This is a genomic window from Exiguobacterium sp. LL15 (assembly GCF_024436095.1).
Taxonomy (GTDB): Bacteria; Bacillota; Bacilli; order Exiguobacteriales; family Exiguobacteriaceae; genus Exiguobacterium_A; species Exiguobacterium_A indicum.
Genome location: NZ_JANFNX010000001.1, coordinates 113,088 through 170,758, shown reverse-complemented (window position 1 = coordinate 170,758; position 57,671 = coordinate 113,088). Strand labels below are relative to the sequence as shown.

At 45.6% G+C, this 57,671-nt stretch carries 43 protein-coding genes and 1 pseudogene (2 of these 44 cut by a window edge); 18 read left to right on the top strand and 26 right to left on the bottom strand.

The window, feature by feature from the left end:
* The 3 genes from NOM72_RS00825 to NOM72_RS00815 form a co-directional block, all read left to right on the top strand.
* A protein-coding gene (locus NOM72_RS00825) for a hypothetical protein (protein ID WP_255997365.1) crosses the window boundary here: on the top strand, nt 1-1,483 show its 3' portion. Its footprint begins 5 nt before the window's first position; the window shows 1,483 of its 1,488 coding nt (coding positions 6-1,488); its start codon lies beyond the left edge, outside the window; the stop codon is at nt 1,481-1,483.
* Nucleotides 1,484-1,662: 179 nt separating this feature from the next.
* The gene (locus tag NOM72_RS00820; protein ID WP_255997363.1) at nt 1,663-3,372 is read left to right on the top strand and encodes a hypothetical protein; all 1,710 of its coding nucleotides are present in this window, start codon (nt 1,663-1,665) and stop codon (nt 3,370-3,372) included.
* 94 nt (nt 3,373-3,466) lie between these two features.
* On the top strand, nt 3,467-4,288 hold the full coding sequence (locus NOM72_RS00815; RefSeq protein WP_255997361.1) for a BAR domain-containing protein: 822 nt from the start codon (nt 3,467-3,469) through the stop codon (nt 4,286-4,288).
* 184 nt (nt 4,289-4,472) lie between these two features.
* Here NOM72_RS00815 and NOM72_RS00810 read toward each other — a convergent pair whose 3' ends face one another.
* The 3 genes from NOM72_RS00810 to NOM72_RS00800 all read right to left on the bottom strand — a co-directional run bounded on the left by NOM72_RS00810 (nt 4,473) and on the right by NOM72_RS00800 (nt 7,579).
* Entirely contained in the window at nt 4,473-5,000 is a 528-nt protein-coding gene (locus NOM72_RS00810) for a hypothetical protein (protein ID WP_255997359.1), read from the bottom strand.
* A 227-nt stretch (nt 5,001-5,227) separates the two neighbouring features.
* A complete protein-coding gene (locus tag NOM72_RS00805; protein WP_255997357.1) occupies nt 5,228-5,788 on the bottom strand; it encodes a hypothetical protein in 561 nt (186 codons plus the stop codon).
* Nucleotides 5,789-5,863: 75 nt separating this feature from the next.
* Nucleotides 5,864-7,579 (bottom strand): hypothetical protein, encoded by a 1,716-nt coding sequence (locus NOM72_RS00800; protein ID WP_255997355.1) that lies wholly within the window; start codon nt 7,577-7,579, stop codon nt 5,864-5,866.
* A 327-nt stretch (nt 7,580-7,906) separates the two neighbouring features.
* Between NOM72_RS00800 and NOM72_RS00795 the strand changes: the two genes are divergently transcribed.
* Both NOM72_RS00795 and NOM72_RS00790 read left to right on the top strand, forming a co-directional pair.
* A complete protein-coding gene (locus tag NOM72_RS00795; protein WP_023469451.1) occupies nt 7,907-8,341 on the top strand; it encodes a sigma factor in 435 nt (144 codons plus the stop codon).
* Entirely contained in the window at nt 8,338-9,171 is an 834-nt protein-coding gene (locus tag NOM72_RS00790; protein WP_255997353.1) for a tyrosine-type recombinase/integrase, read from the top strand. The genes NOM72_RS00795 and NOM72_RS00790 overlap by 4 nt, the downstream gene beginning before the upstream one ends.
* Here NOM72_RS00790 and NOM72_RS00785 read toward each other — a convergent pair.
* Together NOM72_RS00785 and NOM72_RS00780 are read right to left on the bottom strand one after the other, a co-directional pair.
* Nucleotides 9,152-9,970 (bottom strand): tyrosine-type recombinase/integrase, encoded by an 819-nt coding sequence (locus NOM72_RS00785; protein WP_255997351.1) that lies wholly within the window; start codon nt 9,968-9,970, stop codon nt 9,152-9,154. The genes NOM72_RS00790 and NOM72_RS00785 overlap by 20 nt on opposite strands.
* A 107-nt stretch (nt 9,971-10,077) precedes the next feature.
* Entirely contained in the window at nt 10,078-10,761 is a 684-nt protein-coding gene (locus NOM72_RS00780) for a hypothetical protein (protein WP_255997349.1), read from the bottom strand.
* Nucleotides 10,762-11,266: 505 nt separating this feature from the next.
* On the opposite strand from NOM72_RS00780, the gene NOM72_RS00775 reads away from it, so the two are divergent.
* The 3 genes from NOM72_RS00775 to NOM72_RS00765 all read left to right on the top strand — a co-directional run bounded on the left by NOM72_RS00775 (nt 11,267) and on the right by NOM72_RS00765 (nt 19,083).
* A complete protein-coding gene (locus tag NOM72_RS00775; RefSeq protein WP_255997347.1) occupies nt 11,267-13,921 on the top strand; it encodes an immunoglobulin-like domain-containing protein in 2,655 nt (884 codons plus the stop codon).
* 161 nt (nt 13,922-14,082) lie between these two features.
* Entirely contained in the window at nt 14,083-18,009 is a 3,927-nt protein-coding gene (locus NOM72_RS00770; RefSeq protein WP_255997339.1) for an immunoglobulin-like domain-containing protein, read from the top strand.
* Between the two features lie 153 nt (nt 18,010-18,162).
* Nucleotides 18,163-19,083: a hypothetical protein gene (locus tag NOM72_RS00765; protein WP_255997338.1), complete on the top strand. Its 921-nt coding sequence runs from the start codon at nt 18,163-18,165 to the stop codon at nt 19,081-19,083.
* A gap of 399 nt (nt 19,084-19,482) precedes the next feature.
* Here the strand turns inward: NOM72_RS00765 and NOM72_RS16150 are convergent, their stop codons facing one another.
* A complete protein-coding gene (locus NOM72_RS16150) occupies nt 19,483-19,560 on the bottom strand; it encodes a hypothetical protein (protein ID WP_081706964.1) in 78 nt (25 codons plus the stop codon).
* 140 nt (nt 19,561-19,700) lie between these two features.
* Nucleotides 19,701-19,910 (bottom strand): annotated as a pseudogene (locus NOM72_RS16145) (SpaA isopeptide-forming pilin-related protein); the annotation flags it as partial.
* A gap of 490 nt (nt 19,911-20,400) precedes the next feature.
* On the opposite strand from NOM72_RS16145, the gene NOM72_RS00755 reads away from it, so the two are divergent.
* Together NOM72_RS00755 and NOM72_RS00750 are read left to right on the top strand one after the other, a co-directional pair.
* Entirely contained in the window at nt 20,401-20,910 is a 510-nt protein-coding gene (locus NOM72_RS00755) for a hypothetical protein (protein ID WP_255997336.1), read from the top strand.
* Between the two features lie 102 nt (nt 20,911-21,012).
* Entirely contained in the window at nt 21,013-21,198 is a 186-nt protein-coding gene (locus NOM72_RS00750) for a hypothetical protein (RefSeq protein ID WP_255997335.1), read from the top strand.
* Between the two features lie 87 nt (nt 21,199-21,285).
* On the opposite strand, the gene NOM72_RS00745 is transcribed toward NOM72_RS00750, so the two are convergent.
* Nucleotides 21,286-26,328 (bottom strand): right-handed parallel beta-helix repeat-containing protein, encoded by a 5,043-nt coding sequence (locus tag NOM72_RS00745; RefSeq protein ID WP_255997333.1) that lies wholly within the window; start codon nt 26,326-26,328, stop codon nt 21,286-21,288.
* 299 nt (nt 26,329-26,627) lie between these two features.
* Nucleotides 26,628-28,373, bottom strand: a complete 1,746-nt coding sequence (locus tag NOM72_RS00740; RefSeq protein WP_255997332.1) for a hypothetical protein — start codon at nt 28,371-28,373, stop codon at nt 26,628-26,630.
* A gap of 300 nt (nt 28,374-28,673) precedes the next feature.
* Between NOM72_RS00740 and NOM72_RS00735 the strand changes: the two genes are divergently transcribed.
* Entirely contained in the window at nt 28,674-29,750 is a 1,077-nt protein-coding gene (locus tag NOM72_RS00735) for a YheC/YheD family protein (RefSeq protein WP_255997331.1), read from the top strand.
* Nucleotides 29,751-29,913: 163 nt separating this feature from the next.
* Here NOM72_RS00735 and NOM72_RS00730 read toward each other — a convergent pair whose 3' ends face one another.
* The 7 genes from NOM72_RS00730 to NOM72_RS00700 form a co-directional block, all read right to left on the bottom strand.
* Nucleotides 29,914-30,771 carry a tyrosine-type recombinase/integrase gene (locus NOM72_RS00730; RefSeq protein WP_255997330.1) on the bottom strand — a complete coding sequence of 286 codons (858 nt, stop codon included), beginning with the start codon at nt 30,769-30,771 and terminating at the stop codon, nt 29,914-29,916.
* Nucleotides 30,772-31,117: 346 nt separating this feature from the next.
* Nucleotides 31,118-31,378 carry a hypothetical protein gene (locus tag NOM72_RS00725; protein ID WP_034817787.1) on the bottom strand — a complete coding sequence of 87 codons (261 nt, stop codon included), beginning with the start codon at nt 31,376-31,378 and terminating at the stop codon, nt 31,118-31,120.
* A 70-nt stretch (nt 31,379-31,448) separates the two neighbouring features.
* Nucleotides 31,449-31,760, bottom strand: coding sequence for a hypothetical protein (locus tag NOM72_RS00720; protein ID WP_255997329.1), 312 nt, complete (start codon nt 31,758-31,760; stop codon nt 31,449-31,451).
* Nucleotides 31,761-31,955: 195 nt separating this feature from the next.
* Nucleotides 31,956-34,895 (bottom strand): Ig-like domain-containing domain, encoded by a 2,940-nt coding sequence (locus tag NOM72_RS00715; protein ID WP_255997328.1) that lies wholly within the window; start codon nt 34,893-34,895, stop codon nt 31,956-31,958.
* Nucleotides 34,896-35,714: 819 nt separating this feature from the next.
* Nucleotides 35,715-37,058 carry an Ig-like domain-containing protein gene (locus NOM72_RS00710; RefSeq protein WP_255997327.1) on the bottom strand — a complete coding sequence of 448 codons (1,344 nt, stop codon included), beginning with the start codon at nt 37,056-37,058 and terminating at the stop codon, nt 35,715-35,717.
* A 230-nt stretch (nt 37,059-37,288) separates the two neighbouring features.
* Nucleotides 37,289-37,696, bottom strand: coding sequence for a hypothetical protein (locus NOM72_RS00705; protein WP_255997326.1), 408 nt, complete (start codon nt 37,694-37,696; stop codon nt 37,289-37,291).
* Between the two features lie 73 nt (nt 37,697-37,769).
* Entirely contained in the window at nt 37,770-39,005 is a 1,236-nt protein-coding gene (locus NOM72_RS00700) for a UDP-glucose dehydrogenase family protein (RefSeq protein ID WP_255997324.1), read from the bottom strand.
* 110 nt (nt 39,006-39,115) lie between these two features.
* Between NOM72_RS00700 and NOM72_RS00695 the strand changes: the two genes are divergently transcribed.
* Nucleotides 39,116-39,364 (top strand): hypothetical protein, encoded by a 249-nt coding sequence (locus NOM72_RS00695; protein ID WP_041255214.1) that lies wholly within the window; start codon nt 39,116-39,118, stop codon nt 39,362-39,364.
* A 63-nt stretch (nt 39,365-39,427) separates the two neighbouring features.
* Here NOM72_RS00695 and NOM72_RS00690 read toward each other — a convergent pair whose 3' ends face one another.
* Together NOM72_RS00690 and NOM72_RS00685 are read right to left on the bottom strand one after the other, a co-directional pair.
* Nucleotides 39,428-39,859 carry a helix-turn-helix domain-containing protein gene (locus NOM72_RS00690; protein ID WP_023469473.1) on the bottom strand — a complete coding sequence of 144 codons (432 nt, stop codon included), beginning with the start codon at nt 39,857-39,859 and terminating at the stop codon, nt 39,428-39,430.
* A 120-nt stretch (nt 39,860-39,979) separates the two neighbouring features.
* Nucleotides 39,980-41,416 carry an SdrD B-like domain-containing protein gene (locus NOM72_RS00685; protein WP_255997322.1) on the bottom strand — a complete coding sequence of 479 codons (1,437 nt, stop codon included), beginning with the start codon at nt 41,414-41,416 and terminating at the stop codon, nt 39,980-39,982.
* Between the two features lie 139 nt (nt 41,417-41,555).
* Between NOM72_RS00685 and NOM72_RS00680 the strand changes: the two genes are divergently transcribed.
* Nucleotides 41,556-43,073, top strand: a complete 1,518-nt coding sequence (locus NOM72_RS00680; protein WP_255997320.1) for a S8 family peptidase — start codon at nt 41,556-41,558, stop codon at nt 43,071-43,073.
* 45 nt (nt 43,074-43,118) lie between these two features.
* On the opposite strand, the gene NOM72_RS00675 is transcribed toward NOM72_RS00680, so the two are convergent.
* The 3 genes from NOM72_RS00675 to NOM72_RS00665 are packed head-to-tail and all read right to left on the bottom strand — an operon-like array spanning nt 43,119 to nt 44,285.
* On the bottom strand, nt 43,119-43,541 hold the full coding sequence (locus tag NOM72_RS00675) for a hypothetical protein (protein WP_053454386.1): 423 nt from the start codon (nt 43,539-43,541) through the stop codon (nt 43,119-43,121).
* 7 nt (nt 43,542-43,548) lie between these two features.
* A complete protein-coding gene (gene fabZ, locus NOM72_RS00670; RefSeq protein WP_023469477.1) occupies nt 43,549-43,971 on the bottom strand; it encodes a 3-hydroxyacyl-ACP dehydratase FabZ in 423 nt (140 codons plus the stop codon).
* A 26-nt stretch (nt 43,972-43,997) separates the two neighbouring features.
* Complete coding sequence (locus NOM72_RS00665; RefSeq protein WP_023469478.1) at nt 43,998-44,285, bottom strand: DNA-directed RNA polymerase subunit beta; 288 nt, start codon at nt 44,283-44,285, stop codon at nt 43,998-44,000.
* A 386-nt stretch (nt 44,286-44,671) separates the two neighbouring features.
* On the opposite strand from NOM72_RS00665, the gene NOM72_RS00660 reads away from it, so the two are divergent.
* Nucleotides 44,672-46,039 (top strand): hypothetical protein, encoded by a 1,368-nt coding sequence (locus tag NOM72_RS00660; RefSeq protein WP_023469479.1) that lies wholly within the window; start codon nt 44,672-44,674, stop codon nt 46,037-46,039.
* 88 nt (nt 46,040-46,127) lie between these two features.
* Nucleotides 46,128-47,075 carry a class F sortase gene (locus NOM72_RS00655; RefSeq protein WP_023469480.1) on the top strand — a complete coding sequence of 316 codons (948 nt, stop codon included), beginning with the start codon at nt 46,128-46,130 and terminating at the stop codon, nt 47,073-47,075.
* Nucleotides 47,076-47,122: 47 nt separating this feature from the next.
* On the opposite strand, the gene NOM72_RS00650 is transcribed toward NOM72_RS00655, so the two are convergent.
* Together NOM72_RS00650 and NOM72_RS00645 are read right to left on the bottom strand one after the other, a co-directional pair.
* On the bottom strand, nt 47,123-47,446 hold the full coding sequence (locus NOM72_RS00650) for a winged helix-turn-helix transcriptional regulator (RefSeq protein WP_023469481.1): 324 nt from the start codon (nt 47,444-47,446) through the stop codon (nt 47,123-47,125).
* A gap of 67 nt (nt 47,447-47,513) precedes the next feature.
* Nucleotides 47,514-48,671 carry an AI-2E family transporter gene (locus NOM72_RS00645; protein ID WP_023469482.1) on the bottom strand — a complete coding sequence of 386 codons (1,158 nt, stop codon included), beginning with the start codon at nt 48,669-48,671 and terminating at the stop codon, nt 47,514-47,516.
* Nucleotides 48,672-48,919: 248 nt separating this feature from the next.
* On the opposite strand from NOM72_RS00645, the gene NOM72_RS00640 reads away from it, so the two are divergent.
* Together NOM72_RS00640 and NOM72_RS00635 are read left to right on the top strand one after the other, a co-directional pair.
* Entirely contained in the window at nt 48,920-51,460 is a 2,541-nt protein-coding gene (locus NOM72_RS00640) for a HAMP domain-containing sensor histidine kinase (protein WP_255997318.1), read from the top strand.
* A gap of 100 nt (nt 51,461-51,560) precedes the next feature.
* Nucleotides 51,561-52,406, top strand: a complete 846-nt coding sequence (locus NOM72_RS00635; protein WP_023469484.1) for an NAD(P)-dependent oxidoreductase — start codon at nt 51,561-51,563, stop codon at nt 52,404-52,406.
* A 50-nt stretch (nt 52,407-52,456) separates the two neighbouring features.
* Here NOM72_RS00635 and NOM72_RS00630 read toward each other — a convergent pair whose 3' ends face one another.
* Together NOM72_RS00630 and NOM72_RS00625 are read right to left on the bottom strand one after the other, a co-directional pair.
* Nucleotides 52,457-53,239 (bottom strand): flagellar hook-basal body protein, encoded by a 783-nt coding sequence (locus NOM72_RS00630; RefSeq protein WP_023469485.1) that lies wholly within the window; start codon nt 53,237-53,239, stop codon nt 52,457-52,459.
* Between the two features lie 15 nt (nt 53,240-53,254).
* On the bottom strand, nt 53,255-54,049 hold the full coding sequence (locus NOM72_RS00625; protein ID WP_055969278.1) for a flagellar hook-basal body protein: 795 nt from the start codon (nt 54,047-54,049) through the stop codon (nt 53,255-53,257).
* A gap of 242 nt (nt 54,050-54,291) precedes the next feature.
* Between NOM72_RS00625 and NOM72_RS00620 the strand changes: the two genes are divergently transcribed.
* A complete protein-coding gene (locus tag NOM72_RS00620; RefSeq protein WP_255997315.1) occupies nt 54,292-57,144 on the top strand; it encodes a sensor domain-containing protein in 2,853 nt (950 codons plus the stop codon).
* Nucleotides 57,145-57,190: 46 nt separating this feature from the next.
* Here NOM72_RS00620 and NOM72_RS00615 read toward each other — a convergent pair whose 3' ends face one another.
* A protein-coding gene (locus NOM72_RS00615; protein ID WP_023469489.1) for a multidrug efflux MFS transporter crosses the window boundary here: on the bottom strand, nt 57,191-57,671 show its end. 716 nt of this gene lie beyond the right edge of the window; the window shows 481 of its 1,197 coding nt (coding positions 717-1,197); its start codon lies beyond the right edge, outside the window; its stop codon occupies nt 57,191-57,193.

Below are 57,671 nucleotides of genomic sequence, written 5' to 3'. Positions count from 1 at the left end.
CCAAACAATCAAAGATCAATTTATTGCTTCTGGTGTAGACGGATTCAATGCATTCAAACAGTCATATCTCAATAATCAAATTGATCAAATCATTAAAGATCAACTTAAATCTCAATCACAACAAGATATTAATTTTGAAAATGCATTAATTCATTTATCCAAAATGCGTCAGTTTCTATCTTCTCCACAAAACATTTTAGGTACGCTTCGAACAAAGCATGGAGAGGTTGCAGAGCACCTTGAAGTAAATGTAAGGAATGCAAAAAATACACTACTTGGATTAAATGCGGATGCTACATTCGATGGTGTAGGACGAACGGCACCAGAAGATTTCATACTAAATGGTGTCAAAATCCAATCAAAATTCATTAATGGAACAGGAAATACGTTGAGTCATGTTGCTAAGCATCTTCAAACATACCAGGACTCTTCTATTGATTACATGATTCCTAAAGATCAATTTGCTTTAATTGAACAGATACGAAATGGTATTGTACCAGAATCACTTTCAGCAAAGTCCGCACAATCAATTTTAAATAAAGTTAATAAGTTAGAAGCTCTATCAGGTCGTTCTTTCTCTGACATGTGCCATCCCTCGATTTCAAATTATGATGAGGTACAACTTGGTAAAGTATTTGAAACAGTGACTAATCATCAAGATGATATAGTCGATCAAAACCACGAGATTAAAAAAGAAATTGATCGTAAAGCGAAAGAAAAAACAAAAGCTACAAATGCTATGCGCGGTCCTTCTGTTGGAGAAGGATTAAAGGTCGCCGGTAGCGCTGCTACTGTAACAGCTTCTTTATCATTATTTAAAGGACTATATAGCAAGAAAAAAGAAGGAAAAGCGCTCTCCCATCTTAATTCGGAAGATTGGAAAGAACTCGGTTTGGATGCTGGAAAGAACGGTCTTCGCGCTGGAATAACTGCTGGATCAATCTATACTCTTACAAACACCACTGCCCTTTCGGCACCTTTTGCAGGAGCAGTCACAAGTGCTGCGTTTGGTATGACTTCTTTATTTAAGCAATACTACGCTGGAGAAATCGAAGCTGATGAAGTTTTAACTGAGGGACAAATTATTTGTTTTGAAGCAGGTGTTACAGCAATTGGTGCTGCATTAGGACAGACGCTAATTCCGATACCACTTTTAGGTGCTGTTATTGGAACGGTTGCTACTGATTTTATTTGGAAATTCGCAAAAGGAAAGCTTGGCCAGCGCGAAGAGGCTTTGAAAAAAGTGTTAGACGCTTATTCGGATTCTCTTCTACGGCAAATGGATTCAGCGTATCGCCAATTGATCGAAAAGATTAACGCTACTTTTTCACGTTATCATTCTCTAATTGACGCTGCCTTTGATATGGAAGCAAACTCAGCATCTATCGCAGCAGCTTCAATTGAATTAGCTGAAGAGTTAAACGTCCCCTCTTCCAATATCCTTCACAATCACGAAGAGTTAGATGCTTTCTTTTTATCTTAATTTTTGATTTTAAATTACATGAAAGAATAGCTTGAATAGTTGTTATTAAAGGAGATAAGTTTCCGAATTGAACACCGGATACTTACCTCCTTCTTTGATTTAGCTGAATCCAGAAGCTACAAATGATAAAAATGATTCGTTCTATACTTTCCCATATCAAAAATAGAATGAGGTGTTATATGAATACAATTGAAACGTACGGTATTATTCAAAATTTAAAGACTAATACACCTGCAGATACTTTAGAAAAATCACCGGTAAGGAGTCTGTTAGATCAATATCAAGAGGTCATTATTAGAAGTTTAATTACTTCATTTGGATTAGATCTTCTGTTCGTAAAAGATCGTCATGGCGGAGATGTCGATACTATTCATAACGTAAGAGCTATTCAAAAGGGTGATTCTCAATTCGAAGGGTATGCCAATAAGAACAATCAGTATGATTACGAAACCCAGAGTAGCTATGATAAATCAACATCTGCTAAATACCACAGTCACAAAAACTACATCAATCGCAACAGAGAAGGTGCTGTTAAAAAAGAACAAGGGATTTTACAGGATGCCTATACAGGAAAAAGAATTCCTCAAAATGAAAAGATTGATTTAGACCATGTCATTTCTGCGAAAGAAATTCAAGGAGATGCTGGTCGAATTTTAGCTGATGCAGATGGTGTTGAACTTGCCAATCAATCGTTGAACCTCAAGCATACGAATCGTTCAATCAATCGTTCGAAAGGCGCGAAGACAACGGAACAATTCACTGATTCACTCGATCAAATGAGACCAGAAAGACAAGAACGAATAAACGAACTTTCCAATCAGACTACACTCGATGATCGGGAGAAAAAGGAATTAAACAAACTTACTCAGTTGGAATCCGTTGATGCGAAAAGGATGGCAGCTGCAGAGAAAACAGCACGGGATAACTATGACAAGCAGTTGGAGAGTAAATATTACACGAGTACTAAATTTTTAAATGACACGATTCAATCCAGTTATGCACTTGGTATTAAGATGGGATTACGTCAGGCACTGGGTGTGATTTTAGGTGAGGTTGTAATGATCGTAAAAGCAGAATTACCACCTTTTATCAAAAAAATACGCGCTTCATTTGATTTACAATTATTTTTTAAAGAAACAGCACATATCGTAAAGAGCGCCTTTAAACGTATCAGTCAAAAATATAAAGAAATTATTCATGGATTTAAAGATGGTCTATTATCAGGAATTTTATCGTCGTTAGCAACTACCTTGATCAATATATTCGTTACAACTGCCAAAAATACAGTCAAGATCATTCGTGAAAGTTTCTCTACTATTGTGGAAGCTTTGAAAATATTAATACTTAACCCGCAAAACTTACCACCTGGTGAAGTCATGAAGTCTGTCGCTATCCTCATTTCTACCGGTGCTTCTGTGGTCTTAGGAACAGTTGTTGTGGAAGCTATGCGAAAGATTCCTGCACTCAACATTCCGATTGTCGGTGATGTATTAACGACCTTCGTCGGTGCTAGCGTCACAGGTTTAGTAAGTGTCAGCTTGATTTACTACATTGAACATTCGAAAAATGTAAAAAAGATCATGGATTGGCTAAATCAATCAAAGTCTTCAATGGATTACAAATTAGAAAACTTCAAAAAAATCAATACGGACTTACTTGAGTATGTAGCGACACTTGAAAAAATAGATTTCCATCATCTTTCGAAACGAGTTGAAATGACGCACGAAATTGCACTACAACTAACTGCCGCGCATTCCGATTTAGAAATCAACCGAACGCTAACAGATATTGTTCAAAAATATAACATTCATCTTTCTTACGACGGGACAATCGATGGATTAACAGATTTTATGAACGACTCTACTAGCACGCTTCAATTTAAATTATGATTTCTTCATAAAATCAAATCATCCTGTCATATAAAGTTAGGCGTATGATGCATACGTTTTAATAGTGCTTTAAATAGAAGGAGCTGTATATAACATGCCATTTTCGTTCATAACCAAAAAACTCAAATCAGAATCAAAAAGTATTAAACAAAAGGTACAGCAACTTAAAGCACCTCAGCAAATCGTTCAAAACTCTGAGGATGAATATAATAGGTGTAAAAGTAATCTGGTTCATGTCAAAAAAGAAACGGCAGAACAAATAGAAAAACTTGAAAAACTCGAGGTTAAAATTTTTAAAAGTTTTCAACGGTTTTCAAACGCATTTGAACAACTTAAAAACCGACCAGAGTTTGAACAAAAAGCGAATGAATCTTTTACTTTACCTAAACTCACTTTTTATGATTTCCAAAAGTTCAAAACATTTCAAATAGAGATTCATCAATATTTTATAGCTATATTGGTGATTCCCTTTATAGGCCAATTTTTAGCAATGGGCTCTATATTTAAAGAGTTAAAAAATAACTCAAATTTAGAAAAAGCTTTGGAAATTAAACGAGAAGTGAATGAAATTAATAGATCCATTAGAAAATCAATCGATTTTTTAATACGACTAGACGTACTGGCGACTAAAATGGAAATTCATCTAAATATGATTCACAAAATTTATCGCAAGCAAGTATACGAATTTGAAACTTTAGTAGCGCGTAATACGGATTATGCTTCATATACGCAAGAAGAAAAAATGCTAGTCGACACAAATATCAAGCTAGTTGCCATACTTTATAAGTTAATCAATCAAGAGTTGACCCAGCAAGAAAAGCAATCAAATGACGTTCCTGTTTTGTTAGATGATCAGACAAATAACTTGATTCTACAATCAGAACAAGCAGTGACAACATTACATCTCGTTCATTAATATTAAGTTTTATATACTATATGTCACTAAACTGTACGATGATGTGGAGTTACGTAGTTATATCCTTTCGTCGTGTATTCTGCAGCACAAGGTAGGATCTTCTAGTTTCACACCGATAAAAATAAAAGCATTTGTATCCATCATTAAAATGGACGCAGATGCTTTTCTTTTACGTAAAAACGATTCAACTCAGCTGTAACAAGGCTTCGATGTCTTGATTCATCCCTTTGTACAACTCATGGATCGAAGTGACGATTTCATCGTTGCTTGAAAAGGAGTCTTCGATGATTTGATTCGTATTATAGGAGTTCACTTGAAGATGATTTTTGAATGCAATCAAATAGGATCGCTGCTTTTCATTAAAGTACTCCGGTTGATATCTGACGTGATGCCCTATGCTTTTCACTAAACCATTCATGTCATTCAATAATTGTAGTACGTCCGCTTTACGCATATCTTTCTCTTGTAGTGTGGAAGAGGCGAGGACGTTCTCCACCTGCGCCCTTATCTTTTCATTGTATTCTTCATCTTCCGACAGAGTCGGAACATGTGAAGACAACTTTTTAAGGTTGTTGTGATAACGACTCGTTGTTTGATCCGGATCCACTTCAACATTTTTGTTGATGCTGAGAGCGCTATACGGATACATGTAACGAATGGCTATGGCAGCAACAAACAGTACGATGATTGCAATCACCGTATACCTCATCATATTCTTTTTCAAAATTTGCACCATCCTTGTTTATATAACTGATAGATTATTCAAAAATATACCATTCTTTCACAACTTTATAAAGCTAACCATATTAATTATTTAAGAAACTATTCCTTCAAGAAATAAGCCTATTTTCACCTCGTTCACTACAAAAAAAGCTACCAGACACCATCGATAGATGGCATCCAGTAGACTGTGACGTGTTCTATATTACGTACTCTCCTTCATCGATCCGTCGCTGAAACACCAAATGCGCGGACATAGCCTTTGGTATCGTAGTCAAACCACAGTAAGGCTTTTTTACTTACGTTGTAATAGTACGTACCCTTTTGGTCGAATCGGAGATATTCTTCTTTTTTAATTTGAAAGCTCATCTTTGCTGGGACTTCATCCTTTTGTAGCGTTTCGTGTTGACTCGGTTTCCCGAGCGCCTGTTTGACCTCACTCAGCTTGATTTTACGGTCGTTGAGCTGCGGTAACGTCATCAAGACTCCGACATGCTCCGGGTACTTCGTACTAAACCGAAAATCGGAATACAGATACGTTCCTTTCAACTTCCCGAAGACACAACAATCGGTCTGATCGACCCCATAGCTGGCGTCCTTTCCTTTAATCGTGAAACGATCATACAGCTTCGCCTTTGCCTCAAGCAAGGTTCCTTTTTCTGCTGCTGCGAATTGTTTTTTCAAGTACGCGGCATTCGACATCGTTTTCGCATCAACCGTCATTGGAACAAGTAATACAAGCACTAGTAGTAGTGCCATACATCCTTTCATCCATTTCATTCGATGTTCCTCCTTTGTCGTGGATTACCGTTACCCTAACACAACTCCTTCATTTTTCCAAATCCATCCATCTGTTTAATTTACATGAATCAACCGTGCTGTTCCTTTCGCGTCAAAGGCGAACTGGCACGTCACTTGTCCGATCCGATATTCGTAGACGCTGCGAATCGCGTACGTCGCGCGCGTCGTTTTGCCTTCGACGACGCGTTGCGAGTAGGACGTCGCATACGTTTCCTTGAACGTTGGTTTCCCGAACACGGCGCTGACTTCTGCTTTCGTCAGCGTCCGTTTCTCAAGCGCTGGTGCGAGCGTGACGAGATCGATCCGATCGATTTGACTGCCGAAGCGCGGATAACGGGCTACAAAATGACGACCTTTCCACTTTCCGTTGAGAACCTTTTCTCCTGTTTGAACGAGGCTACCGGACGTACCTGTCCACGAGACATAACTAGCTCCGACGCGTGGTGATCCTTCAAACCCTTGCTTCTCTTGCATCGCCTGCTTTTGACGTTTCAACCAACTGCTGTCGGAGACAGTCGAGAGCTTCGGTAACGGGCTGACTTTTCCTTTGAGTGTCGCAGTGTAGCCTCCGTAGGATGCTCGTAACATGTAGGCTCCTGCTTTTTTCCCGTACAGTTTTCCGGACGAGACGCTCGCGATCGTTGGTTGATCCGAGACCCACTTCACTTTTGCCGTGACTTGTTTTTTCTTGCCGTCTGCTTGCGTGACATTGAGAAGAAGCGGCTCAGGTGATCCGACCTTCACTTCCTTGAAGGAAGACGGGATCGAAAGCGCGACCGGTCGCTCGACGAGCAGGCGACCATCGTACATGTTCGTCCGCTCACCACCATCGGCATTCGCGATAAGGTAGCGGGCTCCTTTCGTCATGCCGAGCACCGACGAGTAACTGACGGAATCATCCCGATCCAGCGATGTCTCGATCCGGTGACCGTTTTTCTCAAACAAGGCGAAGTAACCGTCCCGTCCCGTATACAAGGCACCGATGAACTTCCCACTTTCGTCGACCGCGATATCTTTATACGTTCCGGTCATCCCCGTGATGAACTGCGAGGAGGTACTTTCCTTGAATTGATGTGCTCCATCATAGACATATAGACGGCGGTCATTCGCCTTCGCGAGTACGAGTGTGCCCTCGCGTCCCATCTCATAGGCGGCGTAGCCGGATGGATGCGTGAGACGTTTCGCGAGCGTTCCGTCTTTCTCGTAGACGTCAACGCTTGTCTCACGGATGATCGCTAAATAAGCAGTCGACGTCCGAATCGCTTTTGCTCCTGTCGTCTCTTGGACAAAACGAACGGTTGTTGTATCTAAATCGTAAACGGCTGTGTGCTCGACCCCCTCTTGTTTCGCACTCACAGCAAGTAGATGTGAGTCTGGGAAGAAACGAGCACGAGTGAACGACTGGAGCGTTCCTGCAGGTGTCTTGATCTGATCGATGACGCGCAGCACGTTCCCTGTCGCGTCACGTACCTCAAGCACTTGATCCTTCACAAAGACGAATCGTTGTTGATCGTCCGAGACCGTGAAGTCTTGTATCGGTGCTCCTTCTTCAGTCGATAGTACCTGTAAGTCACGCGCTTGCTCGAAATCGAAGAGTCGTGGTGCTTCATAAGTCCCCCACCGCCAGACGCGTGACTCATTCGGTACGACTTGAAAAGCGGATGACGGAGTGAGTGACGTGACGAACGGAATTTTGACTTCTGCCGACGAATGGATCGACGTTGCAGAATACAATACGGTCGCAGCAAGACCGACGATCAATTTTTTCATATGTAGTTTCTCCTTTTTAGTAGTGTCTTATTCATAAGTATAATGAAATTCTCAATATTTGCCTTCTTTTTCCAAAAATAAATCTTTTTTCGAACACGTTCGAGGATAAGTAGAGTTATCCTCGGCTTTCAACGTCACTTTTTTGAATCGTGCCAACGGTTTTCTCATCTTTTACGATGCGTTCACCCTTAAATACAGAAAAAATCCTCTTTTTTAATCGAAAAAAACCGCATGAAATCAGACTACTGTATCGGATAACTCTACTTATACTGAAACTACCGCGGAATACATAGCAGATATGCATATCTCGTCAAAGGACTCCCTCCGATGAATGAACTTCTTCGCAATTGGCTCCCCCTGATTAACTCCCTGCTCTCCCGCCTGTCGATCCACCCAAATGAACAGGATGAATGCCGGCAAGCCGCCTTGCTCCGACTTTGGAAATCGATCGAGGACGGGAAGACGTTGACCGTCACCTTCGTTCGGATTCGCGCGAAAGGCGCGATGCTCGATTACCTGGCGACCCGTAACCGGACGCTTGCGACCGAAGTCGTCTCCGACGCGTTACCGGAACGCCCGCGTACCCCACATCTGTCGTTCACCTACCTGATGAATGAACTCAAGCGAGACTTATCAGCGACGGAGTTCACGTTTCTCGAGTCCTTGATGAACGGGACGGAAGAGACGCTCGGGTACTCGCACGCCCGGCTCCGGTCCTTGAAATCCGAACTCCGTAAGAAAGTCGAGTATTTGCTCGGATGATGGCGTTCTATGAAGAACGATTATTAACGTTGATCGAACAAGGACCCTACAGTCCATTGACGAAAAAAGCTTACCGCAGCGACGTTCGTCATCTGTGTCGCAACGTGACCCGAATCGATGTTCCTTCGTTGCAACGGTACGGTACCTTACTGCGAACGTCATATGCTTCGACGACTGTCGCCCGTCGTCTCCACGCCCTGTCGACACTGTTCGACCAACTCGTTACTGAACGCGCCTTAGCACACAATCCCCTCGCGCAAACGAAACGTCATCCCCCGATTGCCCGTCGACGCCCCCGCTTTTCGTATGATGAGGTCCGGTCCGTCCTCGAACGGATTACGGACGAGACCATCTACGCGTTCTGTTTCTTACTGCTCCATACGGGACTTCGTTTCGCCGAAGCACATGCTTTACGCCTGACGGATATCGATTGGGACACCAAGCAACTATTCGTTCGTCACGGAAAAGGAGGACGTATGCGTCACCTGCCGTTACATGACGAATTGCATCGCGTCTTATTGCGTTATCTTGAGACAACATGCGTCCCTTCGCAGGAATTGTTTTCAACGGAGACGGGTCGTCGCTTCCCGGCAGAACGGATTCGGTCGACGTTACGCGAAGCGAGTCTAACGCAGCTCGGTCGGATTCTCCGTCCGCACGATCTTCGGGTGACCTTTGCAACCACGCTCTACCACGAACATGAGACGGACGTATTGACGATCATGCGTCTACTCGGTCACCGGGACGTCCGGACGACCCAACACTATATCCTTCCTTCCAGCGATATCGACCGTGCCTCGGTCAACCGACTCAAGCCGACAACGTATTGAGGATCTCCCGGATTCGGTTCGTACGACTCCGGATATAGCCGACGGTCGTCGTCGGATGCGCATGACCGAGTAAGAGCTGAATCTCAACGATCGTACAACCTCCTTCATGATGCAGATAGGTCGCATATGCGATCCGGAGCGCATGCGGGCGGAGTGGTGCGCCGCTCAAGCGCAGGGCGGTGTCCCGAAGAATCACACGTGCCGTCTGTTCATGCAGATAGCGTCCGGTCACGGACTGAAACAGAATGCCCTCTTTGCGTTCACCGAGGAAATGCAGGAGACGGTGCGACAGCATCATCCCGATCGGAATCGTCCGCAGGCGACGCCCCTTGCCGTAACGGACGAACAGTGTATGCGTCTCGAAATCGATGTCTGTAACGGATAACAGGCGTGCCTCAGTGAAGCGGAGACCGGTCTGGCAAATCACTTCGAAAAATAAACGGTACATCGGGTCTTCGATGCTGCGGACGATCGACAGCCCTTCTTGTAAATCATGGTAAGTCTCGTCGGGAAAACGTTGGTGGGTAATCGGTGACACGTCATGCAGTGGATTCCGTTGCAACCTCCCAGCTCGGACAAGCACATTCCCGAGTGAGCGCAAGGCATGGAATCGCCGCAGGATCGTCGACGGCTGATAGCTCAGACGCATCTGATCGAAGTAGTGCTGGAGCGATGCGATCGACCACGAGACACCGGCACGTTCCATATGCCGGACGTCACTACGGTAGGCTTTGATCGTCGGTTTTGCGAACGTCGGATGTGAGATGAGATATTCGTGCAAGTACTCGTCGTGTTGCATGGGAATTCCTCCTTCAGCCAAGTAGTTTCATCTGCTCAATTGCATCAGTTTCTGACCTGCTTAGACAACAGGAGTCCATCTTTTGCTAGATGGACTCCTGTATGTATTCATAGCGACGTATGATCAGCGACGCGATACGTTTTTTTCTTGTAGTCGTAACTCATGAGGACCATCTTCCGTCCACCCGTCGAAGTCGGGAAAACATACGTCTTATAGGATGACTTCTCTGCACCGATCGCAGCGAGTTCCGCTTTCGATTGAATCGACGACCAATCCGTCGCCTCGATTCCTGTCCACTCCCCAAGTCCTGTTCCAGAAAGAATCGCATCGAGTTGCTTCGCTGTCATTCCTTCTTTAACCTTTGCGCCCTTTGCCAGCTTACGTGTGCTTTCACGTGCGGCAGATTTTGTATTTTCACGATAAATATCAAACGATTTTCCAGTCAACCGATAGACCGAACTGTTCTTTTTCGTCATAAAGACGAGTGACGTATCGCTATCTCCGTTCTTGCCATTCGTGAAGTAGTAGAACTTCGTTTTTTGACCGTACGAGATTTCCGTCGACTCGGCTTGTTTCTTCAAGACCGTACTGCCACTCTTCTTCACCAGTTGTTTTTTGTAATCTTTACCGTATAAGACTTTTGCTACTTCCGTCATCGTCATACCGGTCTTTAAGTTCGTGTACTGCGTCGTATACTTCGTTTCCTCTTTCGTAGCAGCCGATGCACTTCCAGCACATACTGTCGCGCCTGCGATCATTGCTGCAAGTACCGTTGTTGTCATGCGTTTCATTCGATCATCCTCTTTCTTCTATTCATTTCATGAATACATCATTCATACCTCATCTCATTATAATGGATTTAATGGTTTTTTCTATCTATTTTTCCTTTTTAGTTTTTATTTTTACATTTTTATTCAATTTTTATCGTTTTTTCATGACCTTTATTTCAAAATAATACTCAATTCATACACTGGACGACTGAATTTAGTACTTTTTGAAAATAAAAGAAACAAGTATGTAATATATTTGAAAATTAGACCAAAATTACTATTCGTTGAAACTTTATGAGTATATGTTCCTTAAATTGTTGAATATTAATTACATGTTTTAAACTAACCTATACCAATGATTCAGGTCAATTGACCTATATTAGATGCCTAATAAATACCATTTAATATAATTATGTTAAAAATATTACATATTTTCCATAATAAAAGGGTAATTTTATTTTATACACCTGAGATGCACGTTCATCCATGCACACTTTAGTCTATTGATTTAGAGGAGGTTGTATTGATGAAAAAAGGGTTGGCAATTGTTCTGAGTCTTCTTCTCATTCTGTCCTATGGGTTGACCCCATTGGGTGCTTCTGCCGCTTCTTCGAGTAGCGTCAAGACCGTCTACTCACCGAAGTATCTCGTTCACTACGGTGGCGTGAAGTATGCCAAGAAGAAATTGACGTATCCAAAATCCGTCAAGGTCAAGCTCTCGAACGGGAAGTATGCGTATCGATCCGTCAAATGGAGTAAGGTCAGCTTTGATAAGAAGTACATCGGAAAGAAACAAAAGATCAAGGGAGATGTCTACGGTACATCAAAAAATGCGTATTGGTATGTCAAAGTCAAAAACTATCCAGCGAAGGTACTTGCTCCGAATGTCATGACCGTCGGAAAGAATCAACCAGCGAACTTGCCGACACGTCTTTCAACGATTTTCGAGGGTGGACAACGCTACTCGTATCCGCTCAAATGGAGTAAGGTCTCAACAGCTTCATTCGGTACGAAAAATCTGACGTATTCGACAGTCGGACGCAACCTCGAAATCTACGGGGCTGCCAAGCTGAAAGTATCCGATGTCGTCCAGTCGATGCAGAAGTACTATCTCGTCTCGTACGGGAAAAAGATTCGGGCAACCGGCAAAATTCTTTATGAAGCAAAAGGTATGAAGAGCTACCTCGTCATTACGGATAAAAAGACAGGTGAGAGCACGAAGATGTATCTCAAGCTCGACAAAAAAGGTCACTACTACGTGACAAGTCAGGAACTCGCACCAGGAGACTACACGGTCTACATCCTGTCGGGTTCGAAAAAGACGAAATCCGTCACGATTACGATCAAAAAACCGATCACGGAACCAACGGATGAACAAAAACGGGAACTGCTTCAAAAGTTACTTCTCGTCATCAACGTCTCGAACCCCCTATTAAGTGACATCGAGTTCCCAGAAGTCGATGGTGTCTCGTTCGCGGTCGATTCAGACAACTCAGCTGTCTCTAGCAGCGGAAAAGTCACGCGTGGCGCGACCGATCAAACCGTCAATTTTGCGATCAAGGCGACATTCGGCGGTGTGACGGAAAGCAAATCGTTCTCGAACATCCTCGTTCCACGAAAAGATTTATCGGATGAAGAGTTGATCGACTTCACGCTTCAGAACTTCACAATCGCCAATCCACTCAAAACGAATATCACATTACCAACGGCTGAAGGAATCTCGTTCTCGCTGATTTCGTCGAATGAAGCCGTTGTCTCAAGCAGCGGAATCGTCAAACGCGGAATGGAAGATAAACAAGTCGACTTGACGTTACGCGCGACGAAAGGCAGCTTGACGAAAACGAAGAGCTTCCCGAACATCCTCGTCCCGAAAGTCGACAATGCGACAGATAGCCTGTTGCAAGATTATCTCGATAAACTCGATATCAAGAGTCCAGTGACGAAAAATATCGTTCTTCCAGCACTTCCGGGTGCTACGGTTTCCATCACATCAACTAGACCTAGCGTCATCTCAGACACAGGTGTCGTCACACGCGGTATGACGGATCAAACCGTCTCGATCGTCGTCTCGGTCACAAAAGACGGTATCACGAAATCACGTGATTTCTGGAACTTAACGGTTCCAAAACAAGATGCAACGACAGATGAATTACTTGATCTTTACCTGTCTGGTTTGACAATTAGCAGTCCGTTGACAACGAACTTGTCGCTCACACCACCAGCTGGTGTAAACTTATCAATCAGTGCGTCAGACCCAAATATTTTATCGAACTCAGGTATTCTGACTCCACCAGATGTCGATAAAACGATTTCTGTGACGGTTACCGTCTCTAAAGACGGCATCACGAAATCACGGACGTTTACGAATATTCTTGTGCCACTCAGTCTTTCAGCAGAGCTAGATGCTGCGCTGAATGCAATCAATCTGAATCTATTGAATTTAACGGGTAACGTCAATTTACCAAGCAGTTCGAAAGGAATTGCAGTTCAATGGACTTCAAACAATCCGGACGTCATCTCGAACGACGGTGTCGTGAAAGGTGCATTGAACTTACAAAACTTCACGCTCAAAGCAAGCGTCACAAAAGGTGGTATCACAAAAACGAAAACGTTCGCAGGAACAGTCGCAGCTAATCTGGGATTATCGTTTAAAAATGATATCGCTAAAATCAAGTCGAGCGTCGGTACGCTGAACGTCGGTTACAACCTCAACCTTCCGACTTCATTGAATGGCTCAGCGGTTACTTGGACGTCGAGCGCACCATCATTATTAAGTAGCACAGGTGCCATCTTGAACGACTCTAGTTCAACGCCATTCACGCTGACAGCAACATCTGGAGGGACGTCAGAAACGTTGAATCTTGCTATTCAACGCCCTAATGGCGGTCTACTCGGTGGGTTACTTGACTTACTTGGAGACGTTCTGAAACCGGTCCTCAATGGTCTCACTGGGAATCAAGATACCGTCACACTACCAGAGAAATATGGCGGTATTGGCTTATTAGGTATCGGAGAACGTAAAATCACTGGATGGAGTAGCTCTCATCCGGATCTCGTAACGATTCAAGGAAATAACTTGACGCTTAAACGAGATGACTATGATCACGTAGTTGTCCTCTATGCAAACTTCGAAGGATTTAGTAATCCAGTTCCAATCATCATCAAAGTTTCAAAACGTTAATGATGTGCGTTTCTGTTTAAACTAAATATGCGGTGAACCTAGCTTCTCATTAGGTTCATCGCATATTTTTCTACTTTTCTTGTCTACATACAACAAGGGAATTTCAACACCTGAGAGCCAATCATTTGCCTGGACACTACATTTTCTAGGGAGGTTTGGTCATGCGAAAGAGTCTCATCGTTCTTCTCTGTCTGTTGCTTTCCTTCCCCGCCTCATTTCAATCCGTTGTTGCCGCTAAATCAAGCAGCGTCAAAAAAGTATACCGTCCTGCATCAACTGTTCACTATGGCGGTGACGTGTTTGCGGTCAAACCTCTTTCTCCACCGAAGACCGTCCGTGTCAAACTTGCAAACGGAAAAAAAGTAAAACGATCCGTAAAGTGGAGTAATGTGCGCTTCGATAAAAAAATCATTGATCGAAAACAAAAAATAAAAGGAAATGTTTCGGGAACGTCTAAGAGTGCCTACTGGTACGTCACGATTAAAAACTATCCGAAATCAATTCTTCCCCCCGTTGTAAAGACGGTCGGGAAAAATCAATCAGCCAAACTTCCAGAACGGCTATCGACGATTTTCGCTGGTGGACAGCGCTATTCGTATCCACTCAAATGGACACGTACGACGACAGCGTCCTTCGGGAAGAAAAGCGTGAAGTACACAGCCGTTGGACGCAACGTCTTGATTACCGGAAAAAATACATTGCGCGTCTCAGACGTCAAACATGAAAACGTGAAGTATACGCCGTTTGAAAGTGGTCGCCGACTGCTGGTCACCGGTCGGATCCTCTATCCGGCAAAAGGTATGACACATCACCTGTACCTGATCGACGATAAAGACCGTGTATCCATGTATCCACTAAAACGTGATCGCCAAGGATACTTCCGGATCGAAACGAATATGTTACCGGTCGGACGCTATGATGTCTCGATTTTAAGTGGATCGCAAAATGCAGCGCCTTCCACTGTGACGATTCGCAACGTCGTCACGCCTCCAGCACCGGACGACTCAAGAAAAATCCTGAAGGCATTGCTTGCAGGAATCACGATTCCAAATCTGCTCCTCCAAAATATTCAGTTTCCACAAATGGATGGAGCCACATTTAGCATTCGCTCCACAGACGGCAATCTATCGCCTACCGGACAAGTCACTCGTACAGATCAAGAACGTGACGTCGCGTTCACGATCGTCGGGAAGTTGAATGGCCTTGAAGAAACACGCTCCTTCTCGGGCATCACGATTCCGAAACGTGAGCTAACGGACGAGGAACTGATTGACTTCACTCTCGACAAATTCAAGCTTGCAAGTCCATTGACGAAGGACGTTCAGCTGCCGCAAGCAGAAGGTATAACATTCCAATTAGTGTCTTCAAACGAAAAAATCGTCACACCGGATGGTAAAGTACGCCGTGATCTGACAGATCAACTCGTCACACTCACGTTAAAGGCTTCAAAAGGTAGTCTCGAAAAATCACGTCTCTACTCGAATATCACTGTCCCAAAAGTTGACAATGCGACGGATTTATTCTTAGACGATTACTTGAGTCGTCTGACATTCCCAAATCCTTTAACAAGGGATTTAGTCTTACCTGCCGCTACGGGAACGACACTTTCTCTGACCTCTTCTCTTCCAGATGTCCTCTCGTCGACGGGGAAAGTGACACGTGGACTGACCGATCAATCCCTCTCATTTCTTGTTTCGGCGACGAAAAACGGCGTGACACGTACACGTAGTTTTTGGAACTATCAAGTCCCGAAACGAGATACGGCGATTGACGAACTGTTAGCAGATTACTTGAACAAACTCGATATCCCGAGTACGTTGACGCGTGACGTAAGTCTTCCGACAGTTGAAGGAATTCAAACGACACTTTCTTCAACCAATACATCCATCCTGTCAAATACAGGACAAATCATCCGTGGTCAAACGGATAAGATCGTCTCATTAACAGTCATTGCGACAAAAGACGGCGTAACTAAATTACGCACTTTCTCGAACTTGATCATTCCAAAGAAAGAAAACGCGACGTCCGATCTGCTTGATGATTACTTGAGAACGGTCGAAATCCCGTCACCTTTGACAACTGATTATTACTTGCCGACCCCGATGACACCGGGAATCGATACCTCTCTCTTCTCAACAAATACAGCTATCCTCTCAAATACTGGAAGCGTGACACGCGGTCTGACTGATCAGATTGTCTCCGTGACGGTGACGGCGTCAAAAGACGGAATCATTCGTAAGAAGGAGTTTCCACTGATCACGATCCCAAAACAAGAGGTGTTACCGGATGCCTTGATCGATACTTATTTGGATCAAGTCGAGATTGCTAGTCCGTTGAATCGAAACATTCAGTTGCCTCTCGCACCGGAAGGAATGACTGTATACCTGACCTCTTCTCAACCTGATATTGTCGCAACGTCAGGCGTTATTAAACAAGCAGACACTGCTCAAACTGTTACGGTCAGTGTGACAGCTATGCTGAATGGTGTTTCAAAGACGAGGATGTTTTCAAACCTCTCAGTACCCGCACGTCCTCTGACAGTCACAGAAGAACTGACGAATTATTTGAATGGTGTTTCGATACCGAAATCACTTGAAACTGATCTTTCATTGAATCCACCTGCAGGAATAACCGTTAGTGTCGAGTCTTCCGTTACTTCGTTGTTATCTAGTACCGGAATCCTGACACGCGATATCGTAGATCGAACGACTGATATTACGGTCATCGCCTCGAAAAATGGGCTATCGCTCTCTAAACAATTTGAAAAAATTTCAGTACCGAAACGTGGATTGACGGATACCGAAGTACTACAAAAATACCTCGACCAACTATCAATTCCTTCTTTACTCAATGATAATCTTAATATCCAGCCACCTACTGGAATTGAAGTTACGTTATCTTCCGACAAAACGAATGTACTTTCAAACGATGGAATCGTCATTCCAGGTATTAAAGATGAGCTCGTCTCACTTAAAATAACTGCTAAAAAAGGAAGTTCTACATTACAGAAAACCTTCTCTAATTTAGTGGTTCCACAGGCAGGTTTATCTGTCAGGGATCTATTAGAGTCATATCTTAAGAACCTCACCATTCCGACTAAATTAACAGAAAATCTAGTGATTCAACCTCCTACAGGAGTAAAATTATCCCTCTCGTCTGATGATCCAGGTGTATTATCGAGTAGCGGAGTCATCGTTCGAGGCGATACGACCAAAAACATTGTCGTCACGGTTCAAGTAGAGAAAGATGGTGTGACTGCTGAAAAATCATTTCCTGAAATTGAAGTTCCATGGACTCTAGAAGCGGAACTAAATCAGGCAGTGAAAGATCTCTCCCTCTCTTCACTAACAGATTTGAAATTACCACTCAACTTGCCGACTGAAGTCAATAAGTTACCGATCAAATGGACCTCTAGTAATACCAATGCCATCACAAATACAGGTACTATCATCCCAGCAGTTTCTTCACAGGCGTTTACGTTGACGGCATGGATCACAAAAAACGGCGTTCTAAAAAGTAAGACATTCAATGGAACGATTGCCGGAAATCTCAGTCTGATCCTTAAAGAAGATCTCGCCCGCATCGCTACTGCTAGTCCGACGCTGAACGTGTATCTCGATTTAAAGTTACCTAAATCGTTGAACGGTTCACCTCTTAATTGGTCGTCTAGTAACGAAAGTTTGATGACAACTTTAGGTAAAGTGCTAGTGACTTCAAAGATAGCCCCATTCACACTTTCAGCTGCAACCGGAAATACATCTAGCAGCTTATCGTTATCTACACAAGACGTTCGCACCTCCTTATTAAGTGGCTTACTCAATCTTTTAGGAAGCATCGTCGATCCGATCGTCGATTCACTCACATTAGGAAAATCAGCATCTCTGCCAAAAAGTTACGGTGGTGTTCTTGGCATTGGAGCAAAATCCATTGACGGCTGGACATCCTCTCATCCAGACATCGTGACGATTCAAGGAAATCAGGCTGTCGTAACGCCAGACAAGTACGAACACCTCGTCGTCTTGTTCGCAAAGTTCGAAGACGTGCCTAAACCGGTACCATTCCTCATCAAGGTTCCAGCAAAAAAATAAGATTTCTTTTCCCTCTGTATGTTTTTCAGTACAGAGGGATTTTTGATTTTCGCTAAATTGATGTTTTTTAAAATCTCATTTCTTTATCATTTAAAACTGAAAATATATCCAGTAATTTCCTTGCTATACTACAGAAAAAGGAGGCGTTTAACGATGAAAAAAAGTATGACATGGACAGCACTCGTGACGCTTGGTCTCAGTAGCGCAGTCTATCTTTCGCCTGTTGAAGCAGCGACAGACGAATTCACGGTAGAAACGAAAAACATCCACACACGGACGGAAGTTTTGAAAGGAAAGGCACCTGCCGGATCAATCGTCGTCTTACAGTCGGACGACACAGAGGAAGAGGACTTACAAGAAGTCGCTCATGCAAAAGCTGATGCGGATGGGAACTATTCGATCGAGTTACCCGAAGAAGGATTGATCGGTGAGGATTTCTACGACTACCACCAATCTGATTCCGACGATTATGACTATGACGATGAGTACGAAGATGATTCTTCCGACGTCACACCGAACTACTTCCTCGAAGTCGTGAGCGTCGATGATTACACGGGCGATGATGATGGAATGGAAGATGACTGGGACGAGTATTACGTAACGCGTGCCACTTCTCATGGCGATGACGATGGAGGAGACGACGGTGATGAACCGGGTGATGGTGATGATGATGGATATGACGATGGCGATGAAGGGGACGAGCCGGGAGAGGATGATGGCGATACGACGGAAGAACCACGAGATCCAATCTCGTACGACCTCGATCCAATCGACCTCACGGTGCGGACATTCATTCCAAAAGCAGCAACCGTCGATACGAAAACACTGACACGTACGACTCGGACAGTGACCGGATCTGTTTCGAACAAGGATGTTCGCGTCGAAGCTTACGTCTATCATAAGTCGAGCAAATCATGGAAACTACTCGGTAAGGCGAAGCCACGCAGTAATGGCTCGTATAAGATGTCGATCAATAAGAAATTGTACAAGAAAGATGCGAGCGTCAACTTCTACGTCGTCGGGAATCGTGATGCGGACGGTTTCAGTAAAGCACTTCGTAAAAAATACAAGTAAATTGGAGTAGTAGAAAGGAAGCGCGACATCGTTACGTCGCACTTCCTTTTTAGTGACTATTTCTAAGGAATTATCTTGAAAAGGAGTTAATCCAAAAACACATTTCCATAAAAAGTTAATCAGAGCCTATAATCAAAGATTTTTTCCTTTAAACTAAAGAAGATTACATTATTTGGTTTTAAACCAAATTTAATTCCTCAATTTTCTAATTAAAAGGAGCTACTATTCATGAATCGTCTCACGCGTTACCTACCTTCTTTAGCTGTGATTATTTTTAGTATTCTTGTCTTCTTATTACCCTTCCGTTGATCAATCTTTCCCTATGTCAGATACAATGAAAAAGCTGTCTCGACATACGTCGGGACAGCTTTTTGTAATCCTATTCTTATCTTTCTCTCTTTAACCTTCGCGTTGACTCTTTTTTCTTCTACTTAGAGACAGTAGAAGAATTCCAAATGCCGCAAGCAAGAACCCAATAGGCTGAGTACTGAATGGCTCGGACTCACCTGTTTGAGGAAGACCGCCTGAATTAGATGGTCTTGTCCCATCTTCATTCGGTGTATCTGTTCCCCATCTGGTTTGTGAGGTGTTTTCGGATCAATCGTGTTCGTTATCGTGACACGGACAACTGCTTCTCTTCCGCTTTTTAGACGAATGATACATTGTTCAGAGTCTAACAGATAACCAATAGGCGCTTGCATCTCGATGAAGCTATATGTTGATCGCGTCAGTCCTGTTATGAGGATTTCACCGTTCGTCTCCTTCAAGAGTTTATCTTGGGTATTCTCACAAGTAGATAGTTGAAGTGTAACTTTTTTCCACCCAATTACTCCCCTTCATCATATCCGTCTTTGATATGCTCCTCAAGAAGTAGATAGTTGAAATAAAGCTTAAACGGCTTGGCGCCAACAGAATACAGAGCGAAAACTGTTTAAAGAATTTTTATTATTTGTCCTGTCTACTTGACGGGGAACAGTTCAAAGGTCCAGGTTGAATTCTTTATTCTTAAAAATGTTCTATATCAACTGAGATGATAAATGAAGGTACAATGAACCTATAATCGAATGATATATATTACATATTGTGAAATAAAATGACGGGGTTTCATTTTTTGAATTTACATATTTGTCTTTTTATACCATTTTTTTATTTTGAATTGACCAATAATACATTTTTGGTGGATTCATTAGTTCTTATTCTTTCATCGTTATACATTATGGGAAATGGTGTGATTGTGTCTGTAATCCAAAACATCACCACCTGCTTCAGATTCGGTATGTTGTTCATGTACTCCAATTCTTGAAAGGACGTGGCAATATGTTGATCAAAAGAAAAACCATTTATAAGTTCTCTATGATTATGATTGCGTCAATCCTCCTTCTCTCGTTGGTTACGACGCTTCCGAAAAAATCATCTGCTGCTAGTCCCGTCATTACGATTGGTTACGGGTGTGCAAAAGATGTCGGAGAAAAATTTAGTACGACCGAGACTGTCTCAAGAAAAGAACTCGTCAGTTTCTTGGAACAAATCAAAAAAGCCGAAAAAAGCGATAACGATTTAAATAATATCCGATTTACAATCGCAGGTACGCTCGTCACTCATCCCATTGCGAAAACATTAAAAGCAAGCCTATCTTCTGGTCTTGCCTCTTATGTCATCTCTTCACTGGTCATCGATAAAGATTTAGGCTCCAAAAAAATTCAACAGGTATTAAATGCTTCAACAGCAAAGAAATTCAAAGTCAAGATCAGATATGAAAAACACACACGTGGTGCTTGGGATAAATGGTATGAAGCATACAGCTCTACCGTGGTTCCTGTAAAATAAGCTATAGTGATGATTATTTGATTCTCAATTAAATCGTGTAAATATGTTATACTAAATAATGTAAAATCAATGGCTACGCCAAATCTTTTAAGGAGTGAAAGTATGTCGAATCGAAAAAAAGACTATCTGATTTCTTTATTGATCGTCATCTTCGCATCCATTGTCATCTTTGCACTTGACTTACCAAAAGGAACTAGTCTTGTTGCGATTCTGATTGCCGTGATTCTTTCCGTTTTCTTGTACGAATTTCGCTTACTCACTCAAGATAAAGCAAAACATAAAAATTAATAATCAATAAAAAGTGCCTAGAATTCTTCACGACGAAGAATTCTAGGCACTTTTAAGTATGCATTTTTCCAGTTGAGTTGAGTCACATTACTGAGATGTAAGATTCATTTGATTAGTCCAATACGTAAACATCTTGTCGTCTTTTTTCGCCTGTCCTCTTGTAAATCCTTCCGCGTCGACGATGATGTTTTTGTTTCCTTCTACGTAATCCTCAGAGACGATCTGTCCTACTTCCTCGAGTCGACCACTCTTGAAGATCAAGTGAGCGGGTAAGTCAGAATCCGTTCCACTCCCTAATGCAACATTGATACCATACCAGTCATTTCCAAATGTATTGACGTTATTTGCTGTTACACGCGATCGATTGACGATGATACCAGCATTGTCATTATCACGACTTGTCACGTTCGTAAGCGTCACGTCTTGGGATCGATAAATGTTGATGCCGCTCCCGATTGATTTTTCGATGATCATGTCTTTTACCTGAACTGCTTCTTTCACATTGACGATCGATAGAAGATGTGTCGCCGAATTCGTTTGTGACTTGAAAGAGTCTGTCCGTCCTAACTGTGCATGATTCTCGCCTTGAAGCGTGATCGCTTTATCCAACACGAGCTGTTCATGTAAGAGATGTTGACCATTGACGATGACCGTGTCCCCAGCTTGTGCGGCATTCACCGCTTGGTGTAACGTCAGAAATTGTCGAGTAGTGCTTTTGTTTTCAAGATAGAATCCTGGAAGTCGCTTTGCGTCGCGCTTCGTCCAGTACGACGATGCCCCTTCCACTTTATGCTCTGTATAATCCGCTGTCACTGAAACATTTCGTGTGTCAGAAGGGCTCGCAACGATCGCATATTCTTCTGACAGATTCCCGCTCTTTAATTTAAAGATGGATGATTCTTTCACTCCCTTGCCTGGAGCTACACCCACCCCGTACCACTTGTTTCCCGATGTATGGAATGACTGACCCTTGACCGTCGAACCATTGACGATCAAACCAGCTGCTTCATTGTTCCGACTCGTGACATTTTCAAGACTGACGTTTGAAGAACGATAGACGTTAATCCCGTTTCGAGCCGACTTCACGACGTCCAGATTCTCAAGTAGGACGGCTCCATTTCCTGCATCGATCGTGATCAAGTTCTCGCTGTTGACGTCCGTCGTCTTTAAGAATGTTTCAGACGGCATGATTTGTGCTCGACCATCGAAAGATCGGATGTTTAGCGCCTTATTGATCAAAACTTGCGTCATGACTTTCGCATCTCCATTGAGCCAGACCGTATCGCCCGCTCCTGCTTTTAAAACAGCTTCATTCAACGTTTGATGACTCACCAACTGACGTTCTGATCCAGCAATGGATTGTACATAGACACCTTTCGGCAGCTCATTCCAGTACGCTACTCCCTTTTCGCCTTGCACGCGGTAGTAATCGTTTCCGTTCTCACCGAGATCGATTTCAATCTTATCTTGGGTTAGACCTTTATCCGCATAGACTGCCAATTTTTCTAATAGTTTCCCTTGATTTAAAATGAACTTCGCCGGTGTCGTGACACCTGTTCCTTGATCGACGTTGACACCGTACCAGAGATTCCCCTCCGTTTCGAGTCCGTTTGCTGTAACGATTGATCCGTTGACGACTAGCCCTGCTGCTGTGTTGTTTAAGAGCTTGACTTGTTCGAGCGTCACGTCTTTTGATTGATACGCCTGGATACCAGAGCGAAGTGACTTCTCAATCGTCAGATTCTGAATCGAGACAGGTTCTGTGACGTTTTCGATGGAGATCAGGTTCTTCGATGGATTGTAGTCCTTATCGTCCGCTTTTACGATCTTGAAATTCGCTGCTGGCATCAAGCGGCCATCCTGTTCTCCTTTCAGAGTGATCGCTTTGTTGATGACAAGTTGTTCCTTTAGTGCTATCGTGCCGTTAATCAAAATCGTATCACCTGCTTTAGCGGCACTCACAGCTGCTTGTGGCGTCGAGTATTGTTTCGTCTCTTTTGAACTGACGACATAAACACCATTGCGTCTGTCCTGAGAAGTCGACCAGTATTTCTTTGTCGTTCCTTCGATCGCATGTTCCCTGAACGATGTTGGAAGATTGACGCGTACTTGCTGATTGGCAACATCTGAGACAACCTCGTATTCTTCTTCCAGCACACCGGATTTCAGTGTAAAGTCCGAGACCTCATTCACATTTACACCTGAATCGACATTGACACCATACCAAGCATTTTTTGACGTATGCAACCCTGCTGCCGTCACCTTCGATCCGTTGACGATCAGTCCTGCTGCCGCGTTCTCAACACTCTTGACCTCCTGTAATGTTACGTCCGACGAACGATACGCTTGTACGCCTGTCGCATACGATTTTCGGAACGTCAGACCATTCAATTGGACTGGTGTTTTCACTTCATTGATCGACACAAGGTTATCAAGCGGGCGACTACCGGTCTTCTTGAACGCAGCAGACGGCTCCATGATAGCTCCTGATCCATTGATCGTAATGCCTTTTGTGATCGTCAGTTGTTCTGCCAAGGCGTACGTACCGTCGTTCAAATCAAGTTGTGTACCTTCTGGTAGATTCGCAAGTAACGGTGTCAATTCCGCCGCACTTCGGTTCGATACCGTGACGTCTAGATCGCTTGCCTCGATATTTGCTCCACTAGCGTTCTTTATCGGCAAATACGCTTCTCCCTCGACCGATGTATCTGCATAATCCAACTCGACATTCTGCAGTCGAAGCGTTAAGTTCGGACTAGCTCCTCCTGTCGTGATTCGCCCTTTATCAATGCGAGTGTTCTCGATTGTCGCTGTCGTCGTTTGTTTGTCCGTACTGAAATAGATACTACCAGCGAAATTTCGGTCGAATTCATCTGTGTCGACTATTGTATTTGGCATGATATGCGCATCACGTAACGTAAAGTCCGCACCAAGCACTTCGATTACTTTATTGACTTCGACTTTTGGCATCAAAGAGAGTTTTTCGAGTGTGACGCCATCCGCGATGACTGTAACCAGATTCTGAGTCGCCCAGTTACCGTTCTCACTGAATTCATCCCCATAGAGACGTGTGTTTTTTTCCCCTACGATTCGAAGATCCTTTTGAACAATCGGGAAGTAGTATCCAGTCTGATTACCATGAGTGATATTTTCATTTGGTTTCAGAGCATAGTTTCCACTTTGAATGAACCAAAGTTCGCCCTGTGCCGCTTGTTTCGTTTCGTTTTGTTTAGCGATGGCATCGGCTAACTCTTTGCTTGATCCAATGACTTTATCTGCGTGATAGAGTCGCTTCAAATCACTATCCTGATGTACTGTGTGACCCGCGACATACAACGGTGTCTTCCACGTCAACGTGTTCGAGAATGCGAGTCCGGATTTGCACTCTTCGATGTTCCAAGCAGCGTCTTTGACGTCCACTGTCCCCTCACCTAGAATCGTGAGTTCACCGTCATCCGTACGTATGTTTCCCGTCAGTGTCAATGTGATACCCTCTGGTACATAAAACGTTTTCGCGGTCGTCATCTTGCGCCCGTCAATCGTCACATCTTCCGTGATCTCGAATCGCGTATTACTTGCGCTATCTAGGTAATTATTGAGGAGTTTCGTAAAACTCGGAGGTGTCTCGACACCTCCACCGCCAGTACCACCACTTGGAGGTGTGACAGGTGGCGTAACAGGAGGTGGTGCTGGCGGATCGACCGGAGGTTTTGTCGGTGGAATGACGCGTGTCTCTTCGACCTTCACCTCATCAACGACCGTCGTTCCTGTGTCGATTGTTCCTTTGTTCGTTGTCGTCTCTTCAATCTTCGTTATATGCGGCAGCGCAATGCTTGTTGCCGAAGAAGAGTCGAGCGTGACGGTTTCGACCGGTGCCGTTCCTTTGATCGAGAGCGTCGCTCCTGTCGTCTGAACTTGTATCGCATTCGTTGGCGTGTTCAGCGTCAACTCTTTCATAGCACCAGCAAGCGTCAGTGTACCAATTCCTTTTCCACCATCGACTTGGAGTGAAGCATTCGCAATCAATTTTTCAATCATGATGTTTTGACCTAACGTCAATGCCGTCTCGCCGAGCGTTTGTAGTTGCATCACAGGGGCATCGAGCAACACCGTTCCGCCTTTGATATCCACACGATTCACAGGCTTCGTACCTGTATACTGCGCTGACTTTTCGAGAGTGAGCGTCTCTACTGTAATCTGTTTTCCGAACAGCAGATGCGACTGGTCTCCGACCGCTGTCACTTGCTTGACGTCACCAGATACATTCATGTGAAGGGTAGCATTGCTTCGCTTCGTCACCAGTTGATCGATGTTCGTTGTTCCGGTAACATTCAACTGTTTGGACTCGGAATCAAACGTCCCGATCGATCCGCTGAGTGTTAACTGACTGACATCCGCCTGTGTATTGATCCGAGAGATTTTTTGTCCCTTCAGGATGTGTAACGTACCGTTCGCTCGGACGTCGACTGTGTTCACGCGAGATTGATTACCAAAGAGGACGTTAGTATTTTTTCGATTCAACTCAACGGATTGGAACGTACTTTGATCGAGTTCCAGCTTCGGTTTCGTGATCGCCTGTTTTGTCGCTATGTTCGTCTTGCTGCCGTGAAGCAGACGCGTCGATTGAACGCCGGTCATTTTTACGAGCGTCTTAGCTCGATCCGATACATTCACTTCAACCGCCTTGATGTTGCGAATCGTTACGTAATCCGCGTTGATGATTAGATTTCCTGTCAGCGTCGTTTGAAGTCCTTCCAACACAAGATTGCGTTCCAGTTTCTTGTTTGATTTGGATGGTTTTCCGGAAATGTTCAATTCAATCGTATGTAGTCGTAACACACGTCCTTTTGTGTCGTAGGTAAACGCCAGGCGTGCTTGTTTTAATATATGTTTATTCTTTTGGAAGAATGTCGCTTGTGCTTTTGAGAGCTGATAGGTCTTCTTCCCAATCTGTAAGGACTGTTGGTCAATCCGTGTCAGTGAGCTAAGCTTCAGCATCTTACCCGCTGTTTTTTGTTTGACCGATTGCTGCGTCGCTGCCTGTACCGATAGTACGGGAGTCGGAATGATGGAAAATAGTGTGGCCGCCAATGCGACCTGTGTCATGGACCGATGGAATGATAATGGCATTTCGTTTCCTCCTGATGATAGGTATTCCTACCCATAATGATGATGCTATGAATAGAATAGGAGAACGAAATGTCTTTGTATATACATTTAAGGTTAATATTTTACATATTATCCCTTTATAAACTTTTTATTAACGGGTTGATAAAAAAATCAAATTGTTCATTTCCACCATTTCGAAATTTTATTGCAATAAGAAGGTGAACTCACTAAAACTGAATAATTTATTTTGGAAATAAAATAGCAGGTGACGTATGTCTACGCCACCTGCTTCATGTATTTGATTCAAGAATCGGAAAGTCTCATGATGAAATCTTTTTGTTCCCTTTTTTAGAAGATTGCTTACTCACTGTGATGAATCGTACCGTATCCTTTTTATCAAAATAGGTTTCTACGGAGAGATCGTTCAAGCGATAGCGATCGACACGTTTGATGGTGTATTTCGCGAATGTCTTATCGGACTTTGAAAACTGATGCGAAATGGAAGGAGCGTACGTTGTTGAGGTCACTGGTTTACCAAAGACGGACTGAATCTCCTTTTTTGAAATCGAGCGCTGTTCAAGCGCTGGGAGCATCGTCAGCAACTCAATCCGATTCGGCTGATGTTCTAAAGGGCGTAGATATCGTGAAGCAAGGACACTTCCTTTCCATTTCCCGTTCATATTCACCTTCTCTTTTGGAATGATCATCTTCCCCTTCGTTCCTTTAAGCTTCGAATAGGACGAGGACAGAACCGGTAAGCCTTCAAACGATTGGTAATCGAGCAGTGATTGGCGGTGACGCTCTAACCACGGTATATCTTTTAGCGACGACAGCTTTGGCGGTGAGACCTTACCAGTGACAGTTGCCCTGAACCCCTCATAGGTCGCGGTTAACGTATAGTCTCCTTCTACTTCACCGTGCAGTTTGCCTGATTGAATGAAGACTGCTTCTGGATGATCCGTCTCCCAGGTGACACCTGCTTTGACGAGAGAAGTCTTTCCGTCAGCTCGCGTGACTTCAAGTGCTAACGTTTCTGAAGCCCCTCGATCTATGCGTTGACGGGCTTTTGGTATTTGAATCGCAATCGGTCGTGTCGATAATGTTTTTCCACTGTAGATGTTCGTCTGGTTAGATCCTTCGACGATGATGGAACGTGCTTTGTTACTGAGTTCAACACCTGATTGATAGGAAAAATCTTGATTGTGGTCGAGCGAGGTATGAATACGCCGTCCTGTCTCTCGTTCAAATAACGAGAAGGGACGATCACTTCCGGACGAAGTGACCGCAATGAAAGTTCCTGACTCGTCAATCGCAATGTCACTGTAGGAAACGTCACTTCCCATCACAAACTGCTCATTCGCCTGTGTCTTTTCAAGACCATGATTCAAATCGTAGACGTCGGGCTGTGATACTCCCTGTTCTCCGATGACGAGAAGTCCCTCGTCATTCATGTCAAATGCCTCGATCCCATCTTCTTCTCTCGCATGGATGACGCCTGTATACGTCAAGTCAGCGGTATAGAGATATACAGCAGACGAATAGACGACAGCAACATGATCGCGTGCGGTTAACAATTGACCATATGGACTGGTTCCACGACTACTAATGAGTTGCTCCGTATCTAAATCATACGAAAGAAGTTTACAGTGCCCACCATTCTTCGCTAGTAAAACGACCGTATGCGTATTCGGAATGAACTGGACGTCCACGAACTTAGTAATCTTGTCTTCCTTGTCGACAATCTCCGATACTTCTTGAACCTTTGTTCCAAAAGCATTGTAGACATGAAGCACTCCCTGTTTTATCACGACACGTCGTGTTTGATCGTCCGAGACATCGAACCCTTCAATTGATGATTCTCTACCAGCGAGCGACTGAATGCGTTCTCCACTTTGAAGGTCAATCAGACTAAGTTGTTGATAGGAAGACCACTCCCAAACGCGTTCTTGTCCTTTGACGATTTGAAACTGTCCCGATAACCCGAATGATCCGGTTAACGGTAGAGTGACTTCTGCTGCGACAGGTAATACCCCTCCAAAAGATATGATTCCCCCAAGTAAAGCCATCATTATTTTTCTCATGCCTATCACCCTTTTTCGTCTAACTTTCATTCATAGTTTAACGTATTCAAGGATAATAAAATTCCATTTTTTAAAACAAAAGAAAATATTTACAATCACTTAAAATGATTTTGTCGATAAAGCGCTTTCCTTTTATTTGTTAATTGGAATGCATTAAAAACGTATATATTAAGAGAGTGGAGACAAGTACGTAATCATTTTCGACTCATTTTTTCTAACCATTCTACTTTGACATGACATACAATAATGGTAATAACATGAAATATTTTAAGGGAGTTGAATCGCATGATTGTTTTATTCAACAATGTAAAATCACCTCGCATGATTCTACCAAAAGAACGATTACATCATTACATCGAATATGCTAAGCATTTAGGACAACAGGTGGCCAGTTGCACGATCGAAGATGTTGATTTTGATACTCAAGTCATTCAAGCAGAAGTATATGATGGGGAGTGGCATCGCCAATCGATTCCGTTTCCGTCTTTACTCTTAAATGAGAACTGTGTTGTTCCTTCACAATCAGCGCATCCCGAAGAAGATCTACGTCTTCAGCAAGTCATTCCTCATTTCTTTCACCTAATTGATGATAAGTATGTGCTTCAACAAAAACTAGAAGACGCGGGATCGTGGGGAACGTTATTCATTCCAACCGAACGATTAACAGGATTCGATCGATTTCTAACACAGCTAAAGAAACACAATGTCATCGTCTTAAAACCAACCAATGCTTCTAAAGGAACAGGAATATATAAAATTACCAAAGCGGCAGGTGTCGGCTATTCTGTAACCATTCAAGATCAGCGTCATGTATATACATATCAACAACTGCAAACGTGGATCCTCTCGTTAGTCGAACAAGGCAACTACATCCTGCAGCCATTCGTAATATCACGCACGGCAAGCGGCGAAACTTTCCATCTACGCACGCACTTAGTTCGAGACGCCTCTGGTCAATGGACGATGCTCGCTTCCATTGCGGACGTTGCAAAAAAAGGACGGTTCATCACGAACTTAAGTGGCTATAAGACAGAACGAGCTGATGCGTTTCTTCAATCGTTACACCCTGAAGGTGCCTTCATGCATCGCGCACTCGTTGAACAAAGTCTTTTACTAGCGAAGGCCATCGACGCTTTATATCCCTTCACCTTACCCGAGCTCGCTCTTGATTTTGCATTAGACGAAACATGTGCCCTTCGATTTTTTGAAGCCAACACAGGACCAGAGATCATTGCTTATAAGGAAGAACGAGAACAGCGTCGAGCAGCAGCGTTACTTCCGTTTGCTGATGCTGTATCGCAAGCGATTGTAGGCGTTCCTATCGAACAACGATTTGGTCGTTATTTTAAAGTCGGACAATAAACTTTTATTCAAACAGTAAAAAGACTTGAATATAAAGTTGATGATTAAGGTCTTTTACTACTTAAGATTTCTAAATTTCTTATTAATGGCGTTAATCCTACTCACTATTCGAAGCATAGAATTATTCTTTAATTCTTTCTTTTTCCTAAAATAGACTTTACTTTCAGAGTTGCTCTATTGCTTTATGATTCTCTTCTTTCAAGGTTTGGATGTAGTACCGATTCGTCCGCTCGATCGAATGATGTTCCAGCAAGCGACTGATGATCGTAATATCAATATGCTTTTGGGTCAGCCGAGTCGCGAACGTATGCCGGAACAAGTGCGGATACAGATGACGACCGACAACCTCATCCAACGTAGATAGAATGTCTGCCAAGCCACCTCCTGTCAGACTGACTCCCCGTTGGCTAAGAAAGACGAAAGGACTAGTATCAGCAAGTCGATGTTCGATTCGTTCCTTCTCAATATACTCTCGGATACGTTCCAATGTATCTTCACGTAACGGGACTTTACGTACTTTATCGCCTTTTCCATGGACCTCGATGTTTCGTCCGATCAAGTCGATCTGTCCCATCCGCAGTTCGACCAGCTCACTGGCACGGAGTCCGGCATAGAGTAAGAGATGAATCAGCGACTGGTTCCGATAAGACAGGGACGGTAGGACTTGTTGGACCCGACGAAATTCTTCCTCAGTCAAGACATCGACCTGATGACTTCCCTGCGCTACCTTGATGCGGTCACTCCAGTAAATCCATCGTCGATCCAGCTTCCCTTGTGCCATCAGAAAGTCATTGTAAGCAGTCATCGCATTGAGGAACTTATTGATCGTAGCTGCCTTCCTACCTTGGTCAAGTAGATGTTGTTTGTGCGATAGGATATCATCCCGAGAAGAAAAAGTACCTCTTCCACTGAACTTCTCGACTTCTGCGACATAGCTAGCAATCGTACTCGGTTGTCGTCCTTGTTCATAGAGGAATCGTCGAAAAGATTCGTTTCCCCCGTTTTCTATTCCCGATGTCATGGGTCCATCCCCTCTCGATTATTTTCGGGGTTTCGGGGGTAAGAAGACGAAAATTCCCGAACCCCCGTTTCTCTAGGTGGAGATGCATCTCTATATCCAGTGCAAACAGAATCGGGGAACGGGACATCTCCCCACCGTTCTACTGGACATCCCCTCGAAACTTCCAGCAGTTCTACTTTTGTCTTCTGCTCTTTTTCTGCATAGATACCAAAATCGTTGGTATACAATACTTCCCTTCTTCTTTGTACTCCTAGCAGTCTTAATGAACAGTCAGGAGTCACAGACAAGAATATTTCCACAACGTGCTACGTCGAGTCCCAAAACAGGACAAATAAAAAAGACCTTTTCACTCGAAAAGCTCTACGACACGTTCTAGATATTCGACGTAAGACTGGATGACCAGCCGGTCATCTTCATCCATGATATTTTTGATACTTCGTTGGACGCGCGATCGATCGACATGAATGACGTCTTGTACGACATCCTCTAAGACTTGCTCGATGACATCTTCTTCGGTCAATAATTCTCCCTCATAACAATCTAGCGTCTCATCATATTGACGATAATAGTCCTTTCCTCCAAGCACTACTCGATGATATTTTCGCATTCTGATTTCCTCCTTTGGTATTCTCCACGGCATCGCATCTGTTACATACACTTAGTGTAGACATTCCTAATCATGACTTCGTTTGGTCATATAGTTCGTAAGCAATCGTTCTTCTATCACATAGCCATACCTCATAGACCAACCGATAGGTGATCGGGTCATAGCCCATTCCAGCCATCCATTCCCTTCCGTCTTCCTCGACATAGACGAACGTATCGAACTGTACAGGATCAGGAAGCAAAGAAAGATGTTCCGACGGAATGATAGTCGAATCAATCTCTGAATGCTCGAACAGATAGGATTCCATCCCGACTTCATCGACGGCTACTACTTTACCAAACAGTTGCTTGATACGACTAACGAACCCAATTCTTCTATCCATCACATTTTCTCCTTTCTCCAAATAAAAGAGAGCATTCACTCCCGGATTGGAATGAATGCTCTACAAAAAGTTATACAAGGTAATAATATATATTTGAAACAAATTAAAAAACCCTCTTGTGCATACACACAAGAGGGGCAATATTATAAACAAGTAGTTCCAAAGAGAGGATAGTTCTACACGTTTATGATTTTATTATTGAGCTGGGATAGTGAAAACTTGTGAAGATTTAGCATTACGTGCAGCATCTTCGATTGAGTTTACGATTGATACTGAAGCAGGTTTTGCACTTGTAGTTGAACCATCAGCTTTTAGTTTCAATGTGACAGTAGAACCTGCAACAGTAATTGATTCAACAACTCGACCCGCAACAGTGAAATCAGAATCTTGAACTGAAGGCGCGTAAAGTGCTTCAGTAAATGTTAATTCAAGAGTATCTTGATCATCAACTTTCACACCATTTGCGAATGTAGCAGCGCTGATTTCTGGAGCATATTTGTCCCCAGCTTCGAGATCTTCGAAGCTAACGAAAAGCCCATCGTTGTTTTTAGCTTTAACTTCAGGTTGTGTAGAAACTGTTACTTCTGAAGCATCGAACGGAAGGTTTTGGCTTACTGTTAAAGTAAGGACAGATTTTCCAGATTCGATTGAGTTGACGACGTTAGTAATAGTTCCAGCTTCTCCAGAAGTAACTGCGAAGTCGCTAGCAACAGCACCAGTGATTACCTCATCAAAGTAAACTTTGACAGTGTTTTTACCAGTGACGAAAGCTTCTTTAGCAGCGATTGTTGATTGCTGTCCTGCTACTTTTACTTCTGTTGAGAAGTTAGCAGTCAAGTTGCCCGTAGCATCTGCTACACGACCGACTGTGATATCTGCATCAGCAAGAGTAGTCACGTTAGTAGCAGAGAAGTCAAGGATGACTGCTTTGTTACCGTCAACTGCTGTGATTGTTACTTTAGAATCGAGATCAGCATTTCCTAATTTGTATTTCGATTTATCAGTGATCGAAGCAGCGTTCATTGCTTCACTGAATTTAATTTTAACTTTTTTGTTTCCAGCAAGAAGGTCTGCATCTGCAGTTACTGTAGGAGCGACCATATCGTTGACGTAGAACGTACGAGCGACTTCAGCAAGTTTGTTACCAGAAGCGTCTGCGATGTCTTTAGCGACTACTTTGTAGTTTCCGCCAGCAAGATCAGAAGTAGAAGTCAATGTAACAACTTTTTTATCATCGCTAAGTGAAGCATCTACAGCAACAACTTTGTTGTCAGCATCAGTAAGAACGATGTTACCTGCTTTAGCAACTGAATCAGCAGATACTTCTTCACTCAATTTGAGTTCGATCGTACGCTTAGTTTTACCTTCTACAGAAAGAAGTGTTGGTGCTTCTTTATCAGCAGCGTAGACTGCAGATAATTCAGTAGCAGCGAACTTGTTACCCCATTTGTCTTGGAGAAGTGTTCCTTTGTCATCAGCGTAACCGAGGAAGAACTTCACTTGACCTTCAGGGAATACTGCACCTGGGAAATCAACTACGATTGTGTCTTTAGTTCCTTGTTTGACAGAAGTTACAGCAGTAGCTTTGTAACCTTGTCCACCTTTAACAGTATGGAAAATTTCAAGGTTTCCAGTCAATGTAGATGCATTGAGTTCTTTGTCAAACTTGATTTCAACTGAGTTGTTATCAAGAACTTTTGAGATTGTAGCCATTGGAGCTACAACATCTGTTTGGTAAACGAATGTTTTTGTAACTGAATCGATTTTGAATCCTGCGTAGTCTGCTCCACCTACAACTTCAAGTGTGTGTGAAGAACCGTTTGCTGGATCGATACCGATTGTAAGGTCAGCATAGTCGTTACCTGGAGTGAAGTCCGTTGAAACGATAGCAGTTTGACCGTTGTTGAGTTTGAAGTCAGGTTTTGAAGCCAATGGCTCAGAGAAGTTTACGCGGATAACACGTGGTGCAACAACTTCGATCGAACCAGCTACAGGAGCAACAACGTCAATGAAACGAACGTCTTTTTCTACTGTATCGATGACAACGTTCTTAGCTGTCTTAACGTTCTTGACAGTAAGTTTAGCGTCAGTCGATTGGTTTTTAGCTGAGAATGTAAGAAGAGCTGTATCTTTTCCAGTCAATTCAACAGAAGTTGGGTTTGAGGCTACAGCAGAACCAATTTTCAACTCATAGTTAGTGAGAGTTTCAGCAGATGTCTTATCAAGCTCTTTGTTAAATTTAACTTCAACTTGAGCAAGGTTAATCGCCTTAACTTCTTTAACCATTGGAGCTTCGATTACGAAGTCTTTAGCAGGTGAAACAACTTCACCGACTTTAACTGCGAATGCGTGAGTTCCAGCTGGAAGTACGCCTGATTTAGCAGTCAATTTGCCGTCTTTGAGTTCAGCAGCAACTTTGATCGGCTCTTTAGTCATGTCTTTGAATGCATAGACAAGAACTTCTGCTTTAGCATCTTTTGCTGGGTATTTAACGTCAGCAGAAACTGAAAGCATATCGTCTTTGATTTCGTTCATCACGTTTGTGATTTCAGCAGCTTTGACTTCATAAGCGATTGAACCCTTGATTGAAGAGTTTTTGCCCATGTAGTTGTAAGACAATTTCATCATGCCAGCTTTGTCTGTTTTTTCAGCCGTGAGGTTGAATGATTTAGCAGAACGAGCGATGACTTTACCGTCTTTGTACTTCACGTCGATTGTTGAAGGAAGGTTGAGTTTCTCACCAACTGCGACAGGAGCGAGCTTTGGCTCAACAACGTCAACTGGGTAGTTGTTCAACTTCACTTTGATCGAAGCTTTTTTCGTAGTACCTGAAACAGTACCAGAGATTGTTTGGTATTTACCGATGTATTTTTTGTCGTAAGAGACTTTGCCCCATTTGACTGAACGGTTTTCGTATTTCTTGTTTGAAAGCAATACTTTAACCGTTTTTGGAAGTGACAATTTTTTCACTGCGAATGTGTAACCACCGTAGTGTGAGATTGAAGCTGGGTTTGTAACAGATTTAACTGTGACTTTCGATGCAGCATCCGCCGTAAGACCTGGTGCTACTGCTGAAGCTGTCACTGCAAGAGCAGCTGCTGCAGCGTATAATTTGTTCGATTTCTTCGTGCCCATGTGTAAAAATCCTCCCTTAATTAAACTACTAGTTGACTTGACGACTTGCCTCCAATAAAAGACAAAAGACAAACTTCAGGATCTCCTTCACCCAGCCTTTTCTCGTCCATACAATGGTAATGAAGTTGATATTTCTACCAGCAAAATTTCAATTGTATTTCAAATCCAAGTCAGATAAAGGAAGAAGTCTTACGTCCTGACGAAAATTGATAATTAGATAAAATAGGTAATATTAGAAACCTAATTTTCCCTTTTCTATCGAATCAGTATGTAATCGTCATTCCATATTCCTTATCGACACCTGATACTCCAATGTTTAACGATTTCTCGAAGAAAAATCGTTTTTCATGAATTTGCAGGTTAATCCCACTGTTTACCAGTTGTCTCGACCTACAAGAATAAATATACCGAAAGTGTTTCATTTCAACAACCCTAAATTTGTAACTAAAATGCAATCTAATGGTCTTATTAAAAATTTTTTACATGGTGTCTTATGGAAAATGATTTTCCGGTTACCCTACTGTTAAAAAACACCTTTTTTTCGACAAAAAGTGACACGGTTTAACGACTGGGTGTCGAATGATTTTTTTATCAAAAAAGCTAGACTAACTTCTCTGCTTTTAGTCCGATTTTAAAAAACGAGGAAATGATTCGAAAGTCACGCTCCGATTTTCGATCCAAAAGAGATCAAAAAAATTTTTTTTAGCTGTTTTTTGATCCTTTCATCGCTTTTCCCCTGATTGCCCCTACCCACAAATTGTGGCGAAATCATGAAAACGCATTCCTCTTCTGTTAGGAATGCGTTCTTTCTATAGATGATTAGCGCGTCACGTATATCTGCTTCGTCGTTTTCCCATATCGGTTCTCTGAAGAGATAGTGATCTTTGTGCCACGCTGTGCTATTGGGATTGAAAACGTAAAGCGACCCGTTTGATCTGCTTTTTGTGTATAGGTCCGCTCGTCGATCTTTAATCGCACTGTGGCGTTCTTCTCCGTCGTCCCGATGACCTGTCGCGCTCCGGCCTTCACCGGATTGATCTGTAAGACTGGGAACAGGTGACTCGCTGTCATCCGGAAATGATAGTATCCGCTGTAGTACGCACTCCCAATCCGGAAGTAGTAAGTGCCTTTCGGAAGTTCAAGACTGTCTTTCCATCTACCTGGTGTCTTCTCACTTCCGCTCAAGCTCCGGTAATAAAGTGACTTGTTCATCGGGTCCGTCCATTCAATCGTCATAGATGGATCGATCATCGTCGTGACATCGAACGTTACCTGACTCTTTTTCGGTAGTGTCACGCGATAGTAATCGTGATGATCCTGCCACGTCAGCAGACCACTGTAGCCTTGTGCAAACGATAGGCGTGTTGCCTCAAGGACTCCATCATTCGGTTCCTGTTCATTCGTCAGTACCGGTTGCATCGCTGCCTGGACCTGATAAAGACCAGTTTGTGTACTCGTCCGTGACAAGGTCAGGAAGTAGTTTCCCGCTTCTACATAAACAGAGCGACGGAATTTTCCAGGCGACTTCTCTTCACTGACGAGGTAGCTTGAGAAGACGTTCTCGTTTAAACTGTCCGTCAGACTAATCGTTGCGTTGCCGCGTAGGTATGTATCGATCGCTAGTGACAGCTTGCCGCTTTTTGGGACATTCAGTTGATAGATGTCTTTTTCATCTTGCGCAGACAGCATTCCACGGACCGCTTTTTGAAACGGTAAGACTTGCGCTTCTAGCGTACCGTTATTCGGTTCCTGGTCATCCGTGGTGATGGTTTCTGCTGTCGCGCGCAGCGTATAGGCTGCCGGTCGTTTACTTAAGATGTATTCCGATACGACGAGATGGTAGTTGCCCGGCTCCACGTATTCAGACAGGACAACTTGTGCCGGTCTGACGCCGTCACTCGTTAAACTCTGATAGAGAACTTGTTTACCACGCTCATCCTGTAAGGTCACACGTGTATTTTCACCGAACCCACTGACGTCGACAATCAACTTACTCGGACGCGTCACGGTGACATCGTACTTCGCTGACTCGTTGGCTTTTAGTACACCAGATACCGGTTGATCCCATACGAGTGGACCGTCCGCTTCAACCGCACCACCTGACCAAATGATCAGTAGTAAGCTCAGCACACTCGCTCGCCAGATCATACGTATTCCGTTCATCGCTTTCACTCCTCGTTTTTAGATCATGCCTTCCTCAGTATACGAAACCACCTGATGGAAGAGGTTTGTTCTTTTCAGGAGGATGGGAACCGGTTCTCAAAAATCAGCGATAACAAAAAAAGAAAGCCACGCGGGCTTTCTTTTTAAAGTTGACCTGCTAGTGTTCGCCCGATCACAGCGTTCTTCTCCGACGCGTTGACTACCTTTCATTAGACCCTTTCTTATAAAGCTCACGGTAGAACATACATCGACTTTTCCAGTGCTTCGAGAAACGGACGCTCGGCAAAGGCATGGCTCCGTTCTGCCGTGACGACGATCGTCTCCTTCTCGCGCTTAAAACGAACCGGCAGTCCTTCCGCGATCCAGTCGAGCTGCGCTTGCATCTTTTGGCGGATGCTGCCGCCCTTGCGTTCGGCTTCCATGAACTGACGTATGTACTGCAGGACATAGCCGAATCCGAACTCGATCGGAATTCGGAGTTCCGTTCCCCGTTGACGGATCCGGATCAGTCCCGCCCCGTAATGGACGGCCCGTTCCCACTCTTCGTTCTGTCGTTGATTCCATCCGGGATATAACACGTGTGCCTCGAGCGCTCCCTTTGGACCACTCGGTTGAACCGCGAAATAATCGATCTGCATGTCGCTTCGTCCTTTCGTCTAACAAAATAGGGATGACACCATGACTGGTCTCACCCCTAATGACAGGTCGCGCTTAACGTTTGTTCGAAAATTCTTTTCCCGGACGTCCGATCGCTTCATAGGCGACGCCTGCTGGGGCATCGACGTACTGCCAACAGTTCCGTCCGTCGATCAAGCGTGGCGTCTGCATGACGCGCGTCAACAGTTCCGGCGCCATCGTCTTCATCTCCGGCCACTCCGTCATGATAACGGCGACGTCCGCTCCGCGTAACGCTTCTTCAAGCGTCGGTTTCTGGTCAAGCAATGTCCGCGCTGCCGGATCATAGCCAACGACGACGACACCGAGTTGCTCGAGCCGTTCCGCGAGGCGTAAGGCTGGTGCGTCCCGTAAGTCGTCCGTGCCCGGCTTAAAGGCAAGACCAAGCAGCGCGACACGCATTCCCCGCTCCGGTCTGATCTTCGCGAGGACGTAATCGAGCTGGGCTTCGTTCGTCCGGTCAGCTGCTTCGATGACGTGCAGTGTCGTCTCGTGCGTCCGCGCAAGCGTCGTCAATGCGGCGATGTCTTTCGGGAAACAAGACCCACCGTATCCGGCACCTGCTCGCAAGAAAGCAGAACCGATCCGGGGATCGAGTCCAATCCCGTGGGCGACTTCCGTCACGTCGGCACCGACTGCGTCCGCGAGGCGGGCGATCTCATTAATGAAGCTAATTTTGACGGCGAGGAAACTATTCGCCGCATACTTCGTCAACTCCGCTGTCGTCGGATCAACGACGACGACCGGAGCAGTCGTTTGAAACAGCTGTTCGACCGTTGTCGCAAAGGCGACATCCGTCGTCCCGATGATCAGACGGCTCGGCTGACGATTATCCGCGAGTGCCGTTCCTTCACGTAAGAACTCCGGTACCATCGCGAAGCGTAACGTCGGGTGCTCGTCTTGCAGGCGGGCCGTTGTTCCCGGTGGCACCGTCGACTTGACGATGACACTGGCTCCGGGGCGTGTTTCTTCGATCAAACGTGCGACCGCTTCGACAGCCGATAGATCACAGCTGCCGTCTGCCCGTTCCGGAGTCCCGACGGCGATCAAGTACAAGTCGGACGCCGGATAGTCCGTCGTGAACGTCAGACGTTCGCGATTGAGACGAAGTGCGTCTTCGATCCCTTCTTCGGTGATCGGTGCGATTCCTTGCGCTAACCGTTCCATCCGTTCTGCATTCAAGTCGACACATGTCACCTCGTGCCCGTTTTCTGCGAGTCCGATCGCAGTGACGAGTCCGACATATCCTGTCCCAATCACTGTTGCTTGCATCTCCATCACGTCCTTGTCCATTTTTCTCTGTCTTCACTATACGGGAGTCCAGCCGATTTGTGCATCGAAAAAGCTTTCCGAATACGCTATACTGAGTACGGAATGGAGGAATGCATGTGGCGATCATCATTTTTAGCCTCATTTGTCTCTTCGCGTATCGGATCCGTAAGCTTCCAGAAGTCCTGCGGTCGATTTTACTCGTCCTCGGTTTAATCAGTGGATGGTTCGCGTTATTTGAGATCATTGGATATATCGAAGCCAATCCGTACTTGGCGGCCATCCCGATCGCACTCGGGCTCGGCTATTGGTACTGGAAACGTAAGCAACGTTCCGTCAAAAAGACGCCTTCGGATCAGTGAAGGCGCCTTTTCCTGTGACATACGAAAGCGCACGAGGGGGATGCCCCTACGTGCGCTTTGCTTTTAGGATTGTTGTTTACGTTCCATCGACGCGATCTGTTCCTCGATATCGAGTAACTTCAATTCGTGTTCGAGCTCAAGGCGACGTTTCTTCCGTTTCAAGCGTGCGAGTTCTGCTTCCATCGAAGCTTTCGAGGCTTCCGGTGTTGCCGTCGTCTCACTCGATTGCATCGTCGCTTGGAGTGGATCAAAGACGTTCGACTTCGCGAACTGAGCTGCTTCCGGTCCGAACATATCTTGGATGATCGGGAGAATCTTGTTCAATGCGGTTCCCGGAATCTGTGATTTCTCATCGACTAACCGTTTCAACGCCAATTCATCGACACGGTAGCCTTTTCCGTCCTGCTCCGCGTGCAATTCCCCTGTCCGAATCCAGCGCCGAACCGTCTCTTCCGATACGCGTAACAATTCACTGATCTGTTTTGTCGTCAACATCGAATCCCTCTTTCCTGTGATTTGGTACTACTATTATGCGCATATGTGTGCGTGTGTGTCAATCAACACACACCAATCCATAAAAAAACGCCTCCGCGTAGGAGACGTTCCGTTTAAGCCTTATCGTTTTCGAACGAGCAACCATACTCCGACAACGGCACTCATGCCACCGACGACCGCGAACGGAAACGGCTTGTCTTCCCCTGCTTGCGGTAGACGTTCCGCTGTAACGCTTGGAGTCGACGTCGTATCCGCTTTTGCTGCGACCGGTGCTGTCGATTTTACCGGACTGACGACTTTCGTCGGCGTTTCCTTGACCGGTTTCGCCGGTGGAGCCAGTTCGACGGCAACCATCGTTCCGCCACCATCGCGTGTCAAATCAAGGACTGCATCGACCGATTGACGCTTCAAGTGTTTTAAGAGGTGCGCCTGAGCATCCTTCGCCTCACTCATGTCCTCTTCAAACGCAATGTAATCGAGGTGATGCATCGCCTTGACTGTATAACCGGCAGGCGCTTTGACTTTTAAGATGTACGTGCCGACCGGGAAGCTGTCTCCGCCCGCAAAAGCGTGATCATCTCCTTCGTCTTCAATCGTCCATGCCGTTTCACCCGTGACCGTATCCAGTAACGTGTACATCATCGGGACGGTCTCTTCTTTTTCCTGCGGCTGTTGGTCCCCATTCGCATCGACGAAGTTCGTCAGCGTCAAGAAGTGCGACGGTTCCATCATCTCGTCCCCTTCCGTCATGCCGGCATCAATGATTCGGATGTCCCCTGCCTGGATCGTTACGTTCGTTGTTCCGAACGTGTTGACATCCGAATCCTGATGCGGCTTCGTGAACGTATACAAGCCGATGTCATAGCCATCGACCTTGACTTGATACGTCCCTGGCGTCACCTGTTCGAATATGTAGTTCCCTTGTTCCGTGATCGCCATGTCCGTGACGTCGCCACGTGGCGTGATCAAGAAGACACTGACGTCATCAAGAAGGGCTTCTGTCTCTTGGCGAATCCCGTCTTCGTTTGCGTCATACCAGACCGTTCCCGTAATTTGCCCCTTCGTCGCCTTGACGTTCGTCGCCGGAGATGGTTTTGTTTCCGTGACCGGCTTTTCCTTCGTCGGCGTCGTCGGTTTTGGTTGATTCGGCGTAACCGATTCTGTATCCGGTTTGACGTCTGGTTTAACTTCCGGTTCCGTGACGGGTTTTCCCGGTTTCGCAGGATTGTCCGTTGCCGGCTCCTCCGCGTCGACTTTCGGAAACTCAAGGAGGATCGATTGCTGTGTCGTTGGTTCCGTAACGACGATCCGTGGTGCCGTCTCTGCTGTGAACGTCACCGTCGGATGCGCAGTGATATCGATGCCGCTTCCCGTCAAACCGTCTGAGAACGCAAGCGCCGTCTCACTCGTCACATCGACGATGCCTTCTCCCGTGAAGGTCAACGTATACGGTCCTGTCCCGCTTGCTGTCACGTCCCATTTCGATTCGGCTTGGACCGGAGCGATGCCCGTCCCACCCCACATCAGGAGTAACAAAAAGATGATGATTTTTTTCATGGTGTCTCATTCAGCTCCGTTTCTGTAAGAAAAACATATCTAAATTTTAAACAACAACGTAAAATTAAACCAGATAATTTTGTTTGAACTGTCCTTTTTTTCAACTTTCCACCATTTTCCGTAAAGGTCGTGATTTTTCATGAAACGTATCCTTCCACTCCTCCTCGGTGTCAGCCTCCTGACCCCGTCCGCCGTCTCGGCTGCTACGACACCACTTCCGGTGACGAGTCAGACGTTACGCGGTACATATGATGCGTCCGGACGTGCCGTCTTCACCCTACCGTCAGCCCTCTATATTGAACGGGCAACGCATCTCGAATTCGATCTCGATCGCTCGAAAGGTTCCGTCTATACCTCAAAGACGAATTACAGTAAAGGGACGACTTACAAACGGTATCGCCAACTGCAGGACGAAGCGTTGATCTTCCCGCTCAGCTGGTCCGGTACGCAGTACGTCGTCTTCGAAGGGAAACCGGGGACCCGCTACAAGATTCCCTTCATCCTTCGTAAACTCCAGCCGCTCCTGCCGATGAAACCAAGTGCGACGACGTCAAAGACCGCGAGTCTCCTCGTCAAGATGAAGCACGGTAGTCTGAAACAATCCGTCTCGACGTCGCTCCAGGCGACACGATCGTCGCTTCCGGGCCTGTCCCTCGAAGAATGGACGTTCAAGACGAAGGCTGCCGCAGCGCAGGCAAAACGTTACTTAGAACGATCAGCTGCTGTTGACTACGTCGAACATACACAGACCGTCCGGACGGCAAAGGATATGTATCGCCCGTACCAATGGTCGCTCCAGAACACAGGGCAACGAAAAGGAAAAGTCGGAGCTGACATCCATTACGCCGCTGCCTTAAAACGCCTCGCCGGAAAAACGTTACAGCCGACACTCGTCGCTGTCGTCGATACCGGGATCAACTCGACCTATGCCGACTTCGCAGGACGCGTCCGGACCGATCTCGGGTACGACTTCATTCGCGGAAAGACGTCGGTCACCGATCCAGACGGTCACGGTTCCCATGTCGCCGGAATCATCGCTGCGAATGCCGATAATCTGTATGGCATTCAAGGGATCAATCCAGCGGCTTCCTTGATTCCGATTCGTGTCCTTGATGCACACGGGCAAGGCTCCACGTCGGACGTCGCACGTGGTATTCTCCATGCGGTCAAAAAAGGCGCCCGCGTCATTAACCTCAGTCTAGAAATGGATGAAAAATCGCGCACTATCGAGGATGCGATCGCATACGCCGATCAGAAGAAGGTGCTCGTCGTCGCTGCTTCCGGTAATGACGGCGCGAAGACGATCAGCTATCCTGCGCGCTATGCGCATGTTCTATCTGTCGGCGCGACGGACCGAAAAGATGTCCGCGCCCCGTTCTCGAACCGTGGAAAAGGACTCGATCTCGTCGCCCCAGGCGTTGAGATCCCGAGTTATATCGGTGACGGTGAACTCGCCTATTCGAGTGGGACTTCGATGGCAGCCCCTCACGTCGCAGCTGTCGCGAGTCTTTTGATGAGCTTAAAACCGAGCTTGTCACCGAGCGCGACAGAGAAACTCTTAAAGTCGTCCGCCCGTGATCTTGGAACGAAAGGCTACGACACCTCATACGGCTACGGTCGTCTCGACGTAAACCGTGCCGTCTCGCTCGTCAAATAAACGATAAAGCGCCGATTCCTGTGACAGGAGTCGGCGCTTTATCGTTCATCGGATGATTTCGAGCGGAATCTCAATCCCGCGTCCTGCTCCGGCGTCAATGACAAGGACAGGCAGGCGATTTTCGTTGAAAACTTCATCTTCAACGGTTGTATCTGAAGTGTACGTGCGAATCTCACCCATTTTTTTAGCGGAAAACGACACGAATGGGAACGGAATCGATTGATTCGAGACCTCTAAGCGAATGTCGACTTGTTGATCGTCAAGACGAATGTCATTCGTCGTCTTGATCGTCAAACGCATCCGGTCCTTACTCGTCAAGGAAATCTGGGCGGAGATGTTCTCTGTCTGACCAGCCCGTTTGATCGGGTCGACGATGACCGATGGGGAAGCGGTCTCGACCTTTTCAGCACGCTGACAGCCAGGGATGATCAATAAGGAAATCGCGAGAGGAAGCAACCAGCGTTTCATCTGGTCGTCACTTAATTGCGAATGTCAATTCGGCAGTGCAGGCGACTTCCCCGTCTACCGTCGCTGTGGCACGACCTTTTCCGATAGGTCCACGTAACTTCGTCAATTCAACTTCGAGGCGCAATTGATCGCCTGGCACGACTTGACGTTTAAAGCGGCAGTTCTCGATGCCGGCAAAGAAAGCAAGCTTTCCTTGATTCGCTTCCATCTTGAGGACAGCGAAGGCACCGACTTGCGCGAGCGCCTCGACGATGAGAACGCCGGGCATGACGTTATAGTCAGGAAAGTGTCCGTTGAAGAATTCTTCGTTCGCAGACACGTTTTTCACTCCGACCGCGCGTTTGCCTTCTTCGACCTCTAAAATCCGATCGACGAGCAAAAAGGGATAACGATGCGGAATGACTTCCTTGATTTGTTCGATTGTATACATATTAAACAGCTCCCATCACTGACAAATTAAGATTTCATCCAAAAATCGGTGATGCGGGTCCATGTGTCGAGCTTTAACACATCCATTGCCTCGCCACCACCAAACGTTGCATACCCTACCATTGCACCGACGACCAGTGCGACGATGACGAGAACGAGAACGATCAACAACCGGACGAGAATTGGGACACGTCGCGTCGTGTACTTCCGAAGACGTGGTGTTTTCTTTTCAGATGTTCCGGCGTCCTTGCCTTGTTGATGTCGCTTTGAACGTTCACGCGTTGGCTGTTCCGTACCTGCTTGGTCTTGTACCATTTTGATCACCTTTCATTGATTCAGTCTAAGCGTAGTATAGCACATTAGTACCAGGTAACAATATCAGGAATGACTTTGTCTTCTCCTGGTTCCTAGCTAGTGTAACACGAGCGATCGGTAAACATTTAAAAAAAGTTTTCTTTTGTTATATAAGGAAGTTAAAAATTCGCAACACATTATTTCCGTAAATCTCACATTTTTTTAAATCCAAATGCCAACCTCCCGCGTAAGCCTTACAGATTCACGAGCAACACTTACAAGCACAGGATGACACGGGCCCGGTTTCATCCCTCTATTCAAGTTTAGATCAACGCTTCCAAACGTTTTTCATATTAAAAACCAAAGCAAGCGCTCCACTACCTTAAAATCGAGAGGATGGATTCAACATGAAACACACTAAAAAATTCGCAGCATCAGCAATGGCAGCAGCACTCGTACTTCCAGGAACAGCAGCATTCGCTTCTGGTGGCGCAGATGACATGAAACAAGAAGCACCGAAGAACGTCACGGTCAAAACAAAAGCCGCTGACCTTCGTGCCACACTCGATCAGTTACTTTCTGAGCACTTCGTCCTCGCTGTCATGGACATGAAAAAACAATATGACGGTTCAAAAGACGCAGAATATTACGAAGCCGCACTTAAACAAAATGCACTCGATATGACACCAGCCATCGCTTCAGTCTACGGCGACGAAGGGGCAAAACAATTCGAGAAAATCTTCGTCGATCACAACAAATACACAACAGACCTCGTCAAAGCTGTAAAAGCAGATGACCAAGACGGCATCAACGCTTCGAAGAAAGAGACAGAAGAGTTCGTACAAGATCTCTCAAGCTTCCTCGATACAGCAACGGAAGGGAAACTCCCGAAAGCAGCAGCTGAAGAAGTCCTCCGTGCGCACGAAGCAGACGTCTACAAAACATTCCAGCAATATGCAGCTGGTGACTACGAAGGATCGTACAACACATTCCGTGAAGGATACAGCCGCATGTACGATATCTCAAAAGCACTCTCAGTCGCTATCACAACACAAATGCCTGAGAAATTCGATAACACGAAAGCTGACTCAAAAGCAGCAGATCTTCGTTCAACACTTAACAGCCTTGCAGCTGAACACGTTGCACTTGCGAACCTCAGCATGACAGCTGGTGTTGATAAAGCGAAGGATTACGATGCAGCAAACTGGGCTGAAGATATGCACACTGCAGACTTCAAAGCAGCGATCAAATCAATCTACGGTCAAGCCGGTGCGGATCAGTTCGAACAAGTTTGGACGAAAAACCACATCGAAGCACAAGCAAACCTTGTCACAGCAGCAATCAATGACGATAAAAAATTAATGGGTGACGCACAAGACATGCTCAAAATGTTCTCGAACGATTTCGGTGCATTCCTCGGTGCGGCAACAGAAGAAAACCTTCCAACAAAAGCAGCACAAGAAGCCGTATCAGGTCACGAGACTTACGTCCAAGATACGTTCATGCAGTATGTTGAAGGCGACTACAAAGGTTCTGTCGACACATTCCGTGAGTCTTACGCTTACATGTACGGCGTAGGTGAAAACCTCGGTGAAGCAATCGTCAAACAATCGCCAGAGAAATTCATGGATGGTACACCAGGCTCAATGCCTAACACTGGTAACGGTGGTATGAGCGACAACAACACAGCTGCAACAACAGGTGCAATCGCAGTATTCGGTCTCGCACTCGGAGCAGTTGGTCTTGTCCTCGCACGCAAACGTCAAAACGCCTAAGAAATTGGGTATAATCAAAAACAGGATAGCAATCTGCTATCCTGTTTTTACATAGAGAGACCCTTCTCTCGGAAAGGAGTTACACGTCATGCGAAAATGGTTACTGCCGACAAGCATCGTTTTGATGGTTGCTTCCGTCGGAACGCTCTTGTTCCTGCTCTTTAGCACGCCGGAACAAGCAGCATCCAACATCACCCAAGGAACGGCGTCACCCAAGACGGTGACTTCTTCCGAGAATAAGAAGGAGGCGCCAGCAGAAGATCCGTTAAAACCATCGGACATCTTCAAAAAAGAGTTCAAGGATCTTTCGACGAATGAAGTCGAGTTACCAAAGACTCTCTCGATTCCAACGCTTGACGTCAAAACAAAGGTCGAGCAAGTCGGTCTTGATAAGAATGGCGCCATGGCGACACCAAAGAATGAACAACAAGTCGGCTGGTATAAGTTTGGTCCACGTCCGGGCGATGTCGGCAATGCTGTCATCGATGGACACACCGATACGAAAACAGGTCCTGCCGTCTTCTATCAACTACGAGACTTAAAGAAGAATGATCAAATCAAGATTAAGGATGCTTCGGGACGGACGCTCGTCTTCCGCGTCAAGAAGCTCGTTCAATACGATCACTTGGATGCCCCGCTTCAAAAAATCTTTGGTGCTTCGGAGAAACGGAATCTTAACTTGATCACGTGTATCGGAACGTTTGACCAAAATGCCGGAACGTATGATGATCGACTCGTCGTTTTCACAGAACTCGATGAGAAAGCATCTGATCCCGTCAAAACACCACCGAAACCAGCCACGAACGTCCGTGTCAGTGGTGGATTCGTGAACTGGTATGCTTCTACGGATAAAGATGTCGTCAAATACAACATCTATCAAGAAAAAGACGGTAAACGCAAAAAACTCGGTACAACAGATGTCATCGAACGGAAAGCCTTCCCACTTCCAGAAGATGCGACAGGTCGTTTCATCATTACCGCTGTCAACAAAGCAGGCATTGAATCGGAAGAAGCCTTCAGTGCCGTACGTCGTTAAGATCCACACAAAAGCCAGAGTCTAGCGACTCTGGCTTTTGACGTTCCTCAATAACGAATATGCTGTTTGCTCCAGCGAATCGATTCCTTGAACTGACGGACGAGATCTTCTGCCGGTGCCGTTAAATAATAGGCCAGCCCGTGCACTTTTTCTGACATCTGCTGAACGACGAGACCATCTTCGATCAGCTCCTGCAGCTGTTCGAGGATTTGACCGTGTGACTGATCAATCCGTTGCTCGAGTTCCCCGATCGTCAACGCCCCATCACGCAAGAGATAAATGATACTCGACTTGAGGCTGTTCTCGAAGTTGTGTTGAAACTTCTGCAATGCCAGTAAATCGGCTTGTTCTTCGGTATGACGTGAATCCATCTGATCCCTGCCCCCTTTTTCTTAACTACGTCTTCAGTATGACGCACTTTTACGTGAATTTCAAAACTCAATCGCGCTCCGTGACAATCGTATCGAACGTCTTCTCTTCTTCCGTGATGACCATCTTCTTTTGCGACCGAAGATGATAGAGACGACGGATGTTCAGGATGACGACCTTCATGACGGCGTAGAACGGAACACCGAGTAAGACCCCGAAGAATCCAGCGATATTCCCCGCAACCAGCAGGACGATGATGATCGTCAATGGATGGACATCGAGCGTTTTCCCTTGGACGAGCGGTGACATGATGTGCGAATCGATCTGTTGCGCGACCGTCATGACGATGATTGCATAAATCGCAAGAATCGGATCCTGAATGAACCCGACGATCAATGCCGGAATGACACCGAGGACCGGACCAAGGAATGGAATGATGTTCGTCAGTGTCGCAAACAACGCAAGCAGCAACGCATAATCAATCCCGATGATTAAGTATCCGATGTAGGCGATGATCCCGACCCCGATACTGACGATGACCTGACCTCGGATGTAACTCATGATCGTCAAGTGGACGTCCCCGAGAATTTTTTTCGTCTCTTTATGATACTCATACGGCATCAGCTTGACGAGATTGCCTTTGAGCTTATCGCCATCAAGCAACATATAGATCAACATGATCGGGATGATGACGATCGTCACGACCGTCGTCGTCACGACACTGACGAATCCACCAACGCCCGTACCGATGTTCTTGAGGAAAGTCGAAGCGTATTCCGAGATGTTACCGGAAAACTTATTGAACAAGTTATCTGGTCCTGAGAGGAAGCGTGAGAACACCGAACTGTTTTCAAGTTGCTCTCGGACATCGATCAATTGACGCTGAAACTGCGTCGCAAGTGTCGGAATCGAGTTGACGAACTGTGTGATCTGTTCTGATAGCATCGGACCAAAGATGAAGCCGAGCGTCGTCAAGATTCCGATCAGACCAACGAGGACGATCAAGACAGCAGGCCGTCGCTTCATCTTTTTCTCGAGCAACTCAACGATCGGCAGCAGGACATAATAGAGAATCCCGGCGATCGCAAGCGGCGGAACGACCATTTGAAGCAAAATCGCGACCGGTCGGAACAGGAACGTGACATGATCGCCAATCCAGACGATGATGAGTAACGTCATGATCCACCAGGCGAATCGGTACCATTTGTTTTCGAACATTTTTTGCATCTAACCACTTCCCTAATTTAAAGTATGAAGTTCCATATCCTCTATTGTTTTCCTTAAAACAACGCTTCTTAATCCTTATTCTCAGAAAATATATCGGTTCCTCCATTTTAACCAATATATGATATATTTGTTTTAATGAGATTTGCAGATTCAAATTTGCCGAGACCCTTGAATGTGCGTAAGATGAATATATTCGAACTTAAGCAATCTTTTTCATACATGTAAAATAGAATACGGAGGATACCCCAGTGAAATGGATCAACCATACCATCGGTCGCCAATTGATGTTCGCCTTCTATATGGTGTTCGTCGCACTCAGCATCACGTCTGCGATCGTTTATTTCTACACGGAACAAAAAATCGATCAGGCGAATGCGACATTCGATGACTTACGTGAACGACGAACGAATGCGAATGACCTCGCTAGTGAGTGGACCGTCGCGCAAAGTAACGTTAAATCCTACTTATTGACCGGCTCACAGGAAACACTGGATACCGTCAAGACGAATCAACAGGAAATCAATCGTTTAACGACATGGTTCGAGAAGTACGCCGTGTACGAGCAAGGAAAAGAGTACGCAACCGCGACACGTCAAATGTATGACGATTATTTCGGAACAGCACTGCCGCTCCTTACTGAATACGTCGACGGGAAGAAAGACGGGAAAATCGATGAAGCTTTTGTCGACCCTGATACCCTTGCTGCGCTTTCGAATGGGAAGGATCTGTTTAATGCAAACGGAACAATACGCGGATCGGTTAGTTTATCAGACGCTGATGTCGACATGACACGGATTGATACGTTACTTGCTGATTATCTGACGTTGATTCAAGGGAAGGAAGTCGAGGCAAAGAACGATCTTCTTGGCGAAATGCGTGTCGCTCAGTTCATCTGGCTGTCGAACCTCGTCGTCTTGATTCTCGTCCTCTTCTCTCTCGTTCGTCCATTCATCAGCCGCATTACGAAGCAGGTCAACGCACTGTCTCGCGATAGCGCTTTGCTTGCAACAGGTGAAGACATCCAAGCGATTCCATTACCGAAACGGAAGGACGAGCTGCATACGCTGACGGCATCATTCAATCAAATGGCGGCATCGATTGCCGACAACAAGGTCCATATGCTGGCGAAGAACGAAGAACTCCAGGCACAACAGGAAGAACTCGTCGCCCAGCAAGAAGAACTGCAAGCGCAACAGGAAGAGCTTGAGGAAGCACTCGATATCACGCTTCGGAGCGAACAACATCTCAAGTATCGCAATGAATTGACCGAGACGCTTGCGTCCCGTGAGACACTGACGGCGTATCCGGAAATCATCGAGAAGCTCGTCTCGATCACACATTCTGAGATTGGTGCATTGTTGTTCCTTGATCAACAGGAAGTCCGTTCAACGATCGATTATGGGATGACGGAAGAGATGGTCGGTCGTCTTGTCTCCGATGATCAATCACTCTTGCACCGCGCACGCCTCCTAAAGCGTCCAGTTCATTCATCGAAACAGGTCGCGCATGAGAGTCCGCTTCCATACCCATACTATATGTATGAGGTCGCAGTCCCAGTTCTTGATCCGACGAAAGAGCACATGATCGCCTGTATCTATCTCGTTCGTTATCGTGACGCCTTCACAGCGGAACAGATGGATGACATCTTGTCGTTCTCGCATCAATTATCGCTTTCCCTTCTCCGGATGGGCATTTATGAAGAAATGATTCGTGAGAAGAATAAGACGACCCAACTATTAAACTCGATTCGTGAAGCCGTCGTCTACATCGAACATGAGACGGACGAATTGCTCGTCAACGAACCGCTGATGACGTTGTTCCCGGAAGTACCAACAGAGTTCAAAGACGAAGAGCGCTCTGCCTTCCAGCAAGCGATGCAGGCACTCGCTGACATCATCGATGAACCAGCACCATTTGAGCGTTACATCGAACAGATCGTTGAGCTGAATTTACCAAAAGATAGCTTGATCGTCTCGATTCGAAAACAGAGTACGTACATCCAGATTTATGCCGAGAAGATTGAAGTCGACGGCATGTGGGTCGGTACGATGCTTGTTCTCCGTGACGTCACAAAGGAAACGGAAGCCGAGCGGATGAAGGAAGAATTCGTCTCGACCGTCTCGCATGAATTACGGACCCCACTCTCTTCGATCTATGGCTTCACCGAGCTGATGCTTAATAAACGGTTCGAGGAAGAACGGCAACGGAAATATCTCCAGACGATCCACTCCGAGACGGGTCGCCTGACGACGCTCGTCAATGACTTCCTCGATGTCCAACGGATGGAATCGAGCGAACACCGTTACGAGATGACGACATTTGATGTCGTCGAACTCGCCCAGGATTTAATCGAGTTCTATGATGTCTCGCATGAGACACACACGATTGATTTCGAGGCACGTGGACCGATCATGATCGACGGCGACGCAGAAAAGATGAAGCAGTTGCTCAACAACCTGCTCAGCAATGCCGTCAAGTACTCACCGAGCGGTGGGACGGTCTTGATACGGATTACAAATGAACTTGGTTTCGCCCAAATCCGCATCCAGGATGAAGGCATCGGGATTCCACAAGACGCGCTTCCGAAGTTGTTCGATAAGTTCTACCGTGTCGATAACTCCGAGACACGGAAAATCGGTGGAACCGGTCTTGGTCTATCGATCTGTAAGGAAATCGTTAAACACCACAGCGGAACGATTGATGTCGAATCCGTCGTCGGTGTTGGATCAACCTTTACGATCCGTTTCCCGATTGCTGTCATCTCGACCATCCTCACGTATGAAGATTAATCACCTGACCGTTCACATCATGTGGACGGTCTTTTTTGTCGTTAGATTCGACGACGTGCGGGGTATAGTCAAAAGCGCATTAGGATAAGGAGGAATCAACATGCAACTGGGATGGATTGGTTTAGGACATATGGGTATACCGATGGCAAAACGTCTGCTTGACGGTGGGCATGACGTGATCGTCTACAACCGGACGTATGAAAAAACAGCGCCGTTGACTGATCGAGGAGCAACAGCGGTCAAAGAAGCTAAGGACGCAGTACATCAAAGCGACATCATCTTCGTCATGCTCGCGGACGGACCAGCTGTCGCGTCCGTTCTCGACAGCGTGCAAGAGGAGCTTGTCGGTAAGACGATCGTCAATTTAAGTACAATCTCGCCAGATGAAACAAAGCAGATGGCTCGGCTTGTCGAAGAGAATGGTGGGACGTATCTTGAAGTTCCTGTTTCGGGGTCTGTCCCCGTCGCAGAAAACGGGCAGCTCGTCTTGCTTGCTGGCGGTGACGCAGACGTCGTCACGGCTTGTCAGCCGTATCTTGATCTACTCGGAAAGGAAACGATCCATTTCGGTCCACATGGCTCAGGAAGTGCGGCAAAACTTGCCATCAACCTCTTACTCGCCGTCGTCGGACAAGGAGTCGCGGAGACGTTATTGCTCGGAGAAGGTGCGGGTCTTGAGAAAGAGAAGCTGATCCAGATGATCAGTGCATCGGGCATGAACACGCCGCTCTTCACCGGTAAACGGGACATGTACCGGAACAACGATTTCCCGTCTGCCTTCCCGCTTCGCTTGATGGCGAAGGATCTCGGGCTGATCATAACTGAAGCAAAACGTCAGCAGCTCGAGTTGCCGCTCGCTCAAGCAGCGGATCGTAGTTATACGAAGGCAAAGCTTGACCATGGGGATGCTGATATGGCCGCTATTTATCAAGCGCTACAAGACTGAACGTAAAAAGCAGATCCGCACTCAAATCTGAGGCGATCTGCTTTTTCATGTTATTTCAGTGACGTGACGATTCCCATCATCTGATCGGTCGTCATCAGTGCTTTTGAATTGAATTGATACGCCCGTTGAATCTGTGTCAAATTCGTCATCTCGGTCGCCATATCGACGTTCGACGACTCGAGTGTGCCGACCGTCAATGGATTTCCATCGACTGTTTCATACTGTCCTGGTGCTGTAAACAAGCCGGCTCCATCTTCCGTCAACTGATTCGGATTGTCGACATACCCGACAGCAAGTCGTGCGAGGACACGGCGCTCTCCATTGACGATTCCCGTGACGTTGCCGTCCTTGTTCAATTCGACACCCGTCGCATCCGCAGGTAAGAGAATTGGTTCATTTTGACCGTTAACGACAGACCGTCCCGCGTCATCCGTCAATTGAATACGCCCATCGGCTTGCGGAGATAGTTGGAAGTTTCCGTCTCGCGTGAACTTCGTCACCCCATCCCGATCGATGACCGCAAAGAAATGATGCGGATCCGATAAGGCGGCATCGAGTGCCCGGTCCGTCCGTTTGAACGTTCCCATCGAAAAGCGCGTCGCTTCATTGGCGACATAGCCGCCGACACCGATTCGTAAGCCGGCCGGTGTCGATAAAGGTCCCGTTTGCAATGCAGCCGGTTGGTTCTGGATGTTACGCGTCAACAGCTCCTTGAACTGGGCGTCACGACGTTTATATCCGTTCGTATCGACATTCGCTAAGTTGTGCCCGGTCGTATCGAGTTGTTTTTGTAATTGCGCCATTGTACTAGCTGACGTATAGAGTGATTGCATGGTGTTCCCCTTTCATTATCGGACGCGACCGATTTCAGAAACTGCCTTTTCCGCTGTCCGGTCATACGCTTGAATGACTTTTTGATTCGCTTCAAACTGACGCAGACCAGCGTTCATCTCTGCCATCGTTTGTTCGATTGCGACGTTCCCTAGTTCAAGTACCCCTTGATCGACCTTGACGTTTCCTTGTGCCAACGCTTCAGGAGCCCGGTAGAGTCCGTTCTCGACTCGTTCAAGTTGTTCCGTATTATTCGTCGTCACGAGTCCAAGTCGTCCGACTTGCTCTCCGTTCCCCCGCGTCACGATACCTTCAGGTGAGACTTTGAAATCGTCATTGCCGACATTCATGAAGTTACCGTCTTCATCGAGTACCTGATCGCCGTCCGTCGTCCGTAAGATACCGTCTCCATCGACTGCGAACTGCCCATTCGTCGTATACAATGTTTCTCCTTCGATTCCTGTTCCTTCTCCCGTATTATGGAAAATCGTGAACATCGGCACACCGTCGATCGAACTAATCTGTAAATCCGTCGCATTTCCTGTCTCCGTGATGGATCCAGGTGCGAAGTTCGGTGTCGCCGCCTGCATAAACACACCTGTCGCGAGCGTACCGACGTTTCCAGCAGGTCGAATTCCCGTCCGTTCATTCGTCGCCGCTTGATGGATCATCATCTCCGGAAACGTGCGCAGGGATGCTTGATCGGCACGGAAGCCGGGCGTCCGTGCATTCGCTAAGTTATTACTCAACATCTCTTGTTGGCGTTGCAATGCCTGCATCGCACCGGATGCCGTATACATTCCGCGTAACATCTATATTTCATCTCCTCATTGACTTCATGTTCAATTCTATCTTTTAGTATATCGGTCCGTTTGCTTCAGATTATGAGTTTTTTTCAAAAAAAGGGAATAAAATTCTGAGTTGCATCTAAAGTACTACTATTCCTATCAAAAAATCATTCTCCTTCTTTTGAATTCGTTTCATATTCATAATTATTCCAATTGGGTATAATTAGAAGTAGTTCATATCGACCAGTTGAAACGAGGTGATGACGGTGTCTTTCTTTAAAAGACGTACGAACCAATCGACCACTCCTTCTTTAGATTTCACACTGTTGACAGACATGACCCACTTCCTTGAAAATCACCCGGATGCAGTTTATACGATGGATTTGAAAGGAAATTTCATCGCATTTAATAATAAGCTACCTCTTTTACTCGGTTATCCTACCGACGCGATCCGTGGTATGCATTTCAGCGAGCTGCTCATCAAATCAGAAGCTGAACGTATTGCACCACTAAAACATCGTGTTCACGAAGGCGAAACGATTCATTTCACAACGGACATTCAACGAAAAGATGGTCAAATCCTGACTGTCAACGTCACGAACATTCCCCTCTACAATCAACACGTCATCATTGGACTTTACGGCATTGCGCGTGACGTCTCCCAACAAAAAGAATTACGTACCGCTTATAATCGTCTACTTGCAAAGGAACAGTTGACGACGACGCTTGACGGCGTCACCTTTCTTGAATATATTCCTTCGACGAAACAACTGACTGCCGATGCCGCACTTAGTCAATTGCTAGAATGGTCACAGCGTCATGTCGCACAAATGGATGCATACGAACTGCTCGACGAAATCCACCCGGAAGACCGCGATCTATTCTTACAACAGAGTACTGCCTTGTGTGACGAGCAGATTGCTGAATTCTCGATGTCCCTTCGAATGAGCAAACGACGTCACTATACGAAAGTCGTTCGTTGTGATGCCTTACTTCAGCAAAACTCTTCTCCCCGCTGCGTCAACTTCATTCTGCATGATGCTACGGAGCTGACGAGTCTTGAACGCGAACGCGATCATGCCATTCAGTCCTTAAAGGATGTCTTCGGCTCACTGGATACGTCCATTTACGAACATATCTATCATCCGCAAACCGTCACGTTTCAATCAGCCGGTTTTTTAGCTCCCTATCAGCACATCCTGAACCGGATTGAAAAGGAACCCCAGTTATGGCGGACACTGATTCACCCCGAGGATTTAACACATTTAGAACTCTCGTATCCTGAGATTCGTAACGGTAAGGTCATCCGACACGTCTATCGCCTCCAACTCCTCGACAATGTCTTTTGGATCGAGGAAACCTGTATTCCAATTCTTGATAATAAGGGCGATGTCTCGGGTCATTATGGGGTCTCGTCTGACATTACGATTTTAAAAGAGCAACAGCATACGATTTGGCATCTCTCCATGCATGACTCGCTAACTCAGTTACCGAACCGCGCCTTTTTACTCGAGGAAATCACGAGTTTATTGAAGACACGAACATCGTTTACGTTGCTTGCTGTCACCTTTAAGCAATACAATGTCATTCATGAACGTTTCGGACATGATGTCGGAGATGAATGGATTCGCCAGACGAGTACTGAAGTGCGTCGCTTTGCAGATCAAGATCATTTCGTCGGTCATCTGTTCGGTGATAAGTATCTCTTCATCATTAAGAAACCGATTGATGAGACAGCTATCGTGAAACTAAGCCATCAGCTACTGAAGCTGTCTGAAAAACGTTTTGATGTCTTGTCTTATGAATTGTTCACGAACGTCTATATCGGTATCACATACGTCGTCAACGATAAACTATCAGCAGACGAATTATTGAAACAAACGTATACAGCACTCCGGCGTGCGAAATCACGAACGAAGAGCAATTATCAGTTTTACTCGACGACGCTCGATATTGATATGTATCGCCGTTATGAACTCGAACGGGATTTACGGTACGCCATTCAAAACGAGCAGCTCGTCCTCGAATACCAGCCGAAAGTCGACGGCTGGAACGGAAATATTCAAGGAGCCGAAGCGTTAATTCGCTGGAATCATCCGGAGTGGGGACGCTTGACGCCAAAGGATTTCCTCTCCTTGTCGGAAGAAAGTGAGATGTATCTCCACATTGGGGATTGGGTACTCGATCAGACATGTCGTTTTCTCAGTAAGCTTCGTGAACAACGCCATTCGAACATCGTTCCGATTTCCATCAACGTCTCCCCGAAGCGTCTGTTTTACGGAGATTTCGGACAAGTCATCGAACAATATCTTCAACGATACCGAGTACCGGGTCATCTCCTTGAGATTGAATTACTCGAGTCCGACATCTTACTTGAAAGCGATAAAATCCATGAGATTCTAGAACGAATTTCTGCACTCGGTGTCCATATCTCTTTAGATGACTTCGGTACCGCCTATTCATCGATCTCTCACGTCCAGCGCTATCCGATCAATTGCCTGAAGATCGATCGTTCTCTCGCGCAACTGATCGAGCACGATCCAAAAAGTCGTTCCGTCGTCAAAAGCATTCTCTTCATGGCAAAGGAGTTTCAATTGACAGTCGTCGCAGAAGGCATCGAAACGATTCCGCAGCTCGACTTTTATCGCGAGTTACAGTGCGACCTGATTCAAGGTTATTTGTTTAGCAAACCTGTGTCAGAGAGCACTTTTGAAAAATTACTGACGAAAGGGATGTTATATCCTCAACACACCGGTACAGCCGCTCCAGTCGAAGCGATCTTATCGTTATTCGCTCAAATCACGATTACCCGGCTAAACGGTCGAGCCATCCAAGTCGGATCCTCTGATATCCTGATCAACCGATGTACGAATAAGACGCTGTTCTTCTACTCTTCGATTCGTCTGCCGATTCATCAAAACATCGAACTAAACGTGACACTTGCCTCATTGATTCATCCCGAGATTTTTCTCGTTCCTGTATCCATCACGGAACTCGATAACGGCCTGTTCCATTATGCAGCGGATTTCAAGGTGCGTGCGCTCTCTTCTCTCGTCCAGGAGCAACTGAAACATTCTCAACCTTCCTTTTTGGAAGACATTCTCGAACCGCCTTCTTAAGACAAAAAACACGTCGACTCCTTCGTTAGAGTCGACGTGTTTTACCTTATCCGTTATTTTTACTAAGCACTGCTGTTTGTGTCCGCTCTAACACGGCATTCGTGATGACGATCAGTCCAGTGAAGAGGAATAACGCTTCAAAGCCGAAGTGCCCGGCAATCTGTCCACCCGCGAGTGGTCCGAGGAAGTTCCCCATGAACTGCGCGGACTGGTTATATCCAAAAATCCGTCCTGACGCATTGGCTGGCGTATTCTTCCGAAGCAACGTTTGGACGGACGGCATTAGTGCTGCTGTCGCAAAACCAATTCCCATCCGTAAGACGATCAATTGGCTCGTATCCGTGACGAATGCTTGCGGAATCAAGAACGCCGCAAAAATAAGTAGCGCAAAAAACAAGACACGCTCTGCTCCGATTTTATCCGATAGACGACCGAGTCGTTGCGCTGCAATCAATGCCGCGATCCCAGGTGCCGAAGCGACGATCCCGGATAGTAACGCGAGACGTTCTGTACCCGGACTGAGTTCC

Coding starts and splice junctions, on each gene's coding strand:
- NOM72_RS00820 (WP_255997363.1), top strand. CDS start 1,663: ATGAATACAATTGAAACGTACGGTATTATTCAAAATTTAAAGACTAAT.
- NOM72_RS00815 (WP_255997361.1), top strand. CDS start 3,467: ATGCCATTTTCGTTCATAACCAAAAAACTCAAATCAGAATCAAAAAGT.
- NOM72_RS00810 (WP_255997359.1), bottom strand. CDS start 5,000: ATGATGAGGTATACGGTGATTGCAATCATCGTACTGTTTGTTGCTGCC.
- NOM72_RS00805 (WP_255997357.1), bottom strand. CDS start 5,788: ATGAAATGGATGAAAGGATGTATGGCACTACTACTAGTGCTTGTATTA.
- NOM72_RS00800 (WP_255997355.1), bottom strand. CDS start 7,579: ATGAAAAAATTGATCGTCGGTCTTGCTGCGACCGTATTGTATTCTGCA.
- NOM72_RS00795 (WP_023469451.1), top strand. CDS start 7,907: ATGAATGAACTTCTTCGCAATTGGCTCCCCCTGATTAACTCCCTGCTC.
- NOM72_RS00790 (WP_255997353.1), top strand. CDS start 8,338: ATGATGGCGTTCTATGAAGAACGATTATTAACGTTGATCGAACAAGGA.
- NOM72_RS00785 (WP_255997351.1), bottom strand. CDS start 9,970: ATGCAACACGACGAGTACTTGCACGAATATCTCATCTCACATCCGACG.
- NOM72_RS00780 (WP_255997349.1), bottom strand. CDS start 10,761: ATGAAACGCATGACAACAACGGTACTTGCAGCAATGATCGCAGGCGCG.
- NOM72_RS00775 (WP_255997347.1), top strand. CDS start 11,267: ATGAAAAAAGGGTTGGCAATTGTTCTGAGTCTTCTTCTCATTCTGTCC.
- NOM72_RS00770 (WP_255997339.1), top strand. CDS start 14,083: ATGCGAAAGAGTCTCATCGTTCTTCTCTGTCTGTTGCTTTCCTTCCCC.
- NOM72_RS00765 (WP_255997338.1), top strand. CDS start 18,163: ATGAAAAAAAGTATGACATGGACAGCACTCGTGACGCTTGGTCTCAGT.
- NOM72_RS00755 (WP_255997336.1), top strand. CDS start 20,401: ATGTTGATCAAAAGAAAAACCATTTATAAGTTCTCTATGATTATGATT.
- NOM72_RS00750 (WP_255997335.1), top strand. CDS start 21,013: ATGTCGAATCGAAAAAAAGACTATCTGATTTCTTTATTGATCGTCATC.
- NOM72_RS00745 (WP_255997333.1), bottom strand. CDS start 26,328: ATGCCATTATCATTCCATCGGTCCATGACACAGGTCGCATTGGCGGCC.
- NOM72_RS00740 (WP_255997332.1), bottom strand. CDS start 28,373: ATGGCTTTACTTGGGGGAATCATATCTTTTGGAGGGGTATTACCTGTC.
- NOM72_RS00735 (WP_255997331.1), top strand. CDS start 28,674: ATGATTGTTTTATTCAACAATGTAAAATCACCTCGCATGATTCTACCA.
- NOM72_RS00730 (WP_255997330.1), bottom strand. CDS start 30,771: ATGACATCGGGAATAGAAAACGGGGGAAACGAATCTTTTCGACGATTC.
- NOM72_RS00725 (WP_034817787.1), bottom strand. CDS start 31,378: ATGCGAAAATATCATCGAGTAGTGCTTGGAGGAAAGGACTATTATCGT.
- NOM72_RS00720 (WP_255997329.1), bottom strand. CDS start 31,760: ATGGATAGAAGAATTGGGTTCGTTAGTCGTATCAAGCAACTGTTTGGT.
- NOM72_RS00715 (WP_255997328.1), bottom strand. CDS start 34,895: ATGGGCACGAAGAAATCGAACAAATTATACGCTGCAGCAGCTGCTCTT.
- NOM72_RS00710 (WP_255997327.1), bottom strand. CDS start 37,058: ATGAACGGAATACGTATGATCTGGCGAGCGAGTGTGCTGAGCTTACTA.
- NOM72_RS00705 (WP_255997326.1), bottom strand. CDS start 37,696: ATGCAGATCGATTATTTCGCGGTTCAACCGAGTGGTCCAAAGGGAGCG.
- NOM72_RS00700 (WP_255997324.1), bottom strand. CDS start 39,005: ATGCAAGCAACAGTGATTGGGACAGGATATGTCGGACTCGTCACTGCG.
- NOM72_RS00695 (WP_041255214.1), top strand. CDS start 39,116: ATGCATGTGGCGATCATCATTTTTAGCCTCATTTGTCTCTTCGCGTAT.
- NOM72_RS00690 (WP_023469473.1), bottom strand. CDS start 39,859: ATGTTGACGACAAAACAGATCAGTGAATTGTTACGCGTATCGGAAGAG.
- NOM72_RS00685 (WP_255997322.1), bottom strand. CDS start 41,416: ATGAAAAAAATCATCATCTTTTTGTTACTCCTGATGTGGGGTGGGACG.
- NOM72_RS00680 (WP_255997320.1), top strand. CDS start 41,556: ATGAAACGTATCCTTCCACTCCTCCTCGGTGTCAGCCTCCTGACCCCG.
- NOM72_RS00675 (WP_053454386.1), bottom strand. CDS start 43,541: ATGAAACGCTGGTTGCTTCCTCTCGCGATTTCCTTATTGATCATCCCT.
- fabZ (WP_023469477.1), bottom strand. CDS start 43,971: ATGTATACAATCGAACAAATCAAGGAAGTCATTCCGCATCGTTATCCC.
- NOM72_RS00665 (WP_023469478.1), bottom strand. CDS start 44,285: ATGGTACAAGACCAAGCAGGTACGGAACAGCCAACGCGTGAACGTTCA.
- NOM72_RS00660 (WP_023469479.1), top strand. CDS start 44,672: ATGAAACACACTAAAAAATTCGCAGCATCAGCAATGGCAGCAGCACTC.
- NOM72_RS00655 (WP_023469480.1), top strand. CDS start 46,128: ATGCGAAAATGGTTACTGCCGACAAGCATCGTTTTGATGGTTGCTTCC.
- NOM72_RS00650 (WP_023469481.1), bottom strand. CDS start 47,446: ATGGATTCACGTCATACCGAAGAACAAGCCGATTTACTGGCATTGCAG.
- NOM72_RS00645 (WP_023469482.1), bottom strand. CDS start 48,671: ATGCAAAAAATGTTCGAAAACAAATGGTACCGATTCGCCTGGTGGATC.
- NOM72_RS00635 (WP_023469484.1), top strand. CDS start 51,561: ATGCAACTGGGATGGATTGGTTTAGGACATATGGGTATACCGATGGCA.
- NOM72_RS00630 (WP_023469485.1), bottom strand. CDS start 53,239: ATGCAATCACTCTATACGTCAGCTAGTACAATGGCGCAATTACAAAAA.
- NOM72_RS00625 (WP_055969278.1), bottom strand. CDS start 54,049: ATGTTACGCGGAATGTATACGGCATCCGGTGCGATGCAGGCATTGCAA.